The following is a 57,671-nucleotide window of genomic DNA, read 5'->3' on the forward strand; positions in this document are numbered from 1 at the left end:
CTGTGATAAGCCACTAATACTTGTTTCTCTTGTTTAGAGAGTGTGTGAGACAGGCGATTACTTGACTCTAGAGCCGGCAAACTAAGCTCTTGCAGTAGGGTTGTGCTAGTTTTGAGCTTACTATTGGTAAACCACGATGCGGCGCCTAAAACGATGAGTAGAAAGGTGACAAATGCGAAGCCTCCAATCACTCTAGTTGCTACATTTAATTTCATAGAAGCTCCATTTATTATTATATTATTCCAGATGACAACACTACATTGGAAGGCACGCTATAAATTATATCGACCAATTTCGCAGATAGTTTAACTCTTTTTTAACCTATTTTGAGTTATTTTTTGATCTGACTCCGCATGCCATAATGTTAGGTGCTCTCCCCAGCAACAACCGGTGTCTAGAGCTTGTAGTTTAGGTGAACTGACTTTGCCCATAATTGCGGCCCAATGACCAAAGACTAGCGTATGGGTTAGGCGTAGTTTTGCTTTATGGGCAAACCAAGGCGATAACTGTGGGTTATTACATTGTTCTATTGGTAGTTTGCAGTCAAAATCTAAACGGCCATCTGCATAGATGTATCGCATCCGAGTAAGCGCATTTATGGTGTAGATTTTTTTATCGAGATCCGATAGTTCCTCATTCCAACTAGCCACTGAGTTGGTATACATTTTTGCGATTAAGCAGGTTAAATAATCTTCTTGTTGTAGCGCTTTAGAAACATTACCTGCTTGTTCTTTTAGGGTATGTAGATCCCAGTTTGGAGGGACTCCAGCATGAGTCATGATGATGTTTTGTTCAGAATGTTCTTGGTAGAGTGGTTGCAGTCGTAACCAATCAATTAGCTTTCCAATTTCCTGAGAGTGTAACAGTTCATCTAACTGATCTTTAGGGTTAGCTCGTTTTAGCTTTCCATGAACTGCAAGTAAGTGCAGGTCATGATTACCGAGTGCCACCTTCGCTGAGCCTGATAATGCTTTAAGGTATTGCAGGGTTTGTAAAGACCCTGGACCACGTGCGACTAGGTCGCCTACAGTCCACAAACAATCGATTGATGGATTAAATGCTACTTTATCGAGAACTAATTTTAGTTCGTCAAAGCATCCCTGAATATCACCTACAAAGTAATTTGCCATGTAACGGTATAACCCTTAATGAAGTAAGCCTGGTACAGCAAGGCTAAATGCTGATATTGGTGCTTTGAACTCTTCGCCGTTACTCTTAATCATGGTGTAGTTGCCTTCCATTACTCCAAATGGAGTTTCTAGAACGGTTCCGCTGGTGTACTGATAGGCTGTATTGGGTTTTATCGTTGGAGTTTCACCGACAACGCCTGCACCTTCAACTTCACTTTGTTGTCCATTTGCATCTGTAATGCACCAGTAGCGACTTTTTAAAGTGACATCTTGATCACCTAGGTTGATTATGGTGATGGTATAACTGAATAAATATTTCTCTTCATCTGGTGTCGATTGCGCTTCAATATATTCAGTCTTAACTTCAACTTTTATCGGGGACAAGCGTTGGTTCATCTGTAGCCTCAGAGATCAAAATCAACAAAGTGTATCGACATATTAATGTGACTTTTAATGAATAGATAGCAACGTTGGCAAGTGCGACTCAAAATAAAAGGGCAAATATATGCCCTTTATAAATACTTTGATGATTAGTGCTGTTTATGATTTAGCCTGCTTATCAATAAACAGGTTTGCCATAGCAACGTATTGCTGCACACTAATCTGCTCTGGTCGCAAGGTAGAGTCTATCTCAAGTTGTGCGAACTCTTCGTCAGATAACATGTGCTTGAGGTTATTTCGCAACGTTTTACGACGCATATTAAATGCTGTAGTGGTTAAATGCCTCAAGACTTCAACATCCTTACATGGGAAAGGCTTTGTCTTATAAGGAACTAAACGTACAACTGCTGAGTCGACTTTTGGCGGTGGAGTGAAGCAACCAGGTGGTACTTCTAGCACAGGCATGACTTGACAGTGATATTGCGCCATGACGGTTAAGCGGCCATAGGCTTTTGTTCCTGGGCTCGCCGATAGTCTGAGTACAACCTCTTTTTGCAACATAAAGTGCATATTTTCGATGTACTGGGCAAACTCGAAAAGATGGAACATTAACGGAGTAGAGATATTATATGGCAGATTACCAAACACTTTCATCTGCATATCTTCACGAACAAGTTGCTTAAAATCAAAATTCAAGGCGTCACCTTGATGGATTTCAAGCTTATCTTTTAGCGTTGGATGAGTTTTCAGGCGCTCAACCAAGTCTTTATCTAGCTCTACAACGGTTAATTTGTCGATGCCACTAGCCACTGGCTCTGTAAGCGCTGCAAGGCCGGGACCAATCTCTACCATTACGTGCTCATTGTCAGGTGATATTGCACCTACAATACGATTGATCACATTTTCGTCGGTCAAGAAATTCTGACCGAAGCGTTTTCTAGCGGTATGGCCTAAATGTACTTTATTACTCATGGGTTAACTTTTCACTAATTCTTTGCGGCCAAATCAATGGCTCTATTTAATGCACAGACAAAACTACCAATATCAGCGGAGCCGGTGCCTGCAAGCTCTAGGGCCGTACCGTGGTCGACCGATGTTCTTATGTAGGGTAATCCTAGAGTAATATTGACTGAACTGCCAAAACCTCTAGCTTTTAGTACTGGAAGGCCTTGATCGTGGTACATTGCGAGTACTACGTCTGCATCTTCTAAGTATTTAGGTTGAAACAATGTGTCTGCTGGTAGCGGACCGATAATATCCATATCCAGCGCTCTTAACTCTTCAAGTGCAGGGATAATTGTATCAATCTCTTCTCTGCCTAAATGACCATCTTCCCCTGCATGTGGGTTTAGGCCGCAGACATAAATTCTCGGGTTGGGAATGGCGAATTTCTCGACCAGATCCTTATGAAGAATTTTAACTATTTGATGTAAGCGATCGCGCGTAATGGCTTTTGAAACATACGCTAGCGGAATATGCGTCGTCACCAATGCAACCTGCAACCCAGGGGCTGCTAACATCATTACCACATCTTGGCAGTTTGCCTGATTGGCGAAAAACTCGGTGTGGCCACTAAACGGGATCCCCGCTTGGTTGATTATTCCTTTATGTACCGGACCTGTAACTACAGCATCAAATTCGCCGACCATGTTTTTTTCTCCTGCGAAACGCAGAGTATCAACAACATAGTGGCTATTCTGTTCATCTAGTTTGCCGCATACCACTTCACTTTCTAAAGCAAAAGGTACAATTGTAAGCGTACCGGCTTCTTGCGCTTTAGGTGGTTGGTTCGGTTGGTAAGGGCGTAATTGAATAGCTAGGCCAAGTTTTTTGGCTCGAGCTTGCAGCAATTCAGGATCAGCACAAACAACTAGCTCAGCAGGCCAAGCCTGCTGAGCTAGTTGGATCACTAAATCTGGTCCTATCCCCGCCGGTTCACCCGGCGTGATAGCGATTCGTTTAGTCGACAATATGGTTAACCTCGATTTGGTTCCGGCTCGAAAATATCAATAAATGCTTCAGCACGCATTTCATCTAACCAATTCTGTAACTCTTCGTTAAACTTACGACGATAGATTAACTGGTGAGCGCGGTTTGTATTAAATTGTTCGGTAGCATCTGTGGTGCGTCGGTCTTCAAGCTGAACAATGTGCCAGCCGTGAGTAGAGCGGAATGGCTCACTGATTTCGCCTTTTTTAAGAGAGTTCAAGGCTTGTTTAAATGCAGGAACCCAAACATTTGGATCTGCCCAGCCCAATTCACCACCTTTTACTGCTGAACCTGGGTCTTCTGAATACTGGCGTGCAATGTCTTCGAATTTAGCTTCGCCTGAAAGGATCTGAGCTAAGAATCTATCCATCATGCCTTTCGCTCGTTCCTCTGAAAGGATCGGAGACGGTTTTAAGAGAATATGACGAGATTTAACTTCTTCGATCTCTTGGGTTTGCAAACCTCTAGCATCCATTATTTTGAGGATATGAAGACCTGCCCCGCTTTTGATAGGGCCTATGATATCATTAACTTTCGCATCATTGACGACTTCGGCAAATAAGGTTGGCATTTCATTGATGTTCATGTAATCCCAAATACCACCCTCTAGCGCTTTTGGGCCTGAAGAGGCTGCAATGGCAATGCTTCTAAAGTCATCACCATCTTTAAGACGTTTGAGTACTACATCAGCTCTTTTACTAGAAGCTTCAAGTTGAGCGCTGGTTGCATCACTTGGTACATCAATCAGAATGTGACCTATCTGAAACTCAACGTCTTTTAGGCCTTGCTCATTAATAAGACTTACTAGGTTGTTAATTTCTTGCGGTGAAACTTGGATACGACGTTGAACTTGAATACGTTGAATCTCGCCAAGCGTCACTTCTTCACGGAGCTGCTCGCGGTATTGGGCAAAAGAGGTTCCGTCACTTTCAATCTGAGCTCTCATATCCTCAACGGAAATGTTTTGTTCTTTGGCGATATTAGCGATGGTTTGATCTAATTGCAGATCACCAATATGCAGACCTATACGATCAGCCATCTGCATCTGCAGACGAGTAAGAATTAAGCGCTCAATAACTTGCGTGCGCAGCGCAGTATCTGACGGTAGCTTCTGACCAGCATTGGCAGCGTTGGCTTTAATGGTTTTAACCATGCCTGCAACTTCACTTTCTAAAATGATGCCTTCATTAATTTGTACTGTGACTCGGTCTAACGGTTCAACCGCAGCGTGAACAACTTGGCTCATCGCCAATGTTAGTAAAGCAAAAATCAATCTGTTACAGCGTTTCATCCACAAAAATCCTTGGCATTTATGAGTGTCATTTGCGGTATTTACATACCGTGTTAATGATTCTTTTGTCCTGCTTTGACTGCTTGTCTTCAGCTAGGTTCAGCATTTTAGCTAATTTTGTTTATCTAATTCTTCAAGTAAAGCGGTTTACGATAGTTAAATAGGCCATCGTCAAGCATATCTGAAACCCCTAAAGGACCTGAACCACCTAGGCCTTTTATCACGAAGTTTAAGTAAACACCGCTTTCAAATAGCTCTCGAGTATCATTGACTGGGTTGTCTTCGTCAACGTAATTAGTCTTAATTCGATAATGATAACTCAAACGTACTGCCCAGCAACATGATTCATATTGAAATCCTGTATAGGTTTCTACGCTGCGACTCTCATTGAGGTCATAATACCAGTTCCCAACCAGGTATAAGTTGTCGTTAATTGGCCATGCACCTCTAAAGCCGACTTGCTTAATATCGACGGACTCATTGGTATTGGTATTGAGTAAGTCGGGCACATAACGATAACTGGCCTGTAATAGCTTATTTTTACCTGGACGGTAATCAACGGTTAATTCACTCTTTTTGTTTTCGCTCTCTTTGGCATCGTATTGAATCGAACCACTTAAGAACCAATCGGCATAGAGTTGGGTGCTGAGCTCTGCGGCTAGTGCTGAGTTCGAGGTGTTCTCCTGAACAAATGTGTCGGCACTGCCGTTGACATCATTGATGCCTACACGGCTATCTTCCAAATATAAAATTTGGCCTAAGCTGAATTTGAAAATCTCTTTATTCTGTTCGTCAAACAGCTTGGTGGTTAGACCCAAAGTAAACTGATTGGCATCAGCTATTCGATCTAAGCCTGAAAAGCGACGTTCGCGAAACAGGCCGTTATAATCTTCTTGTAACTGAGCTGTATCGTAAATACCGATGTTTGATTGATCTTCATAGCCGACATAGAGGTACTGGAATTGTGGTTCTAAGGTCTGACGATAATTAGTATTAAAGTAATCAGTAAAGCGCTCGAAATTGATCTGACCATGAATGCGAACTTGCGGTAACGTACGGTTTACCGTGTCATCAAGTGGCGAGTTTGCCAGGTTTGAGTTGTCATCTTGCCAATAATTGGTTTGCAGTAGTTTGACTTCACTTGTGAGTGAACCTGCTGGGCCATGAATCGGATATGAAATACTCGGTTCAATATGCAAACGCGTCGCGGTTGAATATTCGCTGTCTTGATGGGAGAAGTTAGTGACTTCACTCATCAAGTTAATATCAAAACCGTTCCAATATTCAGGCGCGCGATAGTTAAAGGTAAACTGCGGCATAACTTGGTAAGGTTTTTCCTCCTCTCCAAGCACTTTAATATCTTGCACGCGGCCGCTTATATCCCAGTTTTCTTCAAAATAACTGATTTCACCAATTCGAGTTAACTGGTTATCTGTCGCACGTTGGACATCAGAGTTGAGGTCGTTGAAGTAGTTATTATCAGAAACATCAGTGTAGTTAGCCAATACGCGCCAATTCTTGTCTATGGCGCCACTATGTTCCCAATGATACAGATAACGATTCGGACTGTTGGTTAACTTATCGTCGTCGGGTAAAAATTCGAAGTTCAATTGACCTTGCTGCTTTTCACCAGCGAGATATCTAAACTCTGTCTTGGTATACAAACCACGAGCAGACATATAGTTAGGTGTAAAGGTAAGATCAAACTCAGGCGCAATATTCCAATAATAAGGCACGGCGAACTCTACACCGTTAGTGGTACTTGTACTAAACGATGGGAATAAAAAACCTGATTTCCGTTTATCTGACACTGGAATAGTCATGTAAGGAATATACATAACAGGTACACCACCAATTTTAAGCTTGGCGTCCCAGATCTCTCCCCACTCCTCAGTGCTGTCAATTTTTATCTTGTCAGCTTCTAATAACCAAGCAGGGTTATCGGCTGGGCAGGTAGTGAAATTGGTTTCAGACAGTAGCAAGTTATTCTCTTTGGTGATCTCCAGCTTATTAGCATCACCATGGATTTGTTGCCCGTGTAACCAATATTGTGCACCAAGTAGCGTCGCACTGTTACTGCGCATTTTTGCAACCAAAGAGTCAGCAGTTACCGTGAATAACTCATCTTGGAATACCAAGTTACCGTTGGCAGCTAACTCTTCTGCCTCTTGATCTAAAATAGCCTCATCTGCAGAGATGTTACGTCCGCCTTGACTAAAACTCACATCACCACTGAATTGAGCTTGTTTGCCCATCTGTGCTTTGGAGCTGTCAGAAATAATAGAGATACGCTCAAGATCTGCTGGACTGTCTAAATCATACAGCGGCACGTACGGTTTTACTGGAGGCTCAATAACACACTGCGAACTTTCAACAGTTGCAGTATTGGCGTCATTTGCCAAGACTAATTGGGGAAGCAGGCTCAAGGCCAGAAAATAACGGATCTGCATCTTAGGTCAATTAATTATGATTTCTTAGTCTGGACTATTGAAGAAGAGAAAAGTTGCACCCTTTCTTGGGCAACTCAGCCAAATAATTTGTTTCAATCGCTTAGCTGTTTCCATTTTGTCGTTATAATAAAGCAATTTCTTCTTAAGAGCCATGAGGTGCCCTTGTCAGATCCTAGATTTATTCAGTTAAATGCATGGCTAAACCAATATTTTAGCTCAAATATCACCCCGACGCTTATTTCGGGGGATGCAAGTTTCAGACGATATTTTCGAGTCATCGTTGATTCAGTTTCTTATATTGTAGTTGATTCGCCGCCAAAGCTAGTACCGATAACGCCATTTATACAAATAGCCGAAAGTTATTCTGCTATAGGAATTCCTGTTCCTAAAGTGATTGCTAGCAATGTTCAGCAGGGCTTTATGCTCCTTAGCGATCTTGGTGATACCCAGCTGTTATCAGTACTGACCGCTGGCAATTTGACTGAATACTATCAAAAAGCGTTATTACTGCTAACTGATATTGCTAAAGTGACAACAACTGAACAGGGTGAACTGCCTATTTACGATGATGAATTTGTGCTGCGAGAGTTGAATATCTTTATCGAGTGGCTTGCTGTACACCATCTTGGATTAGCTATTGATGAAGTTGAGTCCCGTACTCATGATGTTTTCGATATTTTAGTTGAGAATGTCAGACAGCAGCCTCAAGTTGGCATGCATCGAGATTACCACAGTCGAAACATCATGCTACAAGATGGCGAGCTGAAGGTGATTGACTTCCAAGATGCGGTGATAGGACCTGTGACTTATGACGCCGTTTCACTATTGCGTGACTGTTATATTCGTTGGCCTGAGCAGAGTGTTAACCAGTTAATGTCACTCCATTATAAGCAAGCGCTAGGGGCTGGGTTGTTATCTACAGCCGTGAGCTTCTCACAATATCAACGTTGGTTTGATCTTATGGGACTGCAACGGCACCTCAAAGCTGCAGGGATCTTCGCTAGATTGAATTATAGAGATAATAAGCCAGCATATATGGCCGATATTCCGTTAACTTTGGAATATATTCGTGATATTGCCAATCGTTACGCTGAACTAGCTGAATTTAGCCAGTGGATTGCAAACGTCATCATTCCTGCTGTAAAGGGCAAACCATGAAAGCAATGATTTTAGCCGCTGGGCGTGGAGAAAGACTGCGCCCCTTGACTGACCATATACCTAAACCTTTGGTTGAAGTTGCCGGGAAACCTCTCATTGTTTACCACTTAGAAAAGCTCGCTAAAGCGGGCTTTAAAGAGGTGGTGATAAATCATGCATGGCTAGGTCATAAGCTAGTATCTATGCTAGGAGATGGTGCTACTTGGGGACTCACAATTAGCTATAGCGAAGAAACCCAAGCGCTGGAAACCGGCGGTGGGATAAAGAAGGCATTGAGCTTACTTGGGGATAAGCCATTTTTTGTTATTAATGGTGATGTCTTTATTGATACTTTACCAAAAATCAGTGAATTGAGTGAAGGGGAGTTGGCACATCTATGGCTGGTTGATAACCCTATACAGCATCCCGCTGGCGATTTTGCACTGATAGAAGGTAAAGCTGCGGCGCTTGGTGAGAACAAGTTCACCTTTTCGGGTATGGGAGTATACCATCCTGCTTTGTTTGGTAATATTGCCGAGCAAGCTTTTGCACTCGGGCCATTACTGCGAGAAGCGATGGGCAATGGTAAAGTTTCAGCAGAGCACTTTGCTCCATATTGGTGTGACGTTGGTACGCTAGAACGTCTTGAAAAAATTGAAGAGCGTGAAGCACAAAAGGGTATGTAATGCGAATTTGGGGTAAGGTTTTTGGTTTTATTATTGGTTATATGTTCGGTCGCCTTGGCGGTGCCATTTTTGGCTTGTGGCTTGGGCATATGTATGACCGACGTCAAAGTGCTAGAGCTGGTTTAGGCAGTAGCAGTAAGCGTCAAGCGCTATTTTTTAATACCACATTTGCTGTCATGGGGCATGTTGCAAAAGCGTCTGGTCAAGTTACAGAAATTGATATTCGTATTGCAAATGCACTGATGGATCAAATGCGTCTCACTGGCGATGCCAGAGCTGATGCGCAAGCTGCCTTTAGAGAAGGTAAAGAGAGTGACTTCGATATTCACGCCTGTTTGAAGACGTTTAGATTGATTTCTATGGGTCGTAAAGAGCTACTGCAAATGTTCTTAGAGATCCAGATTCAAACGGCACTATCAGATGCGAAGCTGGATCCTAAAGAACACACGATTTTATCGACGATTGCAAAAGAGTTAGGCTTTAGTCAAAAGCAACTCGATGAGCTGTTGGCAAGATGGCAAGCTGAATTCAATTTCCATCAACAGGGCGGGGCGGGTCACCAGACCTCCGTTGCAGATGCTTATGACGTGTTGGGGATGAAAGAGTCGATGTCGGACCAAGATATTAAGCGCGGTTATCGTAAGTTGATGAATGAACATCATCCCGATAAATTGGTTGCCAAAGGCTTACCACCTGAAATGATGGAACTGGCAAAAACAAAAGCACAGGATATTCAAGCCGCCTATGATAGGGTTAAAAGTGATAGAGGTATGCGTTAAGCCTTGAATTAGTGAAAGTAAAATAATAAAAGGAACTGTCATGAAAAAGAGTCTAGTACTTGCATTGATCGGATTATGCTCCTTACCCGCTGCTGCTGAAGTCTATGTTGCCCCTTTTGGAGGTTATAGTTTCGGCGCCAGCAATTTTGATGTCTACAGCACTCAAGGTGATGATAGTGGCACCGTGAAGCTGTCAGAATCTGAGAACTATGGCGTTATGCTCGGCTTTACCACAAAAGATCCTGGTAATGTTTATTTACTATATAGTCACCAATCTACTGATCTGCGCGCAAGTGGTAATTTTAGTCCTAATATCATTTCTAAAATGGATGTCGACTACTTTCATGTTGGTGGCAGCCTGTATTTCCCTGTCGAAAATGTAAAACCTTATGTGACGACCAGTCTTGGTTTAACCCAGCTACGACCCAGTGGTGAATATTCTAACGAAACTCGTTTTTCGGTTGCTTTAGGGGGAGGGGTTGAATATCAAGCGACTGACGCATTGTCATTATTTGCCGAAGTAAAAGGTTACGCGACTTTTATTAGTGCAGACAATGAACTCTTTTGTAGTGGCCAAGGTTGTATCTGGAATATTCAATCAGACATTATGTGGCAAGGCCAAGCAAATATTGGCGCGAGTTTTAAATTTTAAATGAAACGTGAGAATGATTGATGCGAATAGTGGTGTTAGATGGATATGCATTAAACCCTGGTGATCTAAGCTGGCAGCCTCTTGAAGAGATAGCAGAGCTAGATTGTTTTGACCGTACTCCAGCGCAAGATGTATTGGCACGCAGTAAAGATGCTGAGGTGTTGTTCACTAATAAAACCGTGCTTGATGCCGCGACCTTAAAACAGCTTCCCAAACTTAGATATATTGGAGTACTTGCCACTGGCAAAAATGTGGTTGATATCGATGCCGCTAGCGCACTTGATATTGTGGTCACCAATGTTCCTGGTTACGGCCCTGACGCTGTTGCACAAATGGTATTTGCGCATATCCTAAACGCCACTCAGCAAGTTGCTCGCCACTCTGATGCTGTTATGCAGGGGAGATGGTCATCGAGTGATGATTTTTGTTTTACCTTGTCGCCGCTGCAATCACTTAAAGGCAAAACCCTAGGTTTAATCGGCTTTGGTGATATTGGCCGCACTGTCGCCCAAATCGCGCTAGCGTTTGGAATGAAGGTAGTGGTTAATACTCGACACTCCAATCTTAAGCTACCAATAGGTTGCACTTGGGTAACACAGGACGAGTTATTTACCCATGCGGATATAGTGTCATTGCACTGTCCATTAACGACGACTACTGACAAGTTCATTAATCAAGACGTGCTCAGCAAAATGAAACGTAGCGCTATGCTGATAAACACGGCTCGCGGCGGCCTAGTTGATGAAGTGGCTTTGGCTGATGCTTTGGTAAAAGGGGAGATAGCTTTTTGTGGTGTAGATGTGTTGTCTACCGAGCCACCTCAAGCAGACAATCCACTGCTATCAGCGCCAAATATTACTATTTCACCGCATAATGCTTGGGCAACCATTGAAGCAAGACAAAACTTGTTAAATATTGCTGTAAATAACCTGATTGCTTTTTTAGCCGGAAAGACAATTAACAGGGTGAACTAGTAGCATGATTGGTTGAAAAAAGGCTCTGTATCTCAGCAGAAATATAGAGCCTATTGTCTGTTTTAACCAACTACCTTCAGCAAAGCTGTTAAAGAATGACGTTAACTTTACTGGCAGAGGTCAGTGCTTTGTCGACTGCTTTTTCAATGCTGCTATCTCTGGCTAGTGCAACACCGAGTCGTCTGCTGCCATCAATCTCTGGTTTACCAAATAGTCTAATTTGAGTATTGGGCTCTACTAGCGCTTCAGCGACTCCAGAAAATTGAATATTAGTGGATTGACCATTGGCTAAGATCACCGCTGATGCACTCGGACCATGTTGCACAATATTACTGATAGGCAAGCCTAAAATTGCCCGCACATGCAGTGCAAACTCAGATAAGTCTTGGCTGATCATAGTCACCATACCGGTGTCATGGGGGCGAGGTGATACTTCTGAAAAGTAGACATCGTCACCTTTTATGAACAGTTCAACACCAAACAAGCCATAGCCGCCAAGTGCCTTTACCACTTTTTCACCGATATCTTGTGCTTTAGCTCTAACAACATCTGACATAATTTGTGGCTGCCATGATTCTCTATAATCACCACCCTCTTGACGGTGACCAATAGCGTCGCAAAAATGAATGCCGTTTATGGCGCTAATTGTTAGTAGAGTAATTTCGTAATCAAACGCGATAAAGCCCTCAACAATAACGCGTCCACCGCCAGCCCTGCCGCCTTCTTGGGCATACTGCCAAGCCGAGTCTATTTGAGCTTCATCTCGAACCACGCTTTGCCCCTTGCCTGATGAACTCATTACCGGTTTTACCACACAAGGTAAACCAATCTGGCTAATGGCCTTTCTAAATTCGTTTTCGGTATCGCAAAAGAAATAAGGTGAAGTTGGAATTGATAATGTTTCAGCAGCTAAACAGCGTATGCCTTCTCTATCCATGGTCAACCGTGTTGCTTTGGCTGTTGGGATTACATTTACTCCTTTGGCTTCTAGTTCAACCAATGCTTGGGTTGCGATAGCTTCTAGTTCAGGGATCACCAAATCTGGTTTTTCTAAGTTGATGACCTGCTCTAACGCCTCGGCATCTAGCATATTAATCACATAGCTGCGGTGAGCAATTTGCATTGCAGGGGCATTTGGATAGCGATCAACGGCAATGACCTCTATACCAAAGCGTTGCAGTTCAATGGCGACTTCCTTACCTAACTCTCCACATCCAAGCAGCATAGCGCGCTTAGCGTTTTGACTTAATGCAGTACCTATCATCTTTTTTACCTTTGGTTAAATTGTAGGGATGCTCTCCTTGCTGCAATGTAAACAACATCAGGGCACTATTTATTATTGGTTTTAGTCTACCTTGCCATTAAAGCTTGCAATGCCACATTGATAATAAACGTGCGGCAGATCACGCTGTTTTGGAAAAACACCCTATGCTTATATAATGTTTTAATTCAAAAAAATATAGCTTTGTAAGTAGTTTGTTGCCAAGATGTTCGTATTCGACTGACTGTTATAGATGTGATCAAAACAAATTAAGGAGAGCGCTGTGTTTTTAGATTACTTTGCGTTAGGAATCATATTTTTTGTCGCTATTTTTATTTTTTACGGCGTAATAGCAATTCACGATATCCCCTATGAAATCGCTAAAAAACGCAATCATCCGCAGCAAGATGCGTTGCATATCGCTGGTTGGGTGAGTTTGTTCACATTGCATGCCATTTGGCCGTTTTTATGGATTTGGGCCACGCTTTATCGTGAAGATAGGGGGTGGGGTTTTAGCGAAGTGGTTGAGAAAGAACAGGTGCTAGAGAGTGAAATTAAAGGCCTGACTGAAACCGTTAGAAAACTTGAACAACGGTTAGCTGTAGTTGAAGGAGTGAATACTACTTCTGAGTCGAACGTTCCTGTTGTGGATGCAGTCAACATCACGCCAGAGGGGAAAGTGTAATATGGATTTACTACTGGTTCTAACCTACACCGCTGTGTGTATCGCTATTTTCAAGATATTTAAAATCCCATTAACAAAATGGACGGTTCCCACTGCTATTTTGGGCGGTATTTTTATTGTCGGCGCCTTGATTTTATTAATGAACTATAACCATCCTTATACCCCGTTCGCTAAGGATGTATTTGTCACTACCCCAATAAATCCCTTAGTTAGAGGTGTGGTTGTTTCTGTTGAAGTTGAGCCTAATACTCCTATTAAAAAGGGCGATGTTCTATTTAAATTAGATGCAACAGGTTACGCTGCTATTGTGAAGCAAAAGCGGGCAGCATTGGTTGCTGCCGAACTCGAAGTGCCTCAATTGGAGGCTGCTTGGGAAACAGCTAAGGCTGCAGTGACGAGAGCTGAAGCTGATAGAGATAGGACCAAGTCAGCATTTGATCGTTATGAAAAAGGCCGTAAACGAGGTGGTGCTAACTCACCATTTACAGAGCTAGAACTGGACAACAAGCGTCAGCTCTATTTAGCCTCACAAGCGCAACTTACAGCGGCGCATGCTGAGGAGTTACGTGTAAAATTGGCATACGAGTCTAACGTTGACGGGGTAAATACTAAAGTTGCAGGAATTCAGGGAGAACTTGAAAAAGCGTTGTTTGACCTTGAGCAAACCGTGGTGCGAGCGCCTGCTGATGGCATGGTGACACAGATGGCACTGCGACCAGGAATAGTCGCGGTTCCTATGCCGTTAAGATCATTGTTGAGCTTTATTCCAGATGAAGACCGGACATTTGCTGGTGCATTTTGGCAGAACTCGCTATTAAGGCTGAAAAAGGGAGATGAAGCTGAAGTTATTTTAGACGGAGCACCAGGGGTAGTATTTAAAGGAAAAGTCGCTCAAGTTTTACCTGCTATGGCTGAAGGTGAAATTCAGTCTGGCGGTCGACTCATTACCGCTAACGTTATGATGCTACGCGGACGTTCTATTGTCGTGATTGATCTCGAGGATAAAGATATCTTGACTCAGTTCCCCGCTGGGGTCTCAGGACATATCGCGATCTATACTGAACATTTTGCCCATGTGGCAATTATGCGTAAAGTCTTATTGAGAATGCAGGGTTGGCTCAACTACTTATTCCATTAAAAGTAATATTATAGAGTTTAATAAAGGGACCGCATCAGGTCCCTTTATTGTTAGTGAAATTTGATAATGAAGGCTGTAAAACATGCAAGATATAAGGGATTTAACTGCGATTTTACGTTCCAACACTCCTATAGTGATTATCGAAACCTATGAAGAATATCGAGTTCTAGATTTACTAAAAAGGGTGTCGCAAGTTTTATATCAACCATTATTTAGCTGGAGCATCACTAAAGGCTTATCTCGGGTTGATAGGCAGCTAGGTGTGCAAAAGTTTAACAGTGAACCTGCAGATATATTAGGGCAGATAAAATCTACGCCTCAGGGAGGTATTTATGCCCTTTGCGATTTTCACCCATTCGTCATTGATGAACCGAAAAATATCCGGTTACTAAAAGAGATTGCACTAGAGTATGAATCGTTAAAGCATACAATTATCTTAATTAGCCATGCTTTTGATATACCTGCGGAGATCAAACGTTATTGTGCCCATTTTAGATTATCGCTACCAAATAGCACTCAGCTTCTTAATATTATTCAGCAGCAGGTCAGGCAAGCTAATCAGCAAGGCTTGCACATTGAAGTGGATGAATCGGCAGCACTAAAGTTGGCAGATAATCTTCGTGGGGTGACATTTGACGATGCGCGCCGCTTAGCCCATAAAGCGATTGTTGATGACGGAGCGATAACTCACTCTGATATAGACCTGGTTAATAAAGGTAAGTTTGAACTGCTTAATATGGATGGAGTGTTGCAGTTTGAATATGACACTAGCGATTTTTCACAAGTTGCAGGTTTACATAATCTCAAGCAGTGGCTGCAGCATCGTAAACCGCAATTAGAACAATCGGGAAGCATTGAAAGCCCTAAAGGTATCTTGCTACTTGGAGTACAAGGAAGCGGTAAAAGCTTGGCCGCGAAGGCGGTTGCAGGCTTATGGCAAAGGCCGTTACTAAAACTTGATATGGCGGCGCTGTATAACAAGTATATTGGTGAGACGGAGAAGAACCTTCGTCAAGCACTCGAGCTTGCAGACCTTATGTCACCCTGTGTGTTATGGATTGATGAAATAGAAAAAGGCCTAAGCAGTGGCGGTAGCGATGATGGTACTTCTAAACGAATATTAGGCACCGTACTTACCTGGATGGCAGAAAGACAGTCTGAGGTCTTTTTAGTTGCGACGGCAAATGACATCAGTGCACTGCCACCGGAGTTAATGCGTAAAGGTAGAATGGATGAGATTTTCTTTGTCGATCTTCCTGATGATGAGATCCGCCGAGCAATATTTCTTATCCATGGGAATAAGCGCGGATTGAATATGAACCTCTTTGACCTCGCAGCTCTTTCACTGGCAAGTGAAGGTTTCTCCGGCGCTGAAATAGAGCAAGCGGTAATATCGGCGACATATACAGCTAGAGCAACTAACCAAATTGTGGATCAACAATTGCTTCTAGCTGAGTTACTTAATACCCAGCCATTGTCGGTCATTATGAGAGAAAATTTAGTTGGATTACGGCAATGGGCGAAGGAGCGAACCGTTAACGCACATCGATAATAATGAGTAGAGTCTCTGCCTGAAAGATCTGTTTGCAATTGATACTTTGCGCTGTTGTAAAAGAGTTTGTAAGCTGATCGCTTAAAATAACAATAAGTACTGTGGACAGTATTAAAGGACGAGAATGCTTCTTTTCACCAATATAAAAAATAGCGTTAAGCGAGCCATTACGGTTGGCTTTATTTTGTTATCAACACTCTCTGTTTGCAGTGTTACTGCAGCAGAAAGTCCATCTGCAGCGGCTAAAGTTGAGCCTGAAGTTGTCGTGACTGAGCATCGAGCACGGATAAATGATAACAAAATTAACTACCAAGCAATTGCGGGCGAAACAATTTTAGAAGATAGCAAAGGCTTGCCATTAGCGAGTATTTTTTCAATCAGTTATCTACGTACCGATGTTAAAAACAGTGATAAACGACCTGTTACGTTTGTCTTCAATGGTGGCCCAGGCTCAGCATCACTTTGGCTGCACATGGGGCTTTTCGGCCCTAAGCGTGTAGTGGTTCCTGGTGATGCAACTGATGATGGCGCAGCACCTTACCCGTTAATTGAAAACGAATTCTCAATATTAGATGAATCAGATTTAGTCTTTATAGATCCTGTCGGTACTGGCTTTAGCCGAGCGTTAGGAGAGAATAAGGGCGCAGATTTTTGGGGGGTGACGGAAGATGCTAAATCAATTGCAGAATTTATGCGTCGCTGGCTAATTGAGCATGGACGTTGGAACTCGCCTAAATATCTCGCCGGAGAAAGCTATGGTACCACCCGAGCTGCAGCGCTTGTTGACGAGTTACAAGGCGGTTGGACTGATATCTCAATTAATGGTGTGATGTTGATATCATCTATTCTTGATTTTAGTCATGCGCGTTATCAACCGGGTAACAACCAACCTTACATTGGTTTTTTACCTACAATGGCAGCAACTGCCTTTTATCATGACAAAGTCAGTGCAGCAGATAAAGCCATGGGTTTAGAGGCTTTTATTGAAGCCTCTCGTCAATTTGCGATTAAAGACTATGCGCTGGCATTGTTGCAAGGTAATCGACTTGACGATGCGACTTACCAAGCAACCCGTAAACAATTGGCTCGTTTTACTGGCTTGTCTGAGTTCTATTTAGACAGAGTTAATTTACGGGTCAGTGCGAGTCGATACACTAAACAGTTACTACGAGATCAAGATCTGACAGTTGGTCGCTTAGATAGCCGTTACAAAGGAGTTGATTACGACAGTGGTGGTGAGCGAAATGATAATGACCCATCGGGCTACGGTATTGATGGCGCTTATACAGCAGCAATACATGACTATATCTATAAAGATTTAGGGATTAAGATGACTCGCCCGTTTAACGTACTCTCTTATGAGGTCAATCGGGGTTGGAACTGGAATGTCAGTGGCAAACAGATGCATTATGTCAATGTAGCCCCTCTGCTAGGGCGAGCACAGCGAGAGAATAAAGATCTTAGAATATTCGTTGCTAACGGCTACTTTGATTTTGCGACACCATTTTTCGCAACTGAAAATACTTTTGCCGATAATGGAATCGACAATCGCAGGGTATCAATGCACTACTATGCAGCAGGGCATATGATGTATGTTGAACCTGATTCTTTGGCTCAATTAGCTACAGATATTAGAGCATTTTATCACCCTGAAAAGTAATAGGAAATGACGAAAACCTTAGTTGAAAAGTTGAGCTCTTAGGGGTTCTTTATTTAAATCACGTAGTAAAAGGTAAAGGGAATAATGAGTTTTAGTGCATGGCTAGGATTGCTAGCTATCTGTTGTTTAGGCGCTATGTCTCCAGGGCCTAGTTTAGCCATGGTAGTAAGGCATACTCTTGGTGGTGGAAGAGGTAAAGGTATTATTTGTGCTTGGGCTCATTCTATCGGTATCGGCGTTTATGCCTTGGTGACTCTACTCGGGCTTGCTGTAGTGCTCAAACAGGCCCCGATGGTCTTTAATGGTATTGCGATTATAGGCGCATTGTATTTAGCCTATATGGGCGTGCAAGCTTTACGTTCCAAAGGTGGTATGTCGGACAAGTTGGCCGCTGGTAAGTCAACAGATGCATTAACGGCTGCTCGTGATGGCTTAGCCATTTCGCTTTTTAATCCAAAGATAATGCTGTTCTTTTTGGCTCTTTTTAGCCAATTTGTCATGGTCGCAGATAACATGACAGCAAAAGGGTTGATTGTGTTAACTCCTCTGCTGGTGGATGGCCTTTGGTATACCCTTATTGCGCTGGTTTTATCACACTCTGCAGTGTTGCCAAAATTACGAGAGAAAGCTGCATTGATTGATAAGCTGTCTGGGGTTGTATTGATTTTATTGGCGGTAAGAGTACTGGTTACCCTATAGAGTGCGGCATTAGGTACTATTTAAGTAATAAAAAAGCCATCAGAAATGATGGCTTTTTTATGCTACATTTCGGCATTCATTAAGAATTGAATACCTGCACAGAATCATCTTTAGCTGGCTCTTCAGCTTTAGGCTGTGATGGATTCTTAATATGGTCTTCAAGATTGTCTTTCAACATCTCTTTAAATTCATTGCTAAACCACTCTAGTGCATTATCTTTTTCAGCGGCAAGATCAGCTGATTTTAATGATGCTTCAAAGGCATTGAAACGAGCAGCAGCAAAACGCATTCCTGTGCCGACTTTACCGACATCTTGCTCTTTTGCTGAAAGTTCGTTGGCCAATGCGATGAATTGATCGGCTATTTCAAAAATGGTGGTTTCTTTTTTAGCTTCTGACATTCTGCTTATGCTCTTAATGATTGAGATTTAGATGACTGATTCTATCTTAAATTAGCGGCTAATAAACCATTGTTATCAACTATTGGGATCTGAATCGGTAATAACGCTGCCATCTCGAGAGTCATAATAGATAGACATAGTTTGGTCTGGCAGCAGATAAAAGAAACATTGATCTGGGCCTTGATAAGCGGCGCGATAAACTGCATCGGGCGTATTCGCCGAGTTTGATACTATGGGAGCATCTTCGAGTACTGTGCGCCAAACAGACATACAGTCATTGGTATTATTTAGTCGCGGGCTGCTCTCAAAGGGGGGATAATTTTGTGCAGGAAAACCCCATTGGTTGATATCTAGTTGGCCCGATGCCCCGCCGCCAAATACTTGTAAATTATCAACAGGTCCGGAGTTCCCCGCTGCAGCCCATTTGACATTGGCTAAGGTTATACCGCCTTTAAAGGCTCCACCAGTCGCTTGATGGGTCGCTATCTCAGCATCTTGTCTTAAGTTGATAAACTTGGGAAAAGCGATAACGGCAAGAATAGCTAAGATGATAATAACGACAACCAGTTCAATTAACGTGAATCCTTGTTGAGTTGTTTTTTCTGCCATGAATAGTTCCGTTATTCAGTTTGTCTGAAGTGAGTTTAGCTTAACTTAATCTAACTGTTTGGATCTGAGTCTACTGTAACGGAGCCTAAATTAGAATCATATTGAATTGATAAGTTGGTATTTTCTCTATAGTTAAATGTACAAGTCGCTGTAGCACTATAGATTGCCTTATAGTCCGTCTTATCGGCATTATTGTTATTAGATACACTAGGCTCATCACCTTGAAAGATTACCTGCCAGACCGAAATACAGTCTTCTACATTATCAAGTTTGGGCGATGCCTCATTGCCATGAATATAGTGCTGTGCAGGCCAGCCATTAGCATTAAAGTCAACTTCACCTGATTGCGCAGTACCAAATACCGGTAGGTCTTCAACGGGGCCACTACCCACTTTTACAGCCCAAACCGCTCTTGACAGATCAAGCCCTGACTTAAATGCACCTGCAGTACCTTTAACTGTCGATACTTGCGCATCTTCAGATAAATTAATGAACTTAGGCAAAGCAATAACCGCGAGGATCCCTAAGATGATGATGACAACGACAAGCTCTATTAAAGTAAATCCAGACTGTGACTTTGAAGATGAAGGAGTCAACATTTGACTGGCCGTCCTAGGCAAAAAATGAAGCTATATTTTAACAGGTTAGGTGCTGAATACCAATTACAATTACTTAATGGATTGCATGGATTAAGCCGAGCTTTTACTATAGGGGGGGATACTTTTATGAGCAGAGCTATGGTTACCGAATCAAGCTGGCAACAATTCATCAAGCAGCAGAAACTGCAAGACTACTTTATTGAACTTGAGGCATTTGTTCGCGCAGAGCGAGCTGAGAAAGTTATCTACCCTGATGAGTCCTCGGTGCTTTCTGCATTTGAACATACTCCGCTGGAAAAGGTTCGGGTAGTGCTTATTGGACAGGACCCATACCACGGTGAAAATCAAGCTCATGGCTTGTGCTTCTCGGTGCAAAAAGGGGTAAAAATCCCGCCATCACTGGTCAATATGTATAAAGAGTTAGCGACCGATATTGAAGGCTTTAAAACGCCGGACCATGGTAATCTGCAAGCTTGGGCTGAGCAGGGAGTGTTGATGCTAAATACGGTGCTGACCGTTGAGCAAGGCAAAGCACATTCTCATGCTAAATCGGGTTGGGAAACATTTACTACCAATGTATTGCTGCATCTCAATGCACAATCACAACCTATTATCTTTGTACTCTGGGGAGCTCATGCGAAGAAGAAGGGCAAGGTGATAACGGCTAAGCAGCACCAAATTGTCTCCGGCCCTCACCCATCGCCATTGTCAGCTTATCGAGGTTTTTTTGGTTGTAAGCACTTCTCTCATATCAATACGTTAATTGCACAACATGGCGGCCAACCAATTGATTGGCAGGTATAGAACACTGTAACCGTCACAAGTTTAGGCTAACCAAATGAGTAGCCTTTCGATGGTGTGATAATGAATGGCAGCGGAATATCCCATAGTTGACGGGCTAGCTTGCTGACTTGTTGGCAGTCATGGGCATAACCGATAGGAAAGGGCTTACCCGTTGCTTGCCAATTGGCTAAGGCTCTGTCGTAGTATCCACCTCCCATCCCCATCCTATTACCCACTTCATCAAATGCGACCAGAGGGGTTATCACCACATCCATTTGGTGTGGCAGGATCATTTGAGTGATATCGAGTTTGGGCTCCCAAATACCTAAGCTGTTTTTCTCAAGAGTTGTCTTTTGATCATATTGAAGAAAAAGCAAGTTGCCAGCACTAAAGGGGTGTAACCTAGGTAGGTAAACTTCAATGCCATGCTGCCATAGCATTTCAATCAAAGGGGCTGTGTCGAGCTCACCGTCATTGGTAAGATATAGCGCCACTTTAGATACTTGGATCTGTTTGAGTTTATCTAGCGCACTTTTTGCCGCTAAAGTGGAGCCTTCTTTTTGTTGCTCTAAACTCAAATTACGTCGAGCAGTGCGCACAGCCTTACGTATGGCCTTGGGACTATTTGGATCAATTTCTTGGTTGTTATCTGCTGTTACTGGCATAGGATAGAACTGAGTTTTAGTATATAAACCTGAGTCTACGGGCTGATTAAGGTAATCGCAATCGCTAACAGTTCATCTTGATAGAGTTGTACTTTCCAAGATACTGCAGATTTAAAATGTAAAAAGCCCAATCATGAAATGTTGGGCTATAGCTGATTGAGCAGAATGAAAGTTTTACTGACAAGTACTAATACTCATCCTCTTCTGCGGCATCTTTAATGCGCTCTTTACGCTCTTGCTCCTCTTCAAATGCAGCTTGGATCTCTTCCAATACTGCATTAATGTCAGCGGTATGCTCGCTCTCAATAAACTCACCGGTTAACTCGCTTTCAGGTGACAGTTCACCAGATTCGAACTTTAACCACATCTCTTGTGCATATTTGGTTTTCAATAATGAAGGTGCAAACTGACCATAGTATTGGGTCATATTGTTTACATCACGAAGTAACATACGCTTGGCGTTATTATTGGCTGCGGCATCTACTGCTTGAGGTAGATCGATAATCACAGGGCCTTTGTCATCCAGAAGTACATTAAACTCAGAGAGATCGCCATGAATAAGGCCTGCACAGAGCATACGTTGTACATCTTTCATCACTTGATAGTGATGTGCGGTCGCCATCTCAGCTGTAAGGCTAATATCATTCAGTCTTGGGGCAACATAGCCTGCGTCGTCAGTGACCAGCTCCATCAACAATACGCCATCAAAGCAGCCATAGGGTTTCGGTACTCGCACACCGGCATAAGCTAGGCGAAACAGCGCATCAACCTCGGCATTTTGCCAAGCCTGTTCTTGCTCTTGGCGGCCATAATTTGAGCCTTTTTCCATTGCTCGAGCGCGGCGACTGTTACGGCCTTTACGACCTTCGCGGTATTCGACGGCTTTTTTAAAGCTACGTTTGTCAGCTTCTTTGTAGATTTTAGCGCAGCGGACATCATCGCCACACCTTACGATGTAGACATCAGCTTCTTTGCCACTCATTAATGGACGAACAACTTCGTCTATTAATCCTTCATCAACCAATGGTTGGAGTCGTTTAGGGGTTTTCATAGTGCTCTTATACCTTACTTAAGCAAGCTATGGAACAAAAGTGGGTAATTCATCATAAAAGATGAGCCTATGGCTGTCTTTTAGTGCTTGTTCGTTTGTTGCCACTTAATAAGCGTATTGAAACTTTGGATTCAGTGGCAACCATATCAGAAGTATTTGAATAGTTAAGAGCATATCCACTCCGTTTGATGTGAGGATAGACCCCAACACCTGAAATCAATCGACCTTGGGCGCTATAAGTTAATGCTGCACTGTAATTGATGTTAATGCCGCTTTGCATTAACTTCACCGAATGACGCGGACTTAAGCTACCTCGGGTTCGCTCTCCTATTACCTTTACATTTGGCCAGTTTGCCGCTCTCAATGTCAACCATTCGCACTCTTGTTGGCAGCTTGAGTCGACAAGTAAATGCAGCTGTTTTTTTTCACTGGTAACGTATGCATATTTAGCTGTTCTGCGGACAAGCCATTGGCTAAAATCTTGTGTGTTATCAAACTGACTATTAAATCCTACCGTTTCTAGTTGGGTTTGCTCAAAAAAAGGTAATTCATCCAATGAGGAGAATGCTTGTCTTGAGAATGAGGCAGCATTAGAGCTTGGATAACGTTTGTATTTTATCAAACCTATGGCGCTGTCATAGGGAAGGTAGCTCGGCGCGACATTAGCGTTAATCCACTGGCTAAGACGATTATCTATTGAGGTTAATTGCCTTAGATCCAACTGTATTGGATTGCTAGTGTTAGATTCAAGCTGTTTAAAAAAATGACTCTTAAACTTATTATTTGCCGGGTATATCAGAGTTTGTCGCTCAGAGGATGGCTGTTTATACCCAAGCAAAGCGCTTTGCTGAGTATTATCGTTGGAGTGAGCTAATTTCACGGTACGCTGAATGCTATCGCCTTCTGAACTTGCAAAAGTGAATTGAGCCGAATCAGAAAGAGAAAGGCCTATATGGAGCCTTAGTTGGTTAATGCGAGATATCCAGCGGCTTTGCTCTATCGAAGAAAGCTTTAAAGAATCAGGGATGTACTGTTGAGCGGCGGTTACCCACCGATTCATTGGCAAGCCGTCAATATGGGTAAGATATGGATAGTCTTCATCAAATAGCTCCTCCTTCGACATAAATGCAAGCCAATGCTTGCCATCATGGTGTAACACGCCTTTGAAGCTTGTTAGTACAGTGGAGCGAGGCGCACTATTAGGTAGCGTGACGCTAACTGCAGGGTCGTTTAATTCCGATAGCCAAGCTTGTAAACGAATCTTGAATATAGCACTGTTGGTGCTAGGAAGATTGGCGAGCAGCAAACGTTGGCTTACCAAATTAAAGTGCTGCTTTCGATGTGGATCTAATGCTGCAAAAGCTGATTTTTGATTGATATCACTGAGTAATTGTCGAATGTCTTGTTTTTGCTGCTCTGAAGTTAGCTGATAAGAGGCGCTGTGTGGGAAAAAAGAGATCCTAATTAGTTGCACGGCACTTATGAGCATCATAGTTGCAAAGATAAAGAAGATACTTTTAACACTCAATGCCATATCTAATCCCTGATATGGGCAGGCTTAACTAGCCATATAGCCTGCCATTTAAAACCATTTGGGTCACAGCATTTATACCCACACTTCCCAGCTTCTAGCTAAAGAATGTCGTTAATCGAGATCCCTATGCCTATACGTTGGTTATGTGAATTATAGTCGATTAAACTTTCACCGTAGCCATTAAAGTATTGGGTGTATAAGCGTAAGTTGCCCATGATCGGATAACTCCAAGTAAATTCAACCGCGCCATAGTTAGGTTTTTGTACATAGTTACGTACCATCAAAGTAAATCTATGCTCATCCAGCCCATAAACACCTCTAAATTCAATATTACCCATATAGTCTGTAATATCTGGATTATCGTCTCCTTGAGGAGATGTCGGTGTTTCCTTTTCATCTTCAGGGATGCGCCACCACGCTTTTGCTTCGAGTGCAAATGGCCCTGAATCGAATACCATCATGCCGTAAATACGATTCCAGCTTCTTGATAAAGAGCCTGGTTGACCATTTGATTGATGCACTGCACCTACCCCCCAAAAAGAGTTTTTTAAAGGGCCTAGCTGCCAGTCGTTAGTAAACAACATAAATACTTCAGGTTCATGATTTGTTTCTCTAAACGGCGAAGAGATATCTTTGTTATAAACCTGCCAATAAGATTGGTTGGTATAAGCGGCAAATAGATGGCCATTGTCGCCAAAAACATTGTGCCACAGTGGAAACTTAAAGCTTATTTGAAATTTAGCTTCTAAATTATCAAGGGTAAAAGGGTGCTCTTTGGCCTCTTGAGCAAAGGGTTCCATATTCGGTGAACTGTTGTAAGTCACAGGAAGAATGTAGTTCACCTTATGCGGTGTTATCACATAAGGGCGGTCACCGGTTTCTGTTTCTTGGGTAATACGGTTATCTACCAGTGACTTTTCACGCTTCACTTCGATATCTTCAGTGCTGCTACTTGCTTGCTCTGTGCTTTTAACTGGGTCGGCAACTGATGCAAATGTGCAACTTAATCCAATAGACAAAAATAGTGCGCCTAGCTTGTTCATAACATTCCCTGAAAGTGATTAAAACTGTGCTTTTTTAATTTGCGAACAAGTTTACCTAGCAACTGAGGTTATTAACAGAGTTATAGCAAACTCGTAACTGACTCTATGATGCCGTCAAAGCGTATTACTTGCAGTCACTGCTGTGACGAAAAGCTGATATTGGCCAAGCTAACTAGATCCAAATGCAATAACTTAGTGCTGAATAGCTGCTCGTTGACTGGCTGCTTTAGCATGGGAAACACAGTTGCATGCTTCAACCTTTTGATTTTATTAGTTTTAGAAATGTTTGCATGTTGATTTTATGATGCGCACGACTTTTTTAATAACTAAAGGTTATAAATGCTTTGAATTTTCTATTTATTATGGAATAAGAGGGCGGCTATATTCAGGCTATCAAATTAGAGTGAGGGTGCGTGATGGAGATTGTAACTTTACCGGGTCAAGCCGCAGGTGGAAAAGTGTGGCTAGTAGGTGCAGGCCCTGGTGATGTTGATCTGCTAACTGTCAAAGCTTATAGAGTGTTGCAAAGTGCTGATGTTGTGCTGTATGACGCTTTAGTTAGCGAAGATATCATGGCGCTTATTCCTAATAAAGCAGAGAAGATAGCTGTGGGGAAACGTGCGGGCAAGCACAGTGCAGCACAAAGCGAAATCAACCAACTGTTGGTGACCAAAGCATACACCCGCAAAAACGTAGTGCGCCTTAAAGGTGGCGACCCGTTCATTTTTGGTCGTGGCGGAGAAGAGTTACAGACGATTGTTGAAGCGGGCCTTTCATTTGAGGTAATACCAGGGATCACTGCCGCAAGCGGCACCGCAGCTTATGCGGGGATCCCACTAACCCATCGCGATTATGCCCAGGGCGTCAGTTTTATCACTGGTCACTGCCAACTAGAAAGCCGCCCTATGGATTGGCAGGGCTACGCTAACCCGAACAATACTTTGGTGGTCTATATGGGGATCCTAAACGCCAATATCATTAAAGCAGGTTTACTGGGTGCAGGGCGCTCAGCAGATACGCCTGTTGCTATCGTATCAAAAGCGACAACTCATGAGCAGCGTACCTTTGTTGGCACGCTCGATAATATTGAACAGCTTGCAGCAGACCCTGAACTTGTTATGCCAGCCCTAATGGTTATTGGTGAGGTGGTTGAGTTGGCTGATAGCTTGAACTGGTTTAAGCCTCAAGATATCCCAAGCAGTGATCTGAGTTTGAACAAACAAATTAAATAGATGTGCTTAGCACAATAGAATCAAGAAGACGGAGAACTAGCATGGCCGCCAAAGAGTTAAGCCATTTGCAACAATTAGAAGCTGAGAGTATCCAGATTATCCGTGAAGTTGCGGCAGAGTTTGATAACCCAGTAATGATGTATTCCATCGGTAAAGACTCTTCAGTGATGCTGCATCTTGCACGCAAAGCTTTTTATCCTGGAAAGATCCCATTTCCTTTACTGCATGTCGATACTGATTGGAAATTCAAAGAGATGATCGCCTTTCGTGATACACAGGCGAAAGAGTTTGGTTTTGAATTGCTAGTACATAAAAATCCTGACGGTATTGAAATGGGCGTAGGTCCGTTTACTCACGGCAGTGCAAAGCATACCGACATCATGAAAACTCAAGGGCTTAAGCAAGCACTGAATAAATATGGTTTTGATGCCGCTTTTGGTGGCGCACGTCGCGATGAAGAAAAATCTCGAGCAAAAGAGCGAGTGTACTCGTTCCGTGATAAGCACCACACTTGGGACCCGAAAAACCAGCGTCCAGAGCTATGGCGTACCTATAACGGTGCTGTTAATAAAGGTGAGAGTATCCGTGTGTTCCCGCTGTCCAACTGGACTGAGCTTGATATTTGGCAGTACATCTACCAAGAAAGTATCGAGTTAGTTCCGCTGTATTTTGCTAAAAAGCGTCCGGTTGTTGAGCGTGATGGCATGATGATCATGGTTGATGATGACAGGTTGCCTTTAGAAGAAGGCGAAACGGTTAAAGATGAGTTAGTGCGTTTCAGAACGCTAGGTTGTTACCCATTAACAGGGGCAATGCATTCAGAAGCGGATACGTTAGAAAAGATTATCGAAGAGATGTTGTTGACCCGCTCAAGTGAGCGACAGGGACGACTTATCGATTCAGATCAAAGTGCCTCGATGGAGCTCAAAAAACGTCAAGGTTACTTCTAAGCGCGGCAAGTTACAGCCTTATTAGATTTTAAAGGAATTACTCATGAATCAAGCAGTCAATAACAACACCCGCTTAGCCGCAGAGCTCGAAGATTTAGGTGTGAAAGAATATTTATCACAGCAGCAACATAAAGGTTTGCTGCGCTTTTTAACTTGCGGTAGCGTCGATGATGGTAAAAGCACCTTAATTGGACGTTTACTGCATGACAGCGCCCAAATTTATGAAGACCAATTAGCCAGTCTAAAAAATGACAGTGCTAAAGTGGGCACTACCGGCGAAGAGATTGACCTGGCATTACTTGTTGATGGCCTACAGGCCGAACGTGAGCAAGGGATCACCATCGATGTTGCTTATCGTTACTTTTCAAGTGACAAACGCAAGTTCATTATTGCCGATACGCCAGGCCACGAGCAGTACACTCGCAACATGGCAACAGGTGCTTCTACTTGTGATCTAGCGGTCATTTTGGTTGATGCGCGTTATGGCGTGCAAACACAAACACGTCGTCATGCTTTTATTGCTTCGCAGTTAGGTTTACGTCATTTTGTGGTTGCGATTAACAAGATGGACTTGCTTGATTTCGACGAGAAAGTTTTTAATGACATTAAAGCTGAGTTTGCTGAATTTGCGGCGCAGCTAGGTGATATCGACATTCGTTATGTGCCGTTATCAGCATTAAAAGGCGACAACGTCGTTGAGCGCAGTGCGCAAACACCTTGGTATACCGACGGTACTTTGCTAGAGCTATTAGAGACCATTGATACCCGCCGCGAACTCAATAGTTTGCCTGTGCGTTTTCCTGTGCAATATGTATTGCGCCCCGATCTCGATTTTAGGGGCTTCTCTGGCACACTGTCTTCAGGAGTTATTAAAGTCGGTGATGAGCTGGTGGCATTACCATCAGGTAAGCGCAGTAAGGTTGAGCGTATCGTGACATTTGATGGTGATCTTCAAGAGGCTATCGCAGGACAAGCGGTAACCTTAACACTTGAAGATGAAATCGATATTTCTCGTGGCGATCTATTATCACAAGTTGAAGATGCACCCACGCTGGCTAATCAGGTGAGCGCTGATATCGCTTGGATGGACGAAAAGCCGCTACAAGTAGGCCAGTTATATGATCTAAAAGTGGCCGGTAAAAAGCTACAAGCGAGTGTAGCGAATATTGAGTATTTAGTTGATATCAATACACTAGAGCGCAAAGATAGCGAGGTGATTGGTTTAAATGACATGGCGCGAGTAACGCTTGAGTTAAATGAAGCGATTGCCATCGACCCATACACTTTGATCCGAGATACCGGTGGCATGATCTTAATCGACAGGCTGTCTAATGCAACCGTGGCCGCAGTTATGGCAGTAACAACAGCTAAAGCGAAGCAGGCTACTAGCCAGTTTACTGATTTTGAGCTGGAGCTTAATGCATTGATCCGTAAGCAGTACCCACATTGGCAAGCGCTAGATATTAGCAAGTTAGAGGGCTAGCCGTGTCAGAGCTGTGGGTGTTATCGAGCATACTGTTTGTCCTTGTTGTAGCCTTAATGGCTGGAGTATGGACACCCGCAGCCCTATTTTTTACAGCCGCATTAACCACCTATCTTCTTGGAATGGTGGAGTTGGAAACTGCATTGGCAAGTTTTACCAATGCAGGATTAGTGACGTTAGTGTTGATTATCTTGTCGACGGCAGCACTAGAAAAAACTTCGTTACTCGGCAAACTGAGCCAAGTGGTAGGCCAAGGCTCGTTGGCATCAACTATGGCGAAGCTAGGCTTATCGACCGCGCTGCTGTCTTCGTTTACTAATAATACGGCGGTGGTGTCATCTTTAATTGGTGTGGTAAGGCGCAATCAGTCTCACGCACCGGCTAAGTTATTATTGCCATTGTCTTATGCGGCCATTCTCGGGGGAACCTTAACGCTAATAGGTACCTCTACCAATCTAATTGTGAACTCTTTTGTTGAAAATGCTGGCCTAGAACCGCTAGGTTTTTTTGAATTCTCAATGATTGGTGTAGTGATCGTCACCCTTGGTGTCGGTTTACTGGTATTGCTCGCCAATGTGTTACCAGACAGGCGGGAAGAAAGTGCCGAGGAAAGCTTACCTTACCTGCTTGAAGCTCGTGTGGCTAAACAGTCGCAGTTGATAGGTAAGAGTGTGTTGGATAACCGCTTACGTGCATTGAAAAAGCTTTACTTAGTTGAATTAGAACGCAGTGGTATACGAATCTGCCCTGTTCCACCGCATTTGGTGCTGCAAAGTGAAGATATACTACGCTTTGGTGGCGCAGTGGAGTCGGTGGAGCTATTACATCAGTTTGATGGTCTCGAATGGTTTGGCAAGCAACAAGCTAAAGGGCAGAATCTCATTGAAGCTGTGCTTTCGCCGACATCAAATCTTGTTGGCACCTCGTTAAAGGCATCAAAGTTTAGGGAACGTTTCGATGGTGCTGTATTGGCAATTCGTCGTGGACACCACCCGTTAAAAGGTGGCCTCGGTGATATTGAGCTGCAAGCGGGTGATGTTTTATTGATTACTCCCGGTGATAGTTTCAGCCATAACGCTAAATTAGCCGCTGATTTTGTCGCGGTAAGTGGTCTGGATTTGAGTGTTCGTCTAGATAGTAAGCGCAGTCGCTGGGTACTCGGTGGTTTTGTATTGACCATTTTTGCCAGCCTCATTGGTGCCTTACCGTTGATCAAAGGTTTGATTCTACTATTGATTAGCTATGTCGCTATTGGCGCTGTGAGTTTGACTGAATTAAAGCGACGCTTTCCTATTGAGCTGGTTGTCATTGTTGGCAGTGCACTTAGTTTAGCTAATCTGATGTTATCTACTGGGCTAGCAAATGATATTGCTAGTTTTATCTTGACGTCACTCAATGGGTTTGGTGTTTTTGCCGCTTTTGTCTGTGTGTATTTTTTAACGTTATTGCTAACAGAGCTTATTACCAATAATGCGGCAGCAGCGCTCGCTTTCCCGGTGGCTTACGCCATCGCCTTAAATTATGGCGTCGATACTCGGCCATTTATCTTGGCTGTCGTTTTTGGCGCAAGTGCGAGTTTTATATCGCCTTACGGTTATCAAACTAACCTAATGGTTTATAGCGCGGGTAATTATCGTTTTAGCGATTTTTTAAGAGTGGGAATACCTTTATCGGTATTGTACTCATCGATAGTCATTATTTTGGTGCCGCTGTTGTTCCCGTTTTAGATTTTAGTCAATCTTAAGCGTGTTACCTGATAGCGCGGCGCAATGTTATTTATTAGATTAAAGTTCTGGAGTGGTTATGTCTGACATCGTTTGGCACCAACATAGTATTGACCAAGAGTCTCGTGCAAAGCTGAAAGGGCAGAGCCCTGTACTACTATGGTTTACCGGGCTTTCTGGCTCTGGCAAGTCAACGCTAGCTGGAGCATTAGAGCGGGCACTATATGATGCAGGTTTTCATACCTATTTACTCGATGGTGATAATGTTAGGCACGGTCTGTGTAAAGACTTAGGCTTTAGTGCTACTGATAGAGATGAAAATCTACGCCGAGTGGGCGAAGTTGCCAAGTTGATGGTTGATGCCGGTCTAGTGGTGCTATCTGCTTTTATTTCGCCGACTAAAGAGGAGCGCGAGCGCGTTCGTGCCCTTTTTGACGAGGGGCGCTTCATTGAGGTTCATGTGTCTACGCCGATAGAAGTCTGTGAAGCGCGTGATCCTAAAGGACTTTATAAAAAAGCCCGAGCGGGTGAAATAAAAGACTTTACCGGGATCTCTGCACCTTATGAGACTCCGACTGCGGCAGAGCTGACCATAGACACCAATAAAGGTGATTTAGCATCTCAAGTTAGCGCGCTGCTCGACTATCTCGCTGCCATTCAGGTGATTGACGGAGCTAAGCTAAAAGCTGCAGGTTAGTATTCACTTAAACTGAGCTGATAATGCCATACATGGATTCATGTATGGCATTTTTGTTTATATGGTAGTTTAGTACTCCAGCAGAATTACCAACAAGGGATAGTTAATTCTGTGAGAGCTAGAGGTGTCGTTAAGTTATAGGGGCTGTGAGGCGGTGTTTTTTGCAAAGCGGTTATTTAGATAAGCTAATAGGTTCTTTCGATAAATGAAGTTACATTCCTACAGGAGAATAGTGGTCGATGCCTAAGGCTGAACTATCGAAAATTATGTCCTTTGAGACAGGGCAAAAACTTGCTGAGTGGCTCAAAGAAAACCACGCAACTGAAACTGAGTTGTGGGTAAAGATATTTAAGAAAGGCTCAAAAGTACAGAGCGTGACTTGGGATGATGTGGTAGTAGAGGCTTTATGCTGTGGCTGGATCGATGGCATAAAGAAGTCGATTGATGAGCAAGCGTACCTTCAGCGTATTACCCCAAGAAAGCCACGCAGTAATTGGTCTAAAAGAAACACTGAGCATGTTGAGCGTTTGCTAAGTGAAGGGCGGATGAGGGAGAGTGGGCTTGCTCATGTGAGTGCTGCGAAAGCAGATGGACGTTGGGAAAATGCATATCGTATCAGTGAGATGGAAGTGCCCGCAGATTTCTTAGCTGAATTAGAGGTTCTGCCGCAAGCCAAGCAGTTTTTTGAAACACTGAATAAATCGAACCGTTATGTTATCGCTCACGCTCTGGAAAGTGCTAAGAAAGCAGATACTAGGCAAAGGCGATTTACAAAATACATGACCATGATGGTTAATAAACAAAAGCCGTAAATAATAGAGGCTCTGTATCAACAACTATCAATGTAGTGCGCCCTTTATTAAATGACTAACTAATCAATCCGAAAGACTTGCGCAAATACCGCTTTCAGTGCTTTGATGTAGCTGGTGTCAGTATTGAAGTGGATCAACTGCGCTAGTTCATCGCCTACCGGCGTGAAACGGTAATAACTGAAAAACAGCTGACCGCTTTTAGGTGTGAGTTTTAGCTTGATATTGCTAAGCGCAAAGTTAATCGGCTTTTTACTACTAAGTAGGCCTGTTTCGAGTTCACTGCGATGCAAGATACCAGCTTCAATCAAAGTTAAAATATTAGAATAGGGTAGACCAAACTGCGATAAACCTATATTAGTTTGAGTCGGTTTTTTAAATAGATTCCCTAAGCCACTGGCATGCTTAAAGCCAATGATTAGCTTCAATTTACTCTCATTATTAACCAGTACTGACATCCCCAAGGCTTTTTCCAGTATCTGCGCTTCTTTGTGGGTTAGCTGCTTTAAAGTGGTTAATGTACGGAGGCTAAAGTTACCCGGGTTGGTGATCTCGCTGGCTAAAATACGCCCCCAAAGCTCCTGCATTTTGCGGTTGTGGATCTGCTCTGCAAGTTGAAAGAATTGGTGCGCCCAATCGGCGTCGAGATCCATACCGGTAACATCTGAGGGTGTTTGGCTTATGGCAATCTTATAGATAGTTTCTAAATTTGACTGGTACTGGTTAGCGAGTTTTTGCGCTCTATAAGCACTGCGCTCGGTAATGGAAGCACTGCTGGGTCGGTAATCACCTTCGCTGCTGAGTCCGAGCATCCGCCCAAGGAGCAGTGCTTTCTTTCTTGCTGACACATCGGCTGACGTAGCGCTATCAACAACAGTTGGTTTGTCTGTATGCGCTTTCGTGTCTTGCACTGTTTCAACCATCAGCCGAGTCCTTTGTAAACATTACAGTTATCTTTATGCCGAACAAGTCGTTCATTGTCTAGCTATTTATCTGCGTTAGCCAGTGGTGGCAGTTTGCCAAATAGCGCGACCTCTTCGCCCCTTTGTGGGTGGCGAGGCACATTTATCGCTAAGATCAGTGAGCAAACAGCGAAGCCCGCGCCGATGTAAAATACCAGCGCTGGCGAGGTTAGCCACAAAAGTCCTAGAAGTGCAGGGATCACCACCGCCGCAATATGGTTAATGGTGAAACTGACTGACATGGTTGCCGCTATATCTTTGGGGTCGGCAATTTTCTGGAAGTAAGTTTTTACCGCTATCGCCATCGCAAATAAAAGGTGGTCAATCACGTAGAGCGCTGCGGCAACTTCTGCGTGCTCGACTAGTGCATAGCTGACAAACACCAGTATTAAACCAATATATTCGATCGTTAGTGCATTACGCTCACCAATACGGCCAATGAAGCGGCCTATTGCAGGGGCAAATAACAGATTTACCACGTAGTTGATTAAGAACAGTGAGGTGATTTGGCTGATGCTATAGCCAAACTTCTCAACCATCATAAAGCCAGCGAACACCATGAAGATCTGTCTTCTGGCGCCAGAGAAAAAGGTCAGCATGTAATACAGCCAGTAGCGCTTTCTAAGAATGATTTTCTTGTGTTGTACTTCGCCTTGAGGAAATGTCGGGAAATACAGAGTAATGGTGATGACCATCACCAAGCCTAACACCCCTATGATGGCGTACATCCATTGATAATCGAGCTGTAGCCAAGTCATTATTAACCAAATACTACCATAGCCCATCAGAGCGGCTGCACTGCGCCAAGCGAGTGCTTTTCCTAAAAAGGCTGCGGTATTTTTCTTTTCAACCCACTGCAAGGTAAGCGATTGGTTGATGGTCTCAAAGTAGTGAAAGCCAATCGACATTAATACCGTAGTGATATACAGCCCAAGTACCTGTGGGAAGAATCCTGTTATCGCCACCCCAATACAGAGCAAAGCTAAGGATAGCAAGGCAAACGCTTGTTCCTTTATCAGCAATAGGACAAAGATAGCGGTGAATGCAAGAAAGCCCGGTACCTCTCTCAAGCTTTGCAAAATGCCTATTTCAGCACCTGTAAACTGTGCCCGTTCGATGACAAAATTGTTGAGCAGCACCTGCCAAACGGCAAAAACGAGTGACATGATAAATGTCATCAAAAGTAATAGCTTTTGCGGGTTATTCTTCATTGAAACTATCCATGTACTACGGCGAAAGGATGAGCAGTATATACCAATCCGTAAAATGTGGGGGACTCAAGATGGTTTAACTTTTCAGGGATAAGTCTTGAGTCACGGCTGCAATAAGTGACTTAAATACTACATAGTTCTTATCCCAATATGGACTAAAGCACCGAAAAATAAACGAGTCTCATGTTAACAGGGCTCAGTTCTTGCGCTGCTTGTTAAAGCTTTTTCTGACCAACCAATTGACATACTGACTGGATTCTAACGGAGCATATTTTCCAACATTTGCTGGGTGTTAGCTCTTTCTGGCGTATTAAAATTCATCGTTTACTGAGTAGGGGCTGAATAAATGAACATTGCTTGTGTTCGAATCGCCCGTTTTTTGCGTAACAAGTTTGTCATGACTAGTTAATTATAGTATTTGCTAATTTATTTTTTCACTTATACTCTTCAATTTTTATGCTGAGGGTTTGTGTGTAAGTTTTTGATAGTTAGCTGTTTACCTTTCTTTTTAGATGTGGCTTACAGCTGTTAATTTGCTTTGGCTAATGTAAGTTGTTTGTAAATTATATTGTAAAGAATAATGCAAATCGTTCTCATTTGAGGTAGTTTGGCGGCAATAATTAGGGATGCTGGATTCCAGCAAGAATCAATTGAGAGCCGTTTTATGAAAAACATGTCAAAACATGTGAAGCTAAACCTACTCGCTGCAACTATCGCTGGTGTGTTTAGTGCTAGCGCCATGTCAGCAACAGATCCAGAAGCATTAGCCGCTGCCATTGCCAAGCAAGAAGCTGAACTGGTGGTCTTGAAGGGCCAGCTGAAAGAGTTGGCTAAGCAGCAGCGAGAGCAGCAAGCTCAAGCTGAACAACAAAAAGCGCAGCAGTTAGAGCAGCAAACTGCAATTGAAACGGTTCAAGCTGAATCTAGCAAACTAAGTAAATTCTCTTTTAAGTCATACGGTAGTGTCATCTATACCAATGATGAATATTACGACAACGTTCAAGATACAACCCCAGAGCGCCGTGGTCGCTTTGACCTTGAGCGAATTGTGACTGAGTTTGGCTATCAGTTTAACGATGAGTGGGACATGGAAGTTGAAATTGAATATGAGCACGGTGGTACTGGTTCATCTTTAGAATACGACGGCTTTGATGAATTTGGCGAGTTTGAAGCTGAGGTTGAAGCTGGCGGCGAAGTAATGATCGAAAAGGCACAAATTCGTTATCGTCCAAGCGACGCGTTTGGCGTTAAATTCGGTAATATCCATCTGCCTGTTGGTTTGAGTAGCACTCTACACAAGCCTAATCAATACCTTACTGTTCAGCGCCATAAAAGTGAGGCTGCAATGCTTCCAGCTGTTTGGAATGAAAACGGTATTGGTATTTTTGGTGAAATCGCTAATTTCCATTATCAAGCGCAGGTTGTCAGCGGTTTAAATTCTGAATACTTCCGCACTTACGATTGGGTAGCCTCTGGTCACCAAAAACGCTTTGAGCATGTTAATGGCGATGATCTGGCATACGTCGTACGTTTAGATTACGGCAATTTTAAAAACGGTTCAGCTGTTGGTGTTTCGTATTACTACGGTAATACCAGTGGTAACCGTCATAAAACTAACAAGATGAGTGCTGATGGCACCGTGGGCATTTTATCTGTTGCTGGCGCCTATGTTGAAGGCCCGTGGATTTTACGTGGTCAATATCTTAACGGAACCTTGAGTGACGCAGACGCAATCACTCAAGCGAATAAAACAACCCCGGGTCTAAAGCCTGGTAACTTTGCCCAGCTTGGCAGTGAGTCTGAAGCCTTCTTTGTCGAAGCTGGCGTTGACTTAAGCCACTTCACCTCTATTCCTGTCACTGTTTTTGCCAATATCGATTATTCAAACCCGCTTAAAGAGGTTGAATCAGGCATCGCCACTAAGCGATACGAAAATACCTGGATTAGCGGTGGCATCAACTATTTCCCAATCCCTGAGATTGTTATCAAGGCTGAGGCTGGTGTACAGCAAGTTGCTGTGTCTTCAATTCCTGATACCAACTTTTTCGCGCTGGGCGTGGGCTATCAGTTCTCGCTATAAACAATCAAACACAAGTTAGCTTAATCAATTTACCTAAGTTATAAAAAAATGGAGTTTTTAATGAAACAATTTACTCATTCAGCGGTTGCTATCGCGTTAATCTCTGCACTTGCTGCATGTGGTGGTTCTGGTTCCGACAGTACACCAACAACTGAACCTGATAACTCTTTCTCGTTCGATGCCACTGATATGGTGACTAATCTTACTGAGGACGTCATCGTTGCCGGTTACAATGACTTAGCGGGTGAAGGTGAAGCATTGTTACTCGCAACGCAAACATTGGTTGCCACACCTACTCAAGCTAATTTGGAAGCTACGCAAGATGCATGGAAAGCGGCGCGTCAGCCATGGGAGCAAGGTGAATCACATATCTTCGGCCCAGTAGACTCAATGGGTATTGATCCACATTTAGATAGCTGGCCTTTGAACACGATTGATTTAACAACGGTACTTTCTACAACCACTGGTTTTGATGCTGAAACCATCAAAAGTTGGAATGATGACGTGCAAGGTTTCCATACTATGGAGTACCTGCTCTTTGGTGACGGTGTCGCTGACAACACTAAAGCCATTGCAGAGCTAACGGCCAATGAACGTGATTACTTAATGGGTCTTGCTGAAGTGTTCCGTGATTACACTAAAGATCTCGATGATGCATGGGTTGTTAGCCATGATGCAAGTAGCGGTAAAGCTTATGGCGAGTTACTTAAAAATCCAGGTAGTGACGGTAATACATTCTACAGCTCAAACGTTGGTGTGGTTGAAGAGTTAATTAACGGCATGATTGGTATTGTGGATGAAGTGGGTAACGGTAAGATTGCCGATCCTTTTGGTGAGTCTGTAAGCAGTGCAGATACGTCAAAGGTTGAATCTCAGTACTCTTGGAACTCGTTAACTGACTTTAGTAATAACATCATTGGTGTGCGTAATGTTTATCAAGGTGAGCTGACGGGTGCAGCTGACAAGCAAGGTATTGTTGATTTTGTTGCCGCGGCAGATAAAGACTTAGCCACGCGTGTCGGCACTGAAATTGATAATGCTATTTTGACTATTCAAGCAATTGAAGGCTCAAATGACATGCCATTCCGTCAAGCTATCTCTGATACTGAAGGTCGCAAACGTATCCAAACTGCAGTTGATGCATTATCAAAACTGCAAACAAGTCTTGAGTCAGATGTACTTCCACTCCTAAAGACGTGGAAAGTGTAAATAAGTGACTTTTTAAAAGGCATAGGGTTAATCCCTATGCCTTTTCATGTTAATCACCGGCGCTTTAGTCTTTAACTGCTAGCCAGCTTACAAACTTAAACCGACGGTAGAACGTGTGTGGTAAAGCAAATGCGAAATAAAAATTATAAATTTAGTGTCAATCCTACCAAGCTTAATGCTTTAGCTTTAGCTGGCATATTGAGCTTGTCGGCCTGTGGCGGTAGCGGTGATGATGAGACGACACCTACACCTACTCCCGAAGAGAAAGTCTACCCTAGCTATACCGATATCACTGCTAGTGGCGGTGATACCACCACTTATGATGCATCTGAATCCGGTCATGGTTTTTCAACACCTGCCCCCAATTTAACCGCTGATGAACTTGCGTTACATTTAGACGGCGACCTTGGCTTCGAAACCGCTTTTACAACTGCGCCTAACCCCGCACATCCAGATTTAGATGGTCTCGGTCCAGTATTTAATAATGCCGACTGTAACTCTTGCCACCAACGTGATGGCCGTAATTCAACGCCGCAAGTTGCTACCGGTGAAACCCGGGTTAAGCTGGGCTCTGAAGCTGGTATTTTTTTAAGGATAAGTAAAGCACCCGATGAGCCATGTATAACAGGTACCGTGGCAAACAACTATTGTGCACCAATCGCAGTACCAGATTTTGGCGGTCAGTTATTTCATCGTGGTGTGTTAAAGGCACGCTCTGACTGGCAGCAAAACATGTTCATTGGCCAGGCTGATGTATACCTGTCTTATGAAACAAAAACAGTTACCTATAGTGATGGCACTAGTGTGACGCTAAAGAAACCGCTATTTGATGTAGAGAATCCTTACGACGCACCAGGTGAAACTAAATCAAGCTCAAATGTGACCTCAAATCTGCTCCAAGACGATGTGCTCATGGGCTGGCGTAATGGCATGCCAGTGTTTGGTTTAGGTCTTTTAGAAGCTATTCCTGAAGCCGATATTGTGGCAAATGTTGATGCTGAAGACAGTAATAACGATGATATCTCTGGACGTGCAAACTATGTCTTTGATGCCGTTAAAGCGCAAAATGGTGACAGTAACCCGGTATCGCTAGGTCGCTTTGGTTGGAAAGCCAATACACCAAGCGTCAGAGTGCAGTCATTAGGTGCATTGCGGGGCGATATAGGTATCACTAACCCGCTATTTCCCGATGAAAGTATTAAAGGTACCGCGCTACATGATGATTATCTAGTACGCACCGGCTTTACCGATACAGGTGAGGGGGTTGATGGTGAACCTGAAGCCAATGCTGAATTTAGTGACTCAGTCGTGTTTTACGCTGAAACATTAGCGGTGCCAGCAAGACGAAATGTCACTGACCCAGATGTTAGAGAAGGTGCGCGTCTGTTTGAGCAACTTAACTGCAGTGGCTGTCATACGCCTAGCTTTGTCACTAAGGCCTCGGGTGATATTGGTGGCACCGAGATGATTGCTGGGCATAAGAGCCAGACTATTTATCCCTTTACTGACATGCTGCTGCATGACATGGGGGATGAGTTAGCGGATGGACGTCCTGATTTTCTTGCCGATGGCAATGAATGGCGAACCCGTCCACTATGGGGTATAGGCTTGACCCAAACTGTCAACCCTCAAGCTGGTTTCTTGCATGATGGTCGAGCAGCCACACTGGAAGAAGCGATTTTATGGCATGGCGGCGAGGCGCAGCAAAGCACTGATGACTTTATGGCTCTTAATGCCGATGAACGTGCTCAAGTTGTTGATTTTTTGATGTCTCTCTAATTTAATGCAGTTACAATCAAAGGGAATACAGTTTTATGTATTCCCTTTTTTAATTTTGTGAGGTAGGTAAAGATAAAGCGGATTATCGCTTAGAAGCTCGTGATCTGATTCAATTAAAAATACTGAATTTTCACCTATGATAAATCTAATTCAAATTTACCTATAGGGAACCATCTGGTGAGTAATATTCTTATCGTTTATTCAAGTGTACATGGCCAGACCCGCAAAATTTGTGCTTATCTGGAAGAGAAACTGGTTGCTTTAGGCAATCAGGTTCAGGCTGTGAGTGTAAGCGATAAAATCGATATCGCTAAATTTGATAAAGTGATTATCGGCGCCAGTATTCGCCATGGAAAACATAACCCAGCGGTTTATGACTTTATAGAAGCGAATCAAACACAACTTGAGCAAAAGCCAAGTAGTTTTTTCTCGGTCAATTTGGTTGCGCGAAAGCCATTAAAAAACACGCCTGAAACTAATCCTTATATGCAGGCTTTTATAGAGAAGTCGCCGTGGTTACCTAAACTAGTTGCAGTATTTGGTGGAAATCTTAATTACCCTAGTTATGGTATTGTTGATAGAAGCATTATTCGCTTCATTATGTGGATGACCAAAGGGCCAACCGAAGCCGATACCAATATTGAGTATACCAATTGGCTCAAAGTCGATGCTTACGCTGATGACGTTAATCAGCTTTCGATTTAACGATATCTTTAAGTTGAGGTAAGAATGGCAAAATCCAGGTTGCGACAGCTATTGAGCGTTTTTGCGGCACGTCAGCACATCATGGTTATTGCTAGTGTTGCTTACCTCATATTGACCAGTGGCTGGATCCTAATAGGGCGAAGTTTAAGAAATAACGCCAGCTTCTGGGATCTCAGTCATGTTTACCTTGGGTTATTCGCTGCATTTCTTGCCGTTTCATTCTTAATTACGACCTGCCTAAAAGGAAAATGGCGTCAGTATTTCCCGTGGCTTATAGCAGATTTATCACAACTAAAAAGTGACTTGCAGGGGCTGGCAAAAGGTAAGTTACCTATTGCGGGGGGGAGAGGATTATTTAGTATTGTTGAAGGCTTAGGACTGCTAATTTTTTTAGCTGTCGGGCTGACTGGAGTTTTGTGGTTTGTAACCCAAGGCACCAGCGATGCGCTAATGTGGCGTAGTTATCACATCTATTGTGCCAAAGGCTTTATCGGCTTTATCGTGGTGCACGTTATCTTTGCTGGTTTACATCTGCTCGACTTTATTCGGAACTAATCCTCACTAATACTGAAACAAAGCTTTTATCTTTAAAGGCTTTAAACTAACTTATCCTTATGGAGTCATTGCACATACAAGGATAGACGTTTGCGAGTAAAGGTCATTCACCTTATAGATGATGTAAAACTGGGTGGCGTAAATATCGCGCTAGAAAGTCTTGCAACCTCAAAACTGCAACAAGAGTTCCAATTCCAGTTAATTCATAGTCAACTCAATCTGCCTAAATTTAATCACTATGATGCATCAGTGATTGTGATCCACGCTGCGATGAGCTGGCGTAAACTGCCTGCGCTTTTAGCATTGAAAATAGCTAATTGGTCGACCCCTATCTTGTATCAAGAGCATCATTATAGTCGGGAGTTTGTTCGCCATTGCGTGGCTAACCCTGCACGTTTCAAATGGATGCTCAGACTAGGTTATGCCTTGGTGGATAAAGTGCTTACAGTTTCTAATCCGCAGGCTGATTGGCTGGTGGATTTTTGCCAGCTGCCCGAGAGTAAAATTGCTCGGGTTGGGCAAGCAAAGGAGTTAAGTTCATTTATGGCTATGGCTAAAATTAAACGCCATTCCCCACTGCGGTTGGCCGCTTATGGCCGGCTGACTAAGCAAAAAGGTTTTGATTTGCTAATTAAAGCTATTGCTCATTTCCCTGATACCGACGTGACTTTAACCATTGCTGGAGATGGTGAAGAAAAAGAGGCGCTACAGCAGTTGGTTGAACATCCGTCACAAGTTAGTTTTATTGGTGAGATTGAGGATGTAGCCACTTTTTTAAGTACTGCTGATGTGGTGGTCATTCCATCGCGTTGGGAGCCTTTTGGGCTGACTTGTATGGAATCCGTCGCTGCAGGTAAACATGTTATTTTGTCCGCTATTGATGGCTTAGCTGAACAATTGCCTAATCCTGATGAACGCCTAGGCTTTGAAGTTGTTGAGCCTTTGTCTATTAAAGGGATTATTGAAGCGATAGAGAAAGTAAGCGATGAAAGTGACTTGGGCGTCAGCGAGAGTCAGAGGCTTGCAACCGAGCAAGCTTGGGAAAACATGTTGCAGCGGTGGCGGCAGTTATTAGCCGAGTATAAATGAAATTACTTTTTTGGTTTAGATACAAAAAAGGCGCCCTGAGGCGCCTTTAATATAAGTAAACGATTACTTATATTCTACCGCTAGGTAGTTGATTAGGTCGATAAGCTCGCCAAGAGTACGTACAGAACTCATGTTAACAGCATACTTGTCGTTAACTACGAAGGCTGGAACACTTTGTACTCTAAACTCTTGCTGCTGTGCACGCCATAAAGCGAGTTTAGCGTTCGTTTCTTTACTGTCAGCTGTTGCATCATATTGTGCGCTATCAACGCCAAACTTGGCGAATACTGCTTTGATGTCGTCACGGCTTTTTAATGGTTCGGCATGTTTATGCCCTGGAGCGCTATGGTCGTGCTTTTCACCGTTGTCGCCTTGAATAACTTTAAACATAGCGTCAGTAAGTGGCTTTGGATTATCCAAAGTTTGAATCACCGCAAGAGAGCGCATGACTTCAGTGTTGATTTCCGTATTTGCAAAATCAACATGTTTGCTATCAAAGGTTACTTGTTTATCTAAGTTTGCTTTAATATCTGGAAGATACATCTTTTCCATGTTGAAGCAATTTCCGCAGTAAAACGAGTAAAACTCAGTCAGTTTAGGCTCACTGCTTGGTGCTTTATTGGTAACAACCGTGAAGTGTTTACCTTCAACAAACTGTGCGGCAAAGCTGCTCATTGGAGCAACTGCTAGGGTTAGTGCTAAAGCGATATGTTTAATCAAGCTAATGTCCTCAAAGTGACCTTTATCTTTATAGACAAGGTTATGCAGTAACGAAAAATACAGGTATTAAGCGTCCGTTACACTAATTTATATAGTTGTTAAGAATAAAACCAGATGCTTAATTATGACTTAATTTTGCCTTTCTGACATGTACTAGAGTGTGACATATATAATGCTTTAGATGAGAATCAGAATTTTTCATATTAAAGTTTGTAGTGCTTCACAATCTAGATTGAATTTGTATAGATTTTTTATTTTTGCAGGAACTTAATAGCATTGCTGAACCATGTATCAATAGTGAGTAACAGCTATGTTTTAGATGACATCATTGCTCGTTATGAATAATTTAAGCTTTTCATAGACATCACGACTAAGATTAACCTGATTAAGCTAGCTACTTGTGTTAAATTTTAACAAGATATTGAGTTTTATCATTGAGTCGATGCGCTCAATGTTAAAACGAGAAAGTCATGTTGGGGGGAAATGGATTTGAATACACCATCATATTTAATTATAGGTTCGATTGTATTGGCTGGAATGGGGCTAACAGCCAAAGCTGAGGGCACTGATTGGCGAATTGCTTTTGGTGGCCATAATACGATTGTAGAGCAGGTTGACTCACATACTTTGGGCGCCCATGCTGGCTTTTTTATTGAGCATGTTACTGAGTCTAATATTAGCTGGAAAGGTAATATCGACATATTTATCGATGACGATAAAGATAAGCTCGATCCTGATCATATCCCTATTTGGTTTCAAACTGCTTGGTCAGTTGATGGCAATCTTTATCGTTTTTCTCCGACAATGAACCTGCAGTGGCAGGTGACTCTTGATGGTAAGCGCAATACTGTAAGCTCGGTTGAGAAACAATCGAAACTATTTCCAGCTGTTGTTGCTCGATTCGATAATCAAAAGTTTTATGCCGGGCTAACGCTAGGCGGTGGTCATTATATGCTTGAAATTGATGATGATGTGCCAAGAGAGCGTGGTTATGATCGTGAAGACTTTCAAAATAAAACCGGCGCTTATACCGTTGCGGCAGATACAAGAATCATGTTGGGGAAATCATTTGATATCTATGCGGGTGCTCAAACATGGAATGATGGCAGTGACTGGTTAGAAAATAAATACTCAGCAGTTTTTAGTTATCACTCGGACAGTTGGATTGAGGATAGCGAGGTAAAGCTTAGTGTTGAGCACTCAGAGTATAATTTAGATCCGTTTGATAATCGCGATAAAAACGATGCAGACTATTTAGCTATATTGCCTTGGGATAACGACACGTTAGTCCGAATATATGTCGATATGCCTTGGGGTTAAGCCTCGTATAACATAATAATACTAAGAGCCGCCAAAGGCGGCCTTTAAAGTGACATCACTGTCTTTGTGTGAGCGCTATGAAAACCTTTTCTTTGTTAGTTTTACTGTTTGCCACCTTAGTGGGTATTGTCATCTCTGTGGCCATTGGTCAGCGACTTTATGCGGAGGAGACTCGAACGATTGAAGTTGAGTTTGCGAGAGATGTTGATGATAAAGCGCAGGTTTTAGAGCAGGAAGTCATGCTCAATATTGAGGTGCTTTATGCGCTTAAAGGGGTATTTATTAGCTCTGAGCACGTGAGTGCTGAAGAGTTTAAACAGGTCGCTACCAGCTTTCTTTTGCGCCACCGTAATATTCAAGCCTTAAAGTGGATCCCTAAAGTTAACTCGCTTGCACGCCCTTTGGTTGAAAACAGCCAAATGAAGTCTTACGAAGATTTTGAGTTTACCGAAAAAAGTCACGATGAGAGTCTGGTGACAGCGAAAACTCGCTCCATCCATTTTCCTGTTGTGTATCTAGAACCATTTTCTGGCAATGAAAATGCACTCGGGTTTGATTTAGCCTCTGATCCAACGTTAATAAGTGTACTCAATAATGCTCGAGATTTGGGCTCCTCCATGGCTTCTGCTGGTATTAAACTTTTACAAACTAGCGAACAAAACTCTATTTACGTATTTTTACCCATCTATGATGGTGAACCCAATACGCTATTAAAACGACAAGAACGATTGTTAGGCTTTGTTGCTGGTATTTTTCGAGTAGCAGATATGTTCGATAGCGCGATAAAAAGAACCTGGGTACAAGGGATTTATTACACCTTAGAAGATATTACCAATGATAAACACCAGTCACTCTACAGTCATTTATCGAGTGACGTTTCAGCGACATTACATCAGAGTAATAGTGAGATTGTTTATCAACGTCCATTGACCCGTTTTAGCGGTCGGCAATGGCAAATTCATGCCATGCCAAGTGAAGGCTACATTGCTGAACGGCGAACGGCGTTTCCGTATTTAATCGCGCTGTTTGGCATATTGGGCAGCCTGGTGCTGGCCATTTATGTATTTTTTATAATGAGGCACAGTCATATGGTTAATATGCAGGTGCTTGAGCGTACGCGGGATCTAAACCTTGCTAAGAAGAAGCTTGAAGCACTATCAATGACAGATAGTTTAACCCGCATCGGTAATCGCCGTTTCTTTGATAATGCCTTTGAGCGGGAGTGGCAGTTAGCGATTAGAAACAAAACGCGATTAGCGTTGTTGATGATAGATATTGATAATTTTAAAAGTTACAACGATACCTATGGTCATCTTGCTGGAGATCAATGTTTGGTTGAAGTGGCTCAAGCTATCGCTGAAGCCTTACATAGACCCAGTGATGTTGTGGCGCGCTACGGTGGTGAGGAGTTTGTGGTGATCCTGCCACATACTCGTGATTGTTTATCACCCGCTCAGCGCTGCTGTGCAAATGTTGCAGCGCTCAATATTGCTCATTCTAGTTCTACTACCTGCTCTTATGTCACAGTAAGTGTTGGAGTAACCAGTATTATTCCTACAGAGTCTGACGATATGGTTAAGTTTGCCGCTATTGCTGATATGGCGCTTTATAAGGCGAAAGAAAATGGTCGAAATCAAGTATTTGTAGATGCTGAAGCGATAATGCCTAAAGCGCTGTAGCTTTGTGTTTAGTTTAGTCATTCAGCGAAGGCCTCTACAATCAGCTTTTCTAATACCACTGTATTTTTAAGTCACTTGCTACGATGAGCTAAACTTTAGTTATCATCAAATAGTAATTTAATTATATTTTGTTATGATTTAGCCAGTTTATTAATTTGATGAGATATCGATGTTGAATCCACAGTGGCTTAAAACGTTCGTTACACTTGCAGAGGTCGGACACTTTACTCGCACAGCTGAACAGTTGTTTATGACACAACCTGGGGTCACTCAACATATTAATAAGCTTGAGAACCAAGTGGGTACATTATTGTTAACTCGCATTGGTAAAAGCTTTGAGCTCACTGACGCTGGCTTGCAGTTGTTATCGTATGCGAAAGCGAAAATCATTGAGGAAGAACAATTACTGCAAATGCTGCAGACCGATGAGCCCCACACTGGTACGTGCCGTTTCGCCTGCTCTGGTGCATTGGCCATGCACTTCTATCCGCGATTTGTCCAGTACCAACTACAACATGAGCAGCTACAGGTTGCTTTAGAAGCAGCTCCTAATAGCAGAATAATAGAAAGCATATTAGACAATAGCGTCGATATAGGTATTGTCACACAGCAGCAATCATCGCTAGAACTTAATCAGCTTTATTTAGGCAAGCAAGCACTATGCTTAGTATTACCGCCAAGTTTTAAAGACGCCGACATCACACTGGAATTGCTGGGAAAAATCGGTTTTATTAATCATCCTGATGGTCACTATTACGCTGAGCAACTACTAAGTGCGCAGTTTGGCAATGAATTTGTCGGCATGAGTAAGCTTAAACAGCGTGGTTACATTAATCAGCTAAACCAAATTTTATTACCTGTTTCAAAAGGTTTAGGTTTTACTGTCCTGCCGCAAATCGTTGTCGATGAATATCCACAGCCCTTATTTGTTGCTAACACTTTATCTGAAGTGGTTGAAGAGCTATATATGGTCAGCAAAAAGCAACGCCAGCTGCCAAGTCGTTATCAATGGTTTATCGATACGATTTGTGAGCAGTTGACGCCACAATAACTGCTAGAAAAGTTAGCTGTTACTCTGCGCCAACTCAGAGTATTCACGTTTATGTTGTTGGATAAGGCGGTATTCAATAACACTAGAGATGATAAACATCATCAAGTAGCCACAGCCCATGGCAAGTATTACTGCAACCACGTTATCAGTGAATACTCGCAAAATATAAAACATCGCTATTAGCGTCACTACTCCAGCCACTCTAATCGATAAGCTTTGTAAAAAATGGCCATGGGCTTTGATATACGCCACCTGAAAGGCATTGAGCATCATAAAACCAAAAAATAGCGCAAAGTGCATTAATACTGGAGCTGCAGTGGCATAAGTTGTTGGGAAAATTAGCGTGACCAACTCCTCGCTGTAAAAAATCATCCCGAGTAAAAATACAGTGCTAATAGTTATACCTAGCGTGTAAAACCAACGCCGCATTTGGGCTATTTGTTGGTGCTGACCTTGCTTAAGGCACTGGGCTATTTCTGGCAGAATATACCGATAGACAGGGAATACGAACAGCAGAGTCATATAAGCGAACATGGGTCTCACTACAACCTGAAAGTCACCGAGCTCATCAACGGTAAAGTAAGCGACGGTTAGCAAAACGGTGATGTAAATCATTAAAATGCTCGCGCCTACCTCGAGAGAGGACAACATGCTTTTTTTCACAAAACTGCGCATTTCAGGATCTAGCTGCACTGGTGCAAGTGGCGTGGTGGCTATCTCTTTACGACGTTGAATAAACATATAAGCTGCTACGGCGATGCTCGACAGCATTAAGCTAAAGAACAGTGACGACACCGCGCTCTGTTGCAGTAGGTAATAACAGATGAGAAACAAGACTATTTGTACCATAGGCTCAATCCATATTGCTTTGTTTGCAATGTGGTAGAGCCGATACATGCCTATTTGATTGGTGAAATAGACCTTAAAGCCCATACCAAGGATAATGCCGACTAGCTGCACGTATTCAACATCAATTTTGAGCTGATGCTTTATATAGGGCAGAACTATCCCCCAGGTAAGTAGCACCATTAATATCAAAGAGTAACGGAATATATTAGTAATATCTTGCGCATTTTTTGTTTGCGAAAAACTCACCACCATTGAAGTTCGAAAGCCACTTAATAGGATTAATGAGAGTGAGATTATATCGACAACGGTATGGTAGAGTGCAAGATCGCTCTTAGCGACCCACTGTGCCAGCCAAATTTTAAACGCCAGCCCAAGGGAGATACTGGCGAGCGTGGCCCATATTGCCGCTATAAAAGAGCGCTTTGCCCGCTCAAATGAAGTTTCTGACATAGATGATTATAGCTCGCTGATAACGACATGAGGTATTGATACTAGTCAGAAATACTACGTGACTATCATCAGCGCAGCAGAAATTTCGTCAAAAGGTGTGATCTGGCCTTAAACTACTGACTAAATAATTAACTCAAGCAATGTTTATCCAGCTAGGGCATTTGACGTTCAATCCTCTAGTCGAAAACATGTGGGCAGGCCGAGTAGTCATTGAAGCCATCATCCCAACGACGGACATCATTGGCACGGCGCCAACGACTATGCCAGAACTCCATCAAACAAGTACCACCATTTATTTCAACAAGAAAAGTGTCTTGTTCTTTGACTTGATCATAAGGCGGATACACTTCACTGCGTCCCCAAGTCATCCCCCCGCGACTGTCGGTCCAATTTTTCCAAAAGTCATCGATGCTAAGCCACTGTTCTGTGGGCTTATACCAAGCTACAGCTTCGCCTGATTGAATAATTATTTGACCATGATAATCGCCTGCCCCTGTCGTGATTGCGGTTGCGCTAGCAGTTGATATCATAAAAAAGCCACTCATTAGTACAAACGAAACTAGTATAATTTTAATCATAAATATCTTTGGTTTGGCGAGAAATAGCTTTAAGTATAGTTGCATTTATTTACTTCTAAACCATCCGGTAATTGAAAGGCGTTGCATAGGAGCATAAGGGGGCAAATAGGTAACAGCATGAACATGACGAACATCAAATATCGTCATTGAGTTAAATTTTGGTGTCCAAGCTTCCCTAGGGGTGCCGTCATCCTGATAAAATTGTAGTAAGCCGCCCCAGTCAGGATGCCATTTAGGGGTAAATCCAAGTACAAATGCGAGAATTCTTCCTTCACGTTCAACCACGTCATTGTGTCGAGTTAGAAAGTTACCTGGCGTATAACGAGTACCTTGTGCACTTGCTAACTTAATATCTGAGCGTCCGGATATGTAACGTAGTTTTTCGAGGGCATCCTCACTGTTGAGGTAGTTTTTTACTTCAATTAAGGGGCGCGGGCTTAAAGTATTAATCATGTGACGACCATACCAAAACCCTACGCCTTTAGAAGCATCACTATATAGATGCGAAAACAGTTGTTTACGGTCTAGTTGAGACATTTTTGCTAGATCTTGTTCAGACGACTCAAGTGCACGACCTTGCTGAGTATAGGCATGTTTGAATTGAGTATTCTGGCCTAGGCTTTGACCTATAAGGCTTGCATGCTCAGGTGTCCAAATATTATTGACTGTGACTCTAAGGTCTTTTTGGTATTCAGCTTTAACCGCATCCCAGTCTACGCTGGTTGAAAATGTACTTTTCAATGTCTCTCCTTAGATTTTTTACTAGTTTATTTGTATGCGTCTATACGGAATTGAACAGAATATTTACTCAATTAAGTATGTTAAATGTCTGTATTTATAAAAGGTACCAGATATTACGGTTTTATTGGCGATAATAAGGTTATTTGTTTACCTTTGGTAAGGGGATATTCTGGTTTTGTTTAAATGATGTCGAATATAAATTTTTAGTTGTAGGTTTTTGCGTGTTTCACGCATTGTTCATTAGGGGAATTAAATGGCTCTAAAATCCAATGTTAGCGTTTTTTATAGTTGTATTTTTGCTATTACATTTTTGCCTTTTTCTGCACTTTCGGCACCAGCAGCTAATGTAAAAAACTCAATCGATAGAGCTGAAACTCCTGATAATGTGAAGGAAAAACTGCTGCTTCCCTATTTTTTTAACTCTGATTCTATGGGGCTTAATATTGGCCTAGGCGGTATGTTGAGTGGATATTTTCAAGACCAAATGACGATTGGTGGCACCGTGTTTGGTGGTGATGTAAGTAGAGGGGCAGGGTTAGGCGTTTGGAATTTTAAACTGCCGAAAACCGAACGGTTCTTCTTAAGTACTTATGGTTTTCTTGGCTATTATCCGGATCAGCGTGCATACGCTGGTGCGGGGCGGGAATTTATCCCAGCAGGTACACCGCTACCAGGGAGCAATGACTCCACTAATTTACAGTTTTTAGAGGCGGATGGTTCCTCTAATTGGTTTGATATAAAACTAGAATACGCTTTGCCTATCGGGGCGACAAAAGATAAAGGCATGGTGGAATATAAGCTTGAAAATGGCTTATTAGTTTCAGAGCCGAGCGGCGGTGATAGTTGGAATCCGCTGGAAAGTGGGGCAACCGTGGTGGTGCTACGGCAGTTTAATCGGTACCAAAGTTTTGAGTTTGTAGATGACGAACTTGATGGCACTATCCACGCTATCGAGCTTGGGATCTTGTACGACAATACTGATTTTTCAGTTAACCCATCTACTGGTAGTAGCCAGTACTTCTCAGTTTCACATGATGCAGCTTGGTTAGACTCTGATAATGAGTGGACCTTTATGAATCTTGATATGAGTAAGTACTTCTCGTTTGGCGAGTCAGAATATGCAAGCCAACGTATTCTCGCACTCAACTTTTGGACTGGATACTCACCCTCTTGGGAGCTTGAGTACGATGAGCAAGGCGGACGCCAAGTTACCAACAATGCTCCTTACAATGAAGGGGCGACCTTAGGTGGTTTCTACCGCATGCGTGGTTTTGACCAAAACCGCTTCCATGATAAAGCGGCCATCTATACCAGTGCGGAATACCGCTACACCTTAAAATATAATCCTATCGAAGATATCAATTGGCTTAAGTTTTTACGCTTAGATTGGTTCCAGGTTGTAGGATTTGTAGAAGCTGGCAGAGTGGCTCCAGAGTATACTGCCAGTACATTACTGTCTGATTTAAAAGTGGATTACGGCTTATCGTTAAGAGCGTTAACCGCTGGGATAGTTATTCGCTTTGATATCGCTCATTCAGATGAAGCCACTAATGGTTGGGTTATGGTGGATCATCCATTCTAATAAATCGAATGAATGCTGCGCTATTTCGCGTTATTCATTCTAATCTGTGTTTGCTAACTTAAAGGCAATGAAAACTCTTTAGGTGAAACAGATGAATATAATTAAGCAATATCCAGCACATAAAACCATGGACGGCGATGGAGTGAATATTACACGGCTTGCTGACTTTCGCCGAGGCCATTTTGATCCATTCTTAATGCTCGATGAGCTTAAATCCGATGATCAAGCCGATTATATTGGTGGCTTTCCTCCACATCCGCACCGCGGAATTGAAACCTTCTCCTATATTCTTAAAGGTGGTATGGAACATAAAGATCAACTCGGCAATATAAAAGCGATACAAGCGGGAGATGTGCAATGGATGAGCACAGGTAGCGGCGTGATACATTCTGAGATGCCATTAGCTGATAGCCATACTGGATTACATGGCTTCCAAATTTGGCTCAACATGCCAGCAAGCGAAAAAATGCGTCCTGCCCGTTACCAAGATACGACTAGTACACCTATTCCAGAACATACAAATTCAACTGGAGCGCAAATTAGAGCACTCGCAGGCGAGTGGCTGTTTGCTGGGCAGTCTTTAGCTGGTCCGATTGAAGAGCTTGCTGGTAGTGCTGCAATAGCAGATATTAGCATTGAGGCTAACGGTAGTGCAGAGCTAGCGTTAAAGCAGCCTTTTGTTGGCATTTATCTCTACTCAGGAGAGCTCGTCGCGCAAGGTAAGCGTTATAGTGCGCAGCAGCTATTGCTTCTTGATTCAAGCAAGGCGGTGAATTTAGTTACTAGTAATGAAGGGGCGGGAATGTTGGTCTTGGCCGGTACACCAATCAAAGAAGATATTGTGCATATGGGGCCATTTGTGATGAATAGTGAAGCTGAGATCCGCCAAGCTATTGATGATTATCAAAGTGGTCGTTTTGGAGAGATACCACCAGTTTAAAACTCAATATTTTTGGAGCAAGCTATTCTGTTTCAAAGCTTGCTCCATCAGTATTTACAGCTTTGGCGCCGGCATTATCTTTGCGCTAGTGACGAATTTAATCGGTGTTTTGTTAGGATTGTTTTTTGAGGGTGAGTAATTTTCCACTGGAAACTGGTCAAGCTTTGCTTGGGTCATATAGTTTTCAGGTGTGGTGCTAATTAGCTTTTTCTCGACCTCTTTTCCGTTTGAATCGATAGTGACTTCATAAACCCACTCTCCCGCACCTTTGGGCAACCATTTGGGTTTACTGTTATATATTTTTGGTTTTTTATACTGAACTAGCCAATAGTTCGACATGTCGTCGACATTAATTTCAATCACTGCAGAGCTAAATACAGGCTCTATTTCTTCTTTAGGTGTTGACTGGCAAGCCATAAGTGCGAGCGCCAAAACGCCAAGGTAAATCTTGTTCATTTTCACTATCCTTAGTGTGGTTATTTGATTATTGCTGGAAACGCTGCTTTTTATCGATTTTACATTCATCTACTGGTTGAGGGTCATTGCTCCGGTCTGTTATCCAGCACTGGTCGTAAATAGAGCAGTAGCAAAGACTTATTTTTATATCGTTATCAATAGCCAGAAAGAGTTTGTTCTGAGCTCCTTGATATATTAGTGGTTGGATAGATTTTTCAGCGGGCAGGATGCGTTGACTAATATGTGACTGAGTAAACCTAGGGATTTCTGGAATTTCGTCCCATCTTTTAATTGATTTAGATTTGTATGTTACAGCAGCATACTTGATGATAGCGGGACCAGTCCCATTGTTGCTCACACCGTAACTAAAGCTCTGATCACTATAGCTGCGAAAAATCTCCAACCGAGGCCATACAGATGCGCGAGCATAAGCTCTATCTATATAAGCGGAGTAAATACCGACTACAGTAGTAACCACACTAATCAACAGCGCAGACAGCGCCACGATCATTTCGGGCTTCTTATACCAAGAGGCTTCTTCCATGTTACAAATCTTCCTGTTTTAATATTCTTGTTGAATTTTTACTTATTAAATTCAGCGGTATAGCGCAAAATGTTACCACCTTGCTACTTGTGGCTACAACCCTATAAATCTGGGGAGTTACGTTGCAGGGTTTATAGAAAAGCGAGCAGCAATACTCGCTTTTATTTATCAATCTAATAGGGTTTAAGTCGTCCCGTTTAGCGCTGATTATTTTCTATATCAAAGATCACTTCGCCGTCGACCCAGGTTTGCAGCACTTCAGCTTGCCAGATCTCGCTAGGGTCATCTTTGACGATATCGCGATCGATAAAGATGAAATCGGCTTTCATCCCTTCAGCTAAGCCGCCTATTTGATGCTCTTGGTGCGCTGAAAAAGCAGCCGCCGTAGTGAAGCTTGTTAGCGCCTGGCTAATGCTCATACTTTCATCTGCATACCAACCTTTGTTTGGTTGGTTATCATGATCCTGCCGGGTGACAGATGCATGTAAACCGTAAAAAGGGTTGGCTGATTCAACCGGGAAATCTGAACCTGCAGCAATCACAGCATTCGCTTTAAGTAGTTTTTGCCAAGCATAGGCACCTTTAATGCGATCGGGCCCGACTCGGTCTTCTGCCATATTTTTATCGCTGGTGGCATGGGTTGCTTGCATAGAGGCAATAACACCTAGCTTGGCAAAGCGCGGAATATCTTCAAGGCGGAGGATTTGTGCATGCTCTACTCGATGACGCAAAGTTTTAGTATTGGTTTGCTTAATCAGAGCCTCATAGGAATCTAGAACTAACTTATTGGCATGATCGCCAATAGCATGAGTATTAACCTGAAACCCTGCTTGCATTGCGGTTAACATATAGCTCTTAAGCTGTTTATCGCTATGGAGCAGCAGTCCTTTATGGCCGTGCAGATCTGAATAATCCTCTATTAACGCAGCCCCTCTGCTGCCTAAGGCACCATCAGCAGAAATCTTTACACTACTAAAATCGAGTTTTTGCGATTGATGCTGATATGGGCCTTTTGCCATTAACTCATTGAATTGACTATCACCCGCTGCAACCATGCCGTATATCCGAATTGGCATCTCATCTTTGTTGGCTAAATTTTTATAAGCGGTAATAGTATTGCTGCCCACACCGGCATCATGAACACTGGTTAAACCTAAACGCGCCAGATCGGTCATTGCAGTTTTTAATACTGTTTCCTGTTCGGTGATGCTCAGTGCTGGAATGGCTTGGCTTATCAAACTCATCGCATTATCGATAAACACCCCGCTTGGCTCTCCATCTTCGTTGCGTATTATCTCTCCGCCAGCGGGGGCTTTGCTGTCCTTACTAATCCCCGCTAACTTCATTGCTGCACTATTCGCCCAACCAGCATGACCATCAACTCGCCTTAACCACACGGGCGTGTCGGGAAAGTGTTTATCCAGTGTTGCTGCTGTGGGGAAGGTTTTGCTTTGCCACAATACTTGGTTCCAGCCTCGGCCTTGTACCCAAGCAAGCTCAGGGTTTTGTTGGCGAAACTGACGGGTACGCTCTACTGCTTCTGCTTCTGATAAGCTGCCGCGCAGGTTAGTACGCATCAAGTTGAGCCCCCAACCAAGCACATGGCCATGGGCATCAATTAATCCAGGTAGCATGGTTTTACCATCGGCGTCGATGACCCGCATATCTGTGTTTATGTGGGGTTGTTGCTGGTTGTAGAGGCGGGTTATTTTGTCATCTTTAATCTCTATCGCATCAAAAGTACTAAGTTGGCCATTATTGATACTGTAGCCATTGACGTTTTTTATCAGAGTCGTTTGAGCATGGGTATTGCAACTTAATGCGAACAGCGCAGGGTAAATCCATTTATTGATATTTTTCATGACGTTCACTGTCTTAGTTTAGTGTTATTTTAGTTGGTATTATACCCATCCGACCTGAAAATGCAGGGTTCAGTGGGAGTTTAATGGGCTTTAGTCACAGGTTCATTGCTCCATGCTGAACCTAAGCATCAACATCCATGTAGGCGAGGCATTGATTGCAGCTAATGGTCGCTCCCTTGGTAAAATCAATAACACAGAGTAAAGCCCATGCTTTTTATATAAGAAACGCCCATCGAAGAAGGGGGGGGGCAAGCCCACTTCGTTGTTGCGGCAACTTAAAAGGGAATCACCATTTCCACGTTAACGCGCCTAGAATTGAACTAGCACAACACCTCTGAAATGAGCATTTGCAAGTGGGATGGGTATAGATACTAACAGTTGCGGTTTATTACGCAATACGGAGCTGTTTCGCGTTATGATTCGTAAATCTATAGCAAAGTACTATGCAGATTAACGCACTGAGAAACGGTATGAGTTTATATAAATTTGCCCTAGCGGCCGATAAGTCAGTACAGATCAGGCAAGCGCTTGGCGCTGAAGCGGAGGCTTATTTTTCCGCCATGGAAGCGGCGGAGCAGACCTTTTTCGATTCGATAGCGAATGAGACAAACCAGCAAAAACTTGATTGGTTGCGACTGCGTACGCGCCTTATTAGTCGTATGAGCGATAAAGATATTGCTGCACTTGCAGGTTATCGAATCGACAATGTTCAAAATGTAGCCTGTCACTTTGATGGCAACGAGCGGCAAATAGCTATCGTAACCATCGATACCTTAGCGGCGGCGATGACCGATATTAAAGCCCAGCAATGGATTGGATTTGACACTGAAACTGCGGCAACCTTTGACAAAGGCCGTCGTAACACTAACCCTGTCTCTTTGATTCAAATCGCGACGGCGAGCCATTGTTACCTGTTTAGAATGGTTGGCAGTAATGTGTTGAGCTTTAAAGCTGCACTAGCAGAGGTGTTGTCTGAGCAATCGAATATTCTTAAGATTGGTATTGGGCTTCGCAGCGATGTGAATGCAATGAAGCGTGATTTCAATATTGCTTTAAGCCCGATGCTCGATCTCAATTGGCTGATGAATCAGCTTGGCGCAGCGAAACAGATGGGGACCGTCCAAATAGCGGCAAGCGTATTGTCGCTTAAGCTACCTAAGAGCAAGCGGGTGACGCTATCGAATTGGGCGCTGCCGCTCGACAAGCCATTATCGGATGAACAAGTTTTGTATGCCGCAGCCGATACTTTGGTGGCGTTAGATATTTACCATGGACTGTTTGAACAGATTAGCGCTTATAAAGCACTTTGGCCGAATACAATCAAGCAACGCTTTTTAGAAGAGGGAACGCAGTGATAAAGAAGGGACAATTAGTTCGCTGGAACGACAGTAAAGGCTATGGTTTTATCAGGTGTGAGGTGCAAGGCAGCGAGCAGGCAACACAAGATATATTCATGCATATGTCAGCTCTGGAGCCTATGGCTAGACGACCTTTGGTGGGTGATACGATCTATTTTCAAATAGAGGCTCAAGCAGATGGTAAGCAACGGGCATTTGCAGCCCGTATTGAAGGGAGCGAAATTGGTACTGATGGCAATAAACGACGTAAAGCAGCAATAAAACCCGTTAAGCCGCAAAAGCCAATTAAAGGCGTGTTATATCGTATTGCGATAATGCTGGTGGTATTGGCGATTGCCAGTTTTGTGTATAACAAAACTATAGCGGCAATGACTGCAAACACCGCAAACACCGCACTACCGGTTATTTCAAATGCTGTTGCCGCAGATGACTCGCAAATTAGCCAAGCGTTTAAGCAACAGCTTAGTGGCATACAAGTGCAAAGTAGCGGCATAGTCAGTAGAATACTCGCCGATGATAACAAAGGCAGTCGTCATCAGCGGTTTATTATTAAACTCAATAACGGACAAACTCTGTTAATTGCTCATAATATCGATTTAGCCCCGAAGATTAATGGTTTGAAAGAGGGCGATACTGTTAGCTTTTATGGTCAATATGAGTATAACGATCGCGGCGGCGTGGTGCACTGGACTCATCATGATCCTAATGGTCGCCATGTCGGTGGTTGGCTAAAACATCAGGGAAAAACTTACCAATAATCGTTTTTACAGACGGCGAATTAATTCACCGTCTTAATCTTTAGTATCTACTCTTTAATATCTACTCTTTAATATCTACTCTTTAATATCATTTGGCATTAGCATTTTTAATCAGTTTAGCGCGTAGCTGATCACCAAACTGAAACAGTGCCAACCCCGTTAACACAAAGCAAGCGCCAATAGCCAAGGCTTGGGTTATCGCTTCACCATTAAGTTGTGCGCCCAACATCATCGCAAATACTGGGGTAATGAGAGTGACTAATGCTACCGTGCTGGCGTTGAGGTGCTGTAATACATAGAAGTAAGCAATAAAGCCAATTAACGAGCCAAAGACACCCAAATAGACGATTGCCATTAATGAACGTGGCTGCCAAGTGTCGATTGGCACAGTGCCATCAAAGAGTAACCAAGCAACGGCAAACATCGGTGTTGAATAGATAAGTGCCCCGACGGTACTGGCAATTGGGTGGATGTTTATTTTCACTGTTTTTATCAACACGCCACTTAAACTAAATAAACTCACCGCGGTTAAAATCAGTAGCAAGCCAATCCAGCTATCACTCGACAGCGAAAGTTTGGCGGAGCAAACGATGCCAAGGCCAATAAATGCAATCGCCAGAGCAACCAAACGTATTGGACTAAACTTAGGCTCATTCAATATTTTTTGCGCCAATAAGCCTGAAATTAGAGGCGATAATCCAAAGATCAATGACATAGTGCCCGAGGGGAGGTAACGCGCGGCAAAATAGCTCAGTAACATGCCCCCCACAATCCCAATTGAAGAAACAGCATATAGTTTTCTTGCGGTGGGGTTCCACGGTAAGCGAATACGCATTAATAAGGTGATCAGCGAGCCCAGTAACAGGGCGATCAGCATTCGCAATAATACTGCCATCGTTGGATGCACTGACTCACTGCTCCATACGATCCCTAGTGGCGTTGTCGACCAAATTAATACCACCGACATAAAGGCCGCCGGAACCATCTTGGGTAATGCTGTTGCTGACATCTCAACACTCCTTGCGTTTATAGCTTGGTCACACAAAGCGACATCAAAGCTAATGATACAGATTAGTTTAGAACCGCTGTTGGGCAAGGCGAGAAAAGGAGAGTTGTCTATCACCGCGCTGCTGATTGTTTGCGGTGTGGA

55 protein-coding genes (1 of these 55 running past the window's edge) are annotated in these 57,671 nt (G+C 43.1%); 30 read left to right on the top strand and 25 right to left on the bottom strand.

All coding sequences use genetic code 11. The features are described from left to right. From L2730_RS01925 to lptD, 7 genes are all read right to left on the bottom strand, one after another. A protein-coding gene (locus tag L2730_RS01925) for a methyl-accepting chemotaxis protein (RefSeq protein ID WP_248973044.1) crosses the window boundary here: on the bottom strand, positions 1-215 show its 5' end (the start). 1,807 nt of this gene lie to the left of the window's left edge; the window shows 215 of its 2,022 coding nt (coding positions 1-215); it begins with the start codon at positions 213-215; its stop codon lies off the left edge, out of view. 90 nt (positions 216-305) lie between these two features. Beyond that, positions 306-1,130 (bottom strand): symmetrical bis(5'-nucleosyl)-tetraphosphatase, encoded by an 825-nt coding sequence (locus tag L2730_RS01930; protein WP_248973045.1) that lies wholly within the window; start codon positions 1,128-1,130, stop codon positions 306-308. A gap of 15 nt (positions 1,131-1,145) precedes the next feature. After that, entirely contained in the window at positions 1,146-1,526 is a 381-nt protein-coding gene (apaG, locus tag L2730_RS01935) for a Co2+/Mg2+ efflux protein ApaG (protein ID WP_020914093.1), read from the bottom strand. Positions 1,527-1,670: 144 nt separating this feature from the next. Next, a complete protein-coding gene (gene rsmA, locus L2730_RS01940) occupies positions 1,671-2,483 on the bottom strand; it encodes a 16S rRNA (adenine(1518)-N(6)/adenine(1519)-N(6))-dimethyltransferase RsmA (protein ID WP_248973046.1) in 813 nt (270 codons plus the stop codon). A 14-nt stretch (positions 2,484-2,497) separates the two neighbouring features. Beyond that, a complete protein-coding gene (gene pdxA, locus L2730_RS01945) occupies positions 2,498-3,481 on the bottom strand; it encodes a 4-hydroxythreonine-4-phosphate dehydrogenase PdxA (RefSeq protein ID WP_248973047.1) in 984 nt (327 codons plus the stop codon). 5 nt (positions 3,482-3,486) lie between these two features. Further along, a complete protein-coding gene (gene surA, locus L2730_RS01950; RefSeq protein WP_248973048.1) occupies positions 3,487-4,791 on the bottom strand; it encodes a peptidylprolyl isomerase SurA in 1,305 nt (434 codons plus the stop codon). Between the two features lie 125 nt (positions 4,792-4,916). After that, positions 4,917-7,241: an LPS assembly protein LptD gene (gene lptD / locus L2730_RS01955; RefSeq protein ID WP_248973049.1), complete on the bottom strand. Its 2,325-nt coding sequence runs from the start codon at positions 7,239-7,241 to the stop codon at positions 4,917-4,919. Positions 7,242-7,397: 156 nt separating this feature from the next. Here lptD and L2730_RS01960 point away from each other — a divergent pair, with 156 nt between their 5' ends. Genes L2730_RS01960 through L2730_RS01980 form a run of 5 tightly spaced genes read left to right on the top strand, consistent with a single transcriptional unit; the run spans position 7,398 to position 11,469 of the window. After that, on the top strand, positions 7,398-8,399 hold the full coding sequence (locus tag L2730_RS01960; protein ID WP_248973050.1) for an aminoglycoside phosphotransferase family protein: 1,002 nt from the start codon (positions 7,398-7,400) through the stop codon (positions 8,397-8,399). Beyond that, positions 8,396-9,064 (top strand): N-acetylmuramate alpha-1-phosphate uridylyltransferase MurU, encoded by a 669-nt coding sequence (gene murU / locus L2730_RS01965; RefSeq protein WP_248973051.1) that lies wholly within the window; start codon positions 8,396-8,398, stop codon positions 9,062-9,064. Before L2730_RS01960 ends, murU begins: the two co-directional genes overlap by 4 nt. After that, complete coding sequence (gene djlA / locus L2730_RS01970) at positions 9,064-9,843, top strand: co-chaperone DjlA (protein WP_020914086.1); 780 nt, start codon at positions 9,064-9,066, stop codon at positions 9,841-9,843. Before murU ends, djlA begins: the two co-directional genes overlap by 1 nt. 40 nt (positions 9,844-9,883) lie before the next feature. Beyond that, positions 9,884-10,495 (top strand): outer membrane beta-barrel protein, encoded by a 612-nt coding sequence (locus tag L2730_RS01975; protein ID WP_248973052.1) that lies wholly within the window; start codon positions 9,884-9,886, stop codon positions 10,493-10,495. Positions 10,496-10,515: 20 nt separating this feature from the next. Continuing rightward, the gene (locus L2730_RS01980; protein WP_248973053.1) at positions 10,516-11,469 is read left to right on the top strand and encodes a D-2-hydroxyacid dehydrogenase; all 954 of its coding nucleotides are present in this window, start codon (positions 10,516-10,518) and stop codon (positions 11,467-11,469) included. 88 nt (positions 11,470-11,557) lie between these two features. On the opposite strand, the gene purT is transcribed toward L2730_RS01980, so the two are convergent. Continuing rightward, positions 11,558-12,733 carry a formate-dependent phosphoribosylglycinamide formyltransferase gene (purT, locus tag L2730_RS01985; protein ID WP_248973054.1) on the bottom strand — a complete coding sequence of 392 codons (1,176 nt, stop codon included), beginning with the start codon at positions 12,731-12,733 and terminating at the stop codon, positions 11,558-11,560. A 280-nt stretch (positions 12,734-13,013) separates the two neighbouring features. Here purT and L2730_RS01990 point away from each other — a divergent pair, with 280 nt between their 5' ends. The 5 genes from L2730_RS01990 to L2730_RS02010 all read left to right on the top strand — a co-directional run bounded on the left by L2730_RS01990 (position 13,014) and on the right by L2730_RS02010 (position 18,464). Next, positions 13,014-13,415, top strand: a complete 402-nt coding sequence (locus L2730_RS01990) for a DUF3302 domain-containing protein (protein ID WP_248973055.1) — start codon at positions 13,014-13,016, stop codon at positions 13,413-13,415. A 1-nt stretch (position 13,416) separates the two neighbouring features. Beyond that, the gene (locus L2730_RS01995) at positions 13,417-14,553 is read left to right on the top strand and encodes an HlyD family secretion protein (RefSeq protein ID WP_248973056.1); all 1,137 of its coding nucleotides are present in this window, start codon (positions 13,417-13,419) and stop codon (positions 14,551-14,553) included. 82 nt (positions 14,554-14,635) lie between these two features. Next, positions 14,636-16,105, top strand: a complete 1,470-nt coding sequence (locus tag L2730_RS02000) for an AAA family ATPase (protein ID WP_248973057.1) — start codon at positions 14,636-14,638, stop codon at positions 16,103-16,105. A gap of 124 nt (positions 16,106-16,229) precedes the next feature. Continuing rightward, a complete protein-coding gene (locus L2730_RS02005; RefSeq protein ID WP_248973058.1) occupies positions 16,230-17,765 on the top strand; it encodes a S10 family peptidase in 1,536 nt (511 codons plus the stop codon). A gap of 84 nt (positions 17,766-17,849) precedes the next feature. Further along, positions 17,850-18,464 (top strand): LysE family translocator, encoded by a 615-nt coding sequence (locus L2730_RS02010; RefSeq protein ID WP_248973059.1) that lies wholly within the window; start codon positions 17,850-17,852, stop codon positions 18,462-18,464. A gap of 79 nt (positions 18,465-18,543) precedes the next feature. On the opposite strand, the gene L2730_RS02015 is transcribed toward L2730_RS02010, so the two are convergent. The 3 genes from L2730_RS02015 to L2730_RS02025 all read right to left on the bottom strand — a co-directional run bounded on the left by L2730_RS02015 (position 18,544) and on the right by L2730_RS02025 (position 20,072). Continuing rightward, the gene (locus L2730_RS02015) at positions 18,544-18,864 is read right to left on the bottom strand and encodes a DUF3144 domain-containing protein (RefSeq protein ID WP_020914077.1); all 321 of its coding nucleotides are present in this window, start codon (positions 18,862-18,864) and stop codon (positions 18,544-18,546) included. A gap of 75 nt (positions 18,865-18,939) precedes the next feature. After that, positions 18,940-19,473 carry a prepilin-type N-terminal cleavage/methylation domain-containing protein gene (locus L2730_RS02020; protein WP_248973060.1) on the bottom strand — a complete coding sequence of 178 codons (534 nt, stop codon included), beginning with the start codon at positions 19,471-19,473 and terminating at the stop codon, positions 18,940-18,942. 50 nt (positions 19,474-19,523) lie between these two features. Further along, positions 19,524-20,072 (bottom strand): type II secretion system protein, encoded by a 549-nt coding sequence (locus L2730_RS02025; RefSeq protein ID WP_248973061.1) that lies wholly within the window; start codon positions 20,070-20,072, stop codon positions 19,524-19,526. 138 nt (positions 20,073-20,210) lie between these two features. On the opposite strand from L2730_RS02025, the gene ung reads away from it, so the two are divergent. Further along, positions 20,211-20,876 (top strand): uracil-DNA glycosylase, encoded by a 666-nt coding sequence (gene ung / locus L2730_RS02030; protein WP_248973173.1) that lies wholly within the window; start codon positions 20,211-20,213, stop codon positions 20,874-20,876. A gap of 26 nt (positions 20,877-20,902) precedes the next feature. On the opposite strand, the gene L2730_RS02035 is transcribed toward ung, so the two are convergent. The 4 genes from L2730_RS02035 to L2730_RS02050 form a co-directional block, all read right to left on the bottom strand. After that, entirely contained in the window at positions 20,903-21,520 is a 618-nt protein-coding gene (locus L2730_RS02035) for a 5-formyltetrahydrofolate cyclo-ligase (protein ID WP_248973062.1), read from the bottom strand. 187 nt (positions 21,521-21,707) lie between these two features. After that, the gene (locus L2730_RS02040) at positions 21,708-22,571 is read right to left on the bottom strand and encodes a PA4780 family RIO1-like protein kinase (RefSeq protein WP_248973063.1); all 864 of its coding nucleotides are present in this window, start codon (positions 22,569-22,571) and stop codon (positions 21,708-21,710) included. 67 nt (positions 22,572-22,638) lie between these two features. Continuing rightward, positions 22,639-24,105, bottom strand: coding sequence for a S41 family peptidase (locus tag L2730_RS02045; RefSeq protein ID WP_248973064.1), 1,467 nt, complete (start codon positions 24,103-24,105; stop codon positions 22,639-22,641). Between the two features lie 98 nt (positions 24,106-24,203). After that, the gene (locus tag L2730_RS02050; RefSeq protein WP_248973065.1) at positions 24,204-25,148 is read right to left on the bottom strand and encodes a phospholipase A; all 945 of its coding nucleotides are present in this window, start codon (positions 25,146-25,148) and stop codon (positions 24,204-24,206) included. Between the two features lie 416 nt (positions 25,149-25,564). Between L2730_RS02050 and cobA the strand changes: the two genes are divergently transcribed. The 6 genes from cobA to L2730_RS02080 all read left to right on the top strand — a co-directional run bounded on the left by cobA (position 25,565) and on the right by L2730_RS02080 (position 32,046). Further along, positions 25,565-26,380, top strand: coding sequence for a uroporphyrinogen-III C-methyltransferase (gene cobA / locus L2730_RS02055; RefSeq protein WP_248973066.1), 816 nt, complete (start codon positions 25,565-25,567; stop codon positions 26,378-26,380). 41 nt (positions 26,381-26,421) lie between these two features. Then, a complete protein-coding gene (gene cysD, locus L2730_RS02060; protein ID WP_248973067.1) occupies positions 26,422-27,330 on the top strand; it encodes a sulfate adenylyltransferase subunit CysD in 909 nt (302 codons plus the stop codon). Positions 27,331-27,373: 43 nt separating this feature from the next. Beyond that, entirely contained in the window at positions 27,374-28,813 is a 1,440-nt protein-coding gene (cysN, locus tag L2730_RS02065; RefSeq protein WP_248973068.1) for a sulfate adenylyltransferase subunit CysN, read from the top strand. A gap of 2 nt (positions 28,814-28,815) precedes the next feature. Next, positions 28,816-30,540, top strand: coding sequence for an SLC13 family permease (locus L2730_RS02070; protein WP_248973069.1), 1,725 nt, complete (start codon positions 28,816-28,818; stop codon positions 30,538-30,540). Between the two features lie 76 nt (positions 30,541-30,616). After that, positions 30,617-31,234, top strand: a complete 618-nt coding sequence (cysC, locus tag L2730_RS02075; protein ID WP_248973070.1) for an adenylyl-sulfate kinase — start codon at positions 30,617-30,619, stop codon at positions 31,232-31,234. A gap of 239 nt (positions 31,235-31,473) precedes the next feature. After that, complete coding sequence (locus tag L2730_RS02080) at positions 31,474-32,046, top strand: YdeI/OmpD-associated family protein (RefSeq protein ID WP_248973071.1); 573 nt, start codon at positions 31,474-31,476, stop codon at positions 32,044-32,046. A gap of 59 nt (positions 32,047-32,105) precedes the next feature. Here the strand turns inward: L2730_RS02080 and L2730_RS02085 are convergent, their stop codons facing one another. Together L2730_RS02085 and L2730_RS02090 are read right to left on the bottom strand one after the other, a co-directional pair. After that, entirely contained in the window at positions 32,106-32,966 is an 861-nt protein-coding gene (locus L2730_RS02085) for a TIGR03899 family protein (RefSeq protein WP_248973072.1), read from the bottom strand. A gap of 62 nt (positions 32,967-33,028) precedes the next feature. Continuing rightward, positions 33,029-34,216 (bottom strand): MFS transporter, encoded by a 1,188-nt coding sequence (locus L2730_RS02090; RefSeq protein ID WP_248973073.1) that lies wholly within the window; start codon positions 34,214-34,216, stop codon positions 33,029-33,031. Positions 34,217-34,880: 664 nt separating this feature from the next. On the opposite strand from L2730_RS02090, the gene L2730_RS02095 reads away from it, so the two are divergent. The 6 genes from L2730_RS02095 to L2730_RS02120 all read left to right on the top strand — a co-directional run bounded on the left by L2730_RS02095 (position 34,881) and on the right by L2730_RS02120 (position 41,633). Next, positions 34,881-36,296, top strand: coding sequence for a hypothetical protein (locus tag L2730_RS02095; RefSeq protein ID WP_428848421.1), 1,416 nt, complete (start codon positions 34,881-34,883; stop codon positions 36,294-36,296). A gap of 60 nt (positions 36,297-36,356) precedes the next feature. Continuing rightward, positions 36,357-37,505, top strand: coding sequence for an imelysin family protein (locus L2730_RS02100; RefSeq protein ID WP_248973074.1), 1,149 nt, complete (start codon positions 36,357-36,359; stop codon positions 37,503-37,505). A 129-nt stretch (positions 37,506-37,634) separates the two neighbouring features. Next, positions 37,635-39,284, top strand: coding sequence for a di-heme oxidoredictase family protein (locus L2730_RS02105; protein ID WP_248973075.1), 1,650 nt, complete (start codon positions 37,635-37,637; stop codon positions 39,282-39,284). 177 nt (positions 39,285-39,461) lie between these two features. Further along, positions 39,462-39,989, top strand: a complete 528-nt coding sequence (gene hemG / locus L2730_RS02110) for a menaquinone-dependent protoporphyrinogen IX dehydrogenase (RefSeq protein WP_248973076.1) — start codon at positions 39,462-39,464, stop codon at positions 39,987-39,989. A 24-nt stretch (positions 39,990-40,013) separates the two neighbouring features. Next, positions 40,014-40,544 carry a cytochrome b/b6 domain-containing protein gene (locus tag L2730_RS02115; RefSeq protein WP_248973077.1) on the top strand — a complete coding sequence of 177 codons (531 nt, stop codon included), beginning with the start codon at positions 40,014-40,016 and terminating at the stop codon, positions 40,542-40,544. 90 nt (positions 40,545-40,634) lie between these two features. After that, positions 40,635-41,633: a glycosyltransferase family 4 protein gene (locus L2730_RS02120; RefSeq protein WP_248973078.1), complete on the top strand. Its 999-nt coding sequence runs from the start codon at positions 40,635-40,637 to the stop codon at positions 41,631-41,633. Between the two features lie 63 nt (positions 41,634-41,696). Here L2730_RS02120 and L2730_RS02125 read toward each other — a convergent pair whose 3' ends face one another. After that, the gene (locus L2730_RS02125; RefSeq protein ID WP_248973079.1) at positions 41,697-42,353 is read right to left on the bottom strand and encodes a thiol:disulfide interchange protein DsbA/DsbL; all 657 of its coding nucleotides are present in this window, start codon (positions 42,351-42,353) and stop codon (positions 41,697-41,699) included. A 483-nt stretch (positions 42,354-42,836) separates the two neighbouring features. Between L2730_RS02125 and L2730_RS02130 the strand changes: the two genes are divergently transcribed. The 3 genes from L2730_RS02130 to L2730_RS02140 all read left to right on the top strand — a co-directional run bounded on the left by L2730_RS02130 (position 42,837) and on the right by L2730_RS02140 (position 46,403). Beyond that, a complete protein-coding gene (locus L2730_RS02130) occupies positions 42,837-43,673 on the top strand; it encodes a hypothetical protein (protein WP_248973080.1) in 837 nt (278 codons plus the stop codon). A 77-nt stretch (positions 43,674-43,750) separates the two neighbouring features. Continuing rightward, complete coding sequence (locus tag L2730_RS02135) at positions 43,751-45,352, top strand: diguanylate cyclase domain-containing protein (protein WP_248973081.1); 1,602 nt, start codon at positions 43,751-43,753, stop codon at positions 45,350-45,352. 169 nt (positions 45,353-45,521) lie between these two features. Next, entirely contained in the window at positions 45,522-46,403 is an 882-nt protein-coding gene (locus L2730_RS02140; RefSeq protein ID WP_248973082.1) for a LysR family transcriptional regulator, read from the top strand. 12 nt (positions 46,404-46,415) lie between these two features. Here the strand turns inward: L2730_RS02140 and L2730_RS02145 are convergent, their stop codons facing one another. From L2730_RS02145 to L2730_RS02155, 3 genes are all read right to left on the bottom strand, one after another. Continuing rightward, complete coding sequence (locus L2730_RS02145; RefSeq protein WP_248973083.1) at positions 46,416-47,702, bottom strand: MATE family efflux transporter; 1,287 nt, start codon at positions 47,700-47,702, stop codon at positions 46,416-46,418. Between the two features lie 176 nt (positions 47,703-47,878). After that, positions 47,879-48,232: a hypothetical protein gene (locus L2730_RS02150; RefSeq protein WP_248973084.1), complete on the bottom strand. Its 354-nt coding sequence runs from the start codon at positions 48,230-48,232 to the stop codon at positions 47,879-47,881. A 93-nt stretch (positions 48,233-48,325) separates the two neighbouring features. After that, a complete protein-coding gene (locus L2730_RS02155) occupies positions 48,326-49,021 on the bottom strand; it encodes a 2OG-Fe(II) oxygenase family protein (RefSeq protein ID WP_248973085.1) in 696 nt (231 codons plus the stop codon). Positions 49,022-49,274: 253 nt separating this feature from the next. On the opposite strand from L2730_RS02155, the gene L2730_RS02160 reads away from it, so the two are divergent. Next, on the top strand, positions 49,275-50,603 hold the full coding sequence (locus L2730_RS02160) for a BamA/TamA family outer membrane protein (protein ID WP_248973086.1): 1,329 nt from the start codon (positions 49,275-49,277) through the stop codon (positions 50,601-50,603). A gap of 91 nt (positions 50,604-50,694) precedes the next feature. Next, complete coding sequence (locus L2730_RS02165) at positions 50,695-51,543, top strand: pirin family protein (RefSeq protein WP_248973087.1); 849 nt, start codon at positions 50,695-50,697, stop codon at positions 51,541-51,543. Positions 51,544-51,597: 54 nt separating this feature from the next. On the opposite strand, the gene L2730_RS02170 is transcribed toward L2730_RS02165, so the two are convergent. From L2730_RS02170 to L2730_RS02180, 3 genes are all read right to left on the bottom strand, one after another. Next, positions 51,598-51,999 carry a hypothetical protein gene (locus L2730_RS02170; RefSeq protein ID WP_248973088.1) on the bottom strand — a complete coding sequence of 134 codons (402 nt, stop codon included), beginning with the start codon at positions 51,997-51,999 and terminating at the stop codon, positions 51,598-51,600. 28 nt (positions 52,000-52,027) lie between these two features. After that, the gene (locus tag L2730_RS02175) at positions 52,028-52,543 is read right to left on the bottom strand and encodes a hypothetical protein (RefSeq protein ID WP_248973089.1); all 516 of its coding nucleotides are present in this window, start codon (positions 52,541-52,543) and stop codon (positions 52,028-52,030) included. A gap of 197 nt (positions 52,544-52,740) precedes the next feature. Beyond that, positions 52,741-54,405, bottom strand: a complete 1,665-nt coding sequence (locus L2730_RS02180) for an amidohydrolase (RefSeq protein WP_248973090.1) — start codon at positions 54,403-54,405, stop codon at positions 52,741-52,743. Positions 54,406-54,875: 470 nt separating this feature from the next. On the opposite strand from L2730_RS02180, the gene L2730_RS02185 reads away from it, so the two are divergent. Both L2730_RS02185 and L2730_RS22025 read left to right on the top strand, forming a co-directional pair. Then, positions 54,876-55,760, top strand: a complete 885-nt coding sequence (locus L2730_RS02185; RefSeq protein ID WP_248973091.1) for a 3'-5' exonuclease — start codon at positions 54,876-54,878, stop codon at positions 55,758-55,760. Next, on the top strand, positions 55,757-56,521 hold the full coding sequence (locus tag L2730_RS22025) for a DUF3465 domain-containing protein (RefSeq protein ID WP_346347804.1): 765 nt from the start codon (positions 55,757-55,759) through the stop codon (positions 56,519-56,521). The genes L2730_RS02185 and L2730_RS22025 overlap by 4 nt, the downstream gene beginning before the upstream one ends. A gap of 88 nt (positions 56,522-56,609) precedes the next feature. Here the strand turns inward: L2730_RS22025 and L2730_RS02200 are convergent, their stop codons facing one another. Then, a complete protein-coding gene (locus L2730_RS02200; protein ID WP_248973092.1) occupies positions 56,610-57,530 on the bottom strand; it encodes a DMT family transporter in 921 nt (306 codons plus the stop codon). Positions 57,531-57,671: the final 141 nt, after the last annotated feature.

This window comes from Shewanella kaireitica (assembly GCF_023284045.1).
Classification (GTDB): Bacteria; Pseudomonadota; Gammaproteobacteria; order Enterobacterales; family Shewanellaceae; genus Shewanella; species Shewanella kaireitica.

Bases quoted from the DNA above. Each gene is read 5' to 3' on its own strand.
- L2730_RS02000 (WP_248973057.1), top strand. From the start codon at position 14,636: ATGCAAGATATAAGGGATTTAACTGCGATTTTACGTTCCAACACTCCT.
- L2730_RS02040 (WP_248973063.1), bottom strand. From the start codon at position 22,571: ATGAAAACCCCTAAACGACTCCAACCATTGGTTGATGAAGGATTAATA.
- L2730_RS01980 (WP_248973053.1), top strand. From the start codon at position 10,516: ATGCGAATAGTGGTGTTAGATGGATATGCATTAAACCCTGGTGATCTA.
- L2730_RS02015 (WP_020914077.1), bottom strand. From the start codon at position 18,864: ATGTCAGAAGCTAAAAAAGAAACCACCATTTTTGAAATAGCCGATCAA.
- cysD (WP_248973067.1), top strand. From the start codon at position 26,422: ATGGCCGCCAAAGAGTTAAGCCATTTGCAACAATTAGAAGCTGAGAGT.
- L2730_RS02090 (WP_248973073.1), bottom strand. From the start codon at position 34,216: ATGAAGAATAACCCGCAAAAGCTATTACTTTTGATGACATTTATCATG.
- L2730_RS02080 (WP_248973071.1), top strand. From the start codon at position 31,474: ATGCCTAAGGCTGAACTATCGAAAATTATGTCCTTTGAGACAGGGCAA.
- L2730_RS02045 (WP_248973064.1), bottom strand. From the start codon at position 24,105: ATGGCATTGAGTGTTAAAAGTATCTTCTTTATCTTTGCAACTATGATG.
- L2730_RS02020 (WP_248973060.1), bottom strand. From the start codon at position 19,473: ATGGCAGAAAAAACAACTCAACAAGGATTCACGTTAATTGAACTGGTT.
- L2730_RS02005 (WP_248973058.1), top strand. From the start codon at position 16,230: ATGCTTCTTTTCACCAATATAAAAAATAGCGTTAAGCGAGCCATTACG.
- L2730_RS02115 (WP_248973077.1), top strand. From the start codon at position 40,014: ATGGCAAAATCCAGGTTGCGACAGCTATTGAGCGTTTTTGCGGCACGT.
- L2730_RS02025 (WP_248973061.1), bottom strand. From the start codon at position 20,072: ATGTTGACTCCTTCATCTTCAAAGTCACAGTCTGGATTTACTTTAATA.
- L2730_RS02165 (WP_248973087.1), top strand. From the start codon at position 50,695: ATGAATATAATTAAGCAATATCCAGCACATAAAACCATGGACGGCGAT.
- L2730_RS02010 (WP_248973059.1), top strand. From the start codon at position 17,850: ATGAGTTTTAGTGCATGGCTAGGATTGCTAGCTATCTGTTGTTTAGGC.
- purT (WP_248973054.1), bottom strand. From the start codon at position 12,733: ATGATAGGTACTGCATTAAGTCAAAACGCTAAGCGCGCTATGCTGCTT.
- cysC (WP_248973070.1), top strand. From the start codon at position 30,617: ATGTCTGACATCGTTTGGCACCAACATAGTATTGACCAAGAGTCTCGT.
- L2730_RS02105 (WP_248973075.1), top strand. From the start codon at position 37,635: ATGCGAAATAAAAATTATAAATTTAGTGTCAATCCTACCAAGCTTAAT.
- rsmA (WP_248973046.1), bottom strand. From the start codon at position 2,483: ATGAGTAATAAAGTACATTTAGGCCATACCGCTAGAAAACGCTTCGGT.
- L2730_RS02140 (WP_248973082.1), top strand. From the start codon at position 45,522: ATGTTGAATCCACAGTGGCTTAAAACGTTCGTTACACTTGCAGAGGTC.
- L2730_RS02050 (WP_248973065.1), bottom strand. From the start codon at position 25,148: ATGAACAAGCTAGGCGCACTATTTTTGTCTATTGGATTAAGTTGCACA.
- L2730_RS02095 (WP_428848421.1), top strand. From the start codon at position 34,881: ATGAAAAACATGTCAAAACATGTGAAGCTAAACCTACTCGCTGCAACT.
- L2730_RS02035 (WP_248973062.1), bottom strand. From the start codon at position 21,520: ATGCCAGTAACAGCAGATAACAACCAAGAAATTGATCCAAATAGTCCC.
- L2730_RS02170 (WP_248973088.1), bottom strand. From the start codon at position 51,999: ATGAACAAGATTTACCTTGGCGTTTTGGCGCTCGCACTTATGGCTTGC.
- L2730_RS02180 (WP_248973090.1), bottom strand. From the start codon at position 54,405: ATGAAAAATATCAATAAATGGATTTACCCTGCGCTGTTCGCATTAAGT.
- L2730_RS02135 (WP_248973081.1), top strand. From the start codon at position 43,751: ATGAAAACCTTTTCTTTGTTAGTTTTACTGTTTGCCACCTTAGTGGGT.
- L2730_RS02130 (WP_248973080.1), top strand. From the start codon at position 42,837: ATGGATTTGAATACACCATCATATTTAATTATAGGTTCGATTGTATTG.
- L2730_RS02145 (WP_248973083.1), bottom strand. From the start codon at position 47,702: ATGTCAGAAACTTCATTTGAGCGGGCAAAGCGCTCTTTTATAGCGGCA.
- cysN (WP_248973068.1), top strand. From the start codon at position 27,374: ATGAATCAAGCAGTCAATAACAACACCCGCTTAGCCGCAGAGCTCGAA.
- murU (WP_248973051.1), top strand. From the start codon at position 8,396: ATGAAAGCAATGATTTTAGCCGCTGGGCGTGGAGAAAGACTGCGCCCC.
- L2730_RS02085 (WP_248973072.1), bottom strand. From the start codon at position 32,966: ATGGTTGAAACAGTGCAAGACACGAAAGCGCATACAGACAAACCAACT.
- L2730_RS02175 (WP_248973089.1), bottom strand. From the start codon at position 52,543: ATGGAAGAAGCCTCTTGGTATAAGAAGCCCGAAATGATCGTGGCGCTG.
- apaG (WP_020914093.1), bottom strand. From the start codon at position 1,526: ATGAACCAACGCTTGTCCCCGATAAAAGTTGAAGTTAAGACTGAATAT.
- djlA (WP_020914086.1), top strand. From the start codon at position 9,064: ATGCGAATTTGGGGTAAGGTTTTTGGTTTTATTATTGGTTATATGTTC.
- L2730_RS02200 (WP_248973092.1), bottom strand. From the start codon at position 57,530: ATGTCAGCAACAGCATTACCCAAGATGGTTCCGGCGGCCTTTATGTCG.
- L2730_RS02185 (WP_248973091.1), top strand. From the start codon at position 54,876: ATGAGTTTATATAAATTTGCCCTAGCGGCCGATAAGTCAGTACAGATC.
- L2730_RS01930 (WP_248973045.1), bottom strand. From the start codon at position 1,130: ATGGCAAATTACTTTGTAGGTGATATTCAGGGATGCTTTGACGAACTA.
- L2730_RS02100 (WP_248973074.1), top strand. From the start codon at position 36,357: ATGAAACAATTTACTCATTCAGCGGTTGCTATCGCGTTAATCTCTGCA.
- cobA (WP_248973066.1), top strand. From the start codon at position 25,565: ATGGAGATTGTAACTTTACCGGGTCAAGCCGCAGGTGGAAAAGTGTGG.
- L2730_RS02150 (WP_248973084.1), bottom strand. From the start codon at position 48,232: ATGATATCAACTGCTAGCGCAACCGCAATCACGACAGGGGCAGGCGAT.
- L2730_RS01975 (WP_248973052.1), top strand. From the start codon at position 9,884: ATGAAAAAGAGTCTAGTACTTGCATTGATCGGATTATGCTCCTTACCC.
- ung (WP_248973173.1), top strand. From the start codon at position 20,211: ATGGTTACCGAATCAAGCTGGCAACAATTCATCAAGCAGCAGAAACTG.
- L2730_RS01995 (WP_248973056.1), top strand. From the start codon at position 13,417: ATGGATTTACTACTGGTTCTAACCTACACCGCTGTGTGTATCGCTATT.
- surA (WP_248973048.1), bottom strand. From the start codon at position 4,791: ATGAAACGCTGTAACAGATTGATTTTTGCTTTACTAACATTGGCGATG.
- lptD (WP_248973049.1), bottom strand. From the start codon at position 7,241: ATGCAGATCCGTTATTTTCTGGCCTTGAGCCTGCTTCCCCAATTAGTC.
- L2730_RS02160 (WP_248973086.1), top strand. From the start codon at position 49,275: ATGGCTCTAAAATCCAATGTTAGCGTTTTTTATAGTTGTATTTTTGCT.